Here is a 51,705-nt window from a genome sequence, read left to right on the forward strand (position 1 = left end):
CGCCGCGACTGGCGACGGCGCATTGCCCGTGCCGGCTCTCCTGCGTCTCGCGCTCGCGCGACTGGGGCCACAGCAGGTGCGGTCGTGACCGACGACGCGGTCGACATCGGACTCGTGCGCCCGGCACCCGAGTCGGAGGCGGAACTCGCGTTCGAGGGAGCGCTGCGGCCGCGGAGTCTCGCCGAGTTCGTCGGGCAGGCGAAGGTGCGCGGGCAGTTGCAGCTGCTGCTCGACGCGGCCGCGATGCAGAATCGCACCCCCGACCACATCCTCTTGGCCGGCCCGCCCGGGCTCGGCAAGACAACCCTCGCCATCATCGTCGCGCACGAGTCGGGCCGACCGCTGCGGATGTCGAGCGGCCCCGCCATCCAGCACGCCGGCGACCTCGCTGCGCTGCTGTCGAGCCTCGTGCCCGGCGAAGTGCTGTTCATCGACGAGATCCATCGCATGGCCCGCAGCGCCGAAGAGATGCTGTACCTGGCGATGGAAGACTTCCGCATCGACATCATGGTCGGCAAAGGCGCGGGCGCGACGAGCATCCCGCTCGATCTCGCGCCGTTCACCCTCGTGGGGGCGACCACTCGGTCGGGGCTGTTGCCCAACCCTTTGCGGGACCGGTTCGGGTTCACCGCCAACCTCGAGTTCTACGACGACGACGAGCTCGACCAGGTGCTCGCGCGGGCTGCGCACCTGCTCGACCTCGAGATCCCGCCCGACGCGCGCCGCGAGATCGCGAGTCGCAGTCGCGGCACCCCGCGCATCGCCAACCGGCTGCTGCGCCGGGTGCGCGACTTCGCGCTCGTGCGTGGCGGGGGGGCGGGCATGGCCGCTGTCAACGGCGCACTCGAGTTGTATGACGTCGACCCGATCGGACTCGACCGCCTCGACCGGGCGGTGCTCGAGGCGATCGTCTCGCGGTTCGAGGGCGGACCGGTGGGCCTGAGCACCCTCGCCGTGAGCGTGGGTGAAGAGGCCGACACGATCGAGTCGGTCGTGGAGCCGTTCCTGGTGCGCGTTGGGATGCTCAGTCGAACCCCGCGCGGCCGAGTCGCCACGCGGCGGGCTTGGGACCACCTCGGCATCCGTCGGCCCGATCGAGGGGCGCTCTTCGACGATGACATATGATTCAGGGGGTTCGCCCAAGCCGTCTACGTAGGCTCTGCGCGTTTTCCCTCAATCCCCGGAAGGCCTCTCGTGTTCGAAGACCCGCTGTCCCTTGCTCTCATCGCCATTGCGGCGGTGCTCATCGTGTTCATGTTCGTCAGCTCGCGGCGCCGCAAGCGTGACGCCGAGACCATGCGCGAGAAGATCGTGCCCGGCGCCGAGGTGATGACCAGCCAAGGCATCTTCGGCACCCTCCTCTCGGTCGACGAGGAGAAGAACGAGGCGATCATCGAGACCACGCCCGGCACCAAGCTGCGCGTGCACAGCCAGACCATCGCGAAGGTCGTCGAAGACATCGTGCCCGTTGCCGATGATGCGGCCGACGAGCCGCGCGCCCTGCTCAACGAGAGCAGCGTCGAGCCGATCGCGGAGCCGGAGTTCGGTGAGCGCGACGAGCAACCGAAGCCGCGCCCGCGCAAGAAGCCGACCGAGTAGTCGTTACCCTGGGGTGCTGACTCGGCGTAAGCCGGGTCTCATTGGGCGCGCGTGAGCGCGTCTGCCTGACTTATCAAGAAAGAAGAGGCGCGTGGCCACGAAGTCGTCGAGCCCCGTCCGCAAGGCCGGCCGTTCGCTCGCCTGGCTGGGGGCGATCATCGCGGTTCTCGCGGCGGTCGTCGCCGGCAACTCCATCTGGGGTACCTGGAAGCCGGAGCTCAAGCTCGCGCTCGACCTCTCCGGCGGCACGCAGATGATCCTGGCGCCGCTGATCGATGAAGCGACGGATGTCAGCGCCGAAGAGCTCGAGCAGGCGGTCGCGATCATCCGGCAGCGCGTCGATGCCACCGGTGTCGCCGAGGCCGAGATCTCGACGCTCGGCAACAACATCGTCGTCGCGATTCCCGGCACACCCGACCAGGCGACGCTCGACCGCATCCAGGCGTCGGCGAAGCTTGAGTTCCGCGCGGTGTTGCTGGCCGACGCGGCGTCGAACGTCGTTGTCGCTCCGACACCCGATCCGACGGCAACCGCCACGCCCGACCCCGCAGCCACTCCCACCGTCGAGCCGACCGATGGCAGCGACCTCAACTGGGTCACGCCGGAGCTGCAGGAGGAGTTCAACTCCTTCGATTGCGCCACCCTCGACACCGCGACGACGAATGTCGCCGACCCCGACGTGCCGCTTGTCACCTGTGAAGCCGACGGTTCGATCAAGTACCTTCTCGGTCCGGTCGAGGTCGATGGATCCAATGTCGTCGACGCGACCGCGGGACCGCGGCTGGGGGCGAACGGCGTCGCCACGAGCGAGTGGGCGGTGCGCCCCGAGTTCGATGCCCAGGGCACCGAAGCCTTTGCGGCGATCACCACGCGTCTGGTTTCTCTCACCGGGGTGCGCAACCAGTTCGCGACCGTGCTTGACGGCCGCGTCATCATCGCCCCCAGCACGATCGCCGCGATCACGAACGGCCAGCCTGAAATCACGGGCGGGTTCACGCCGGAGTCAGCGTCGGCGCTCGCGGATCAGTTGAAGTTCGGTGCGTTGCCGCTGTCGTTCGAGCTGCAAAGCCGCGAGACGATCGCCCCGACCCTCGGCGAGGCTCAGCTCCAGGCTGGCCTTCTGGCCGGGCTCATCGGCCTCATCCTGGTCGTGGTCTACTCGCTCTTCCAGTACCGGGCGTTGGCATCGGTGACAATCGTGTCGCTGCTGGTCGCCGGTGGACTCACCTATCTGGTAATGACGATCCTCGCCCAGCACTACAACTACCGGCTCTCGCTTGCCGGCGTCGCCGGTTTGATCATCGCCATCGGTATGACGGTCGACTCGTTCATCGTGTACTTCGAACGCGTGCGCGACGAGCTGCGCGACGGTCGAGGAGTGATCGGTGCCGTCGAGGCGGGCTGGAAGCGCGCGTTGCGCACCATCTTCGCCGCGAAGGGTGTCAACCTGCTCTCGGCGGTCGTGCTGTACATCTTCGCCGTTGGCAACGTGAAGGGCTTCGCGTTCACTCTGGGCATCACGGTGCTCATCGACGTTCTCGTCGTCGTGCTCTTCACACACCCGATGCTGCAACTGCTGGCACAGACCAGCTTCTTCTCGTCGGGGCATCCGCTCAGCGGGCTCGACCCGAAGGCTCTCGGCGCTGTCTACCGCGGACGCGCTGAGTTCCGGATTTCGAAGGAAGCCCGCCGTGCCGGTGCGTCGCGAGAGGCGGAACGTCGTCAGACGATCGCGGAACGCAAGGCCGCCCAGGAGGGACAGAAGTAATGGCTCAGCGTGACAAGAACGCCGGCAACGCGCTAACGCGCTTCGGAAACAACCTGTACACCGGCGAGACGTCGGTGCCGTTCGTCGGCAAACGCAAGGTCTGGCTCAGCATCGCCGTCGTGTTGATGGCGCTCGCCATCGCGGTTCCGTTCATTCGGGGCGGTGGCAACCCCGCCGAAGGCTTCAACTTCGGAATCGAATTCCGCGGCGGTTCGCAGTTCCAGGTGAGCGGCGTCGACACCACCAACCCCGACCTCGCAGCAGAGGCCATAGCTGAGGTCGTCGAGGTCGAGCAGGTGAGCGTCACGCAGGTCGGCGAGGACGGGCTCCGTGTTCAGACCGAAGCGATGACCGAGGCGGAAGGCCTCGAGGTCGCGGAGGTACTCGGCGCAGCCTACGGATCAGCCGACGTCGGATTCTCGCTCGTCGGCCCCACCTGGGGTGCCGACATCACCCGTCAAGCCCTTCTCGGACTCGGGGTCTTCGTCGGTCTAGCGCTCATCATCATGGCGGTCTACTTCCGCACCTGGAAGATGTCGATCGCTGCCATCCTCGGTCTCGCTCACGTGCTCGTCATCACGATCGGTGTCTACGCCGCGACCGGTTTCGAGATCAGCCCGGCGGCCGTCATCGGCTTCCTCACGATCCTCGGCTTCTCGCTCTACGACACCGTCGTGGTGTTCGACAAGATCCGCGAGAACACGTCGGAGATGGGCGACGACTCCACCCGCACCTTCGGCGAGACGGTGAACCTCGCGGCGAACCAGACCCTCGTGCGCTCGATCAACACCGCCGTCGTCGCGTCTCTGCCCGTCGCGGCGATCCTCGTGATCGGTGTGGGAATCCTCGGGGCCGACACGCTGCGCGACATCTCGCTCGCGCTGCTCGTCGGTACCGTGATCGGCGCCTACACGACGCCATTCATCGCCGCTCCGCTCTACGCGGCGTTCCGAGCCAACGAGCCCGAGATCGCCCGCCGCGACAAGCGCACCCTCGAACTCCGCGAGAAGTCTTCCGTTTCGGCGTGACATCCCGCGGGTTGAGTAGCGCGTCCGCGCAAGCGGACTCGCGTATCGAAACTTAGACTCAGCGCATGTCCGACACTCAGGCGCCGAACACGGCAACCCTGAGAACGCTGCTGCCCAGAATCTTCTCCCGAGCCCAGCCGACCGGTGCGGTCGACCGTCTGCTGAAGACGGTGCGAACGCACCACCCGAAGGCGGACGTCGCCCTCATCGAGCGCGCGTACGCGGCCGCCGAGAAGGCGCACACCGGGCAGAAACGCAAGAGCGGCGAACCCTACATCACCCACCCCGTCGCGGTCGCGCAGATTCTTGCCGACCTCGGAATCGGGGCGAAGACGATCGCGGCCGCCCTGTTGCACGACACGGTCGAAGACACCGACTACACGCTCGACCTCGTGCGTGCCGACTTCGGCGACGAGATCGCGATGCTCGTCGACGGCGTCACCAAACTCGACAAGCTGAAATACGGCGACAGCGCTCAGGCCGAGACGGTGCGCAAGATGGTCGTCGCGATGAGCAAAGACATCCGTGTGCTCGTCATCAAGCTCGCCGACCGGCTGCACAATGCCCGCACCTGGGGCTTCGTGGCCGAAGAGTCGGCGAGGCGCAAGGCGCAGGAGACCCTCGAGATCTACGCGCCACTGGCGCACCGTCTCGGCATCCAGACCATCAAGTGGGAACTCGAAGACCTGTCGTTCGCGGTGCTTCACCCGAAGCTCTACGTCGAGATCGAGAGCTTGGTGCGTGACCGCACGCCGCAGCGCGAAGAGTTCGTGCAAGCCGTCATCGACTCGGTGAACGAAGACCTGAAGGCCGGCAAGATCAAGGGTCAGGTGGTCGGTCGGCCGAAGCAGTACTACTCGATCTACCAGAAGATGGTGCAGCGCGGCCGCGAGTTCAGCGAGATCTACGACCTGGTCGGCATCCGCATCCTGGTGAACAACATCCGCGACTGCTACGCCGTGCTCGGCGCGATCCACGCCCGCTGGAACCCCATCCCGGGGCGCTTCAAGGACTACATCGCAACGCCGAAGTTCAACCTGTACCAGTCGCTGCACACGACCGTGATCGGGCCCAAGGGCCGCGCGGTGGAGCTGCAGATCCGCACCCACGACATGCACCAGCGCGCCGAGTTCGGCGTCGCGGCGCACTGGAAGTACAAGGAGCGGGTCAACTCCGGTCGCGGCGAATCGGATCGCGGCCCGAACGACACCGAGATGGCGTGGCTCGCGCACATCAGCGACTGGCAGGCCGAAACCGAAGACGCGGGGGAGTTCCTCGACAATCTGCGTTTCGAGATCGGGGCCAAAGAGGTCTACGTCTTCACCCCGCAGGGCAAGGTCATCGGTCTGCCGGCCGGGGCCACCCCTGTCGACTTCGCCTACGCCGTGCATACCGAGGTCGGGCACCGCACGATGGGGTCGAAGGTCAACGGCCGCCTCGTGCCGCTCGAGAGCGTGCTGTCGAGCGGTGACGTGGTCGAGGTGTTCACGTCGAAGAACCCGGATGCCGGCCCGAGCCAGGACTGGCTCAACTTCGTCAAGAGCCCCCGGGCACGCAACAAGATCCGCGGCTGGTTCACGAAGGAGCGCCGAGAGGAGGCCATCGAGCAGGGCAAGGACTCCATCGCCCGCGCGATGCGCAAACAGAACCTACCGCTGCAGAAGCTGATGAGCACCGACGTCTTCGCCGAGGTCGCCGCCGCGATGCGCTATGACGGCGTCGAGGCGCTGTATGCGGCCGTCGGCGAAGGCCACGTCTCGACCCAGTCGGTGCTCGAGAAGGTCGTCGCCTCACTGCAGTCCGAGGCGGAGGCCGACGAGGCCGAGATCCCGTTCACCCCGAAGGGCCGTGCGCGGCAGTTGCGCCCGAGCGACTCGGGAGTTCTCGTCCGCGGCGCCCCCGACATCCTGGTCAAGCTCGCCAAGTGCTGCACGCCGGTGCCCGGTGACCCGATCGTCGGATTCGTGACGCGCGGATCGGGCGTCTCGGTGCACCGCGACGACTGCCTCAACGTCACCTCGCTGCGTGAAGACCCCGAGCGCATGATCGACGTCGAGTGGGCGCCGACCTCGTCGAGTGTCTTCCTGGTGCAGATCCAGGTGGAGGCGCTCGACCGTTCTGGACTGCTTTCCGACATCACCCGCGTGCTCTCGGAGCATCACGTCAACATCCTCTCGGCGAACGTCTCGACCTCGAGCGACCGTCTCGCGATCAGCCGGTACGTGTTCGAGATGGGCGACACCGTGCACCTCGACCGCCTGCTCAACGCCGTGCGCCGCATCGACGCCGTGTACGACGTATACCGCGTGTCTACGGCGTAAGCAGGCGGCGCAGATTCTCGACGCCTCGCGCCTTCGACGGGATGCCGACTCGGCTCTCTAACGACGCCAGGCAATCGTGGGGGCTGAAGCCGCCGATGGCCGCCAGCCGGTACGCGACCGTCGGGTCGAACGGCTCCTCGCTGCGCGCGAACTCGATGACCGTGCGCAGCGGAGTCGTGACCTGGCAGCCGTCGAGTGCGGTCACGTCGCCGGGTTCGTAGACGATCTCGCGCACTGTCGCGTGGTGGGCGGGGCCGAGACGGGCGCGGGCGTCGGGCGTGACGGCGAACTCGAGCCCGCCGAGGGTGTCGACCGCGCCCCAGATCCAGGCCGCGGTGCCGAGCTCGGCGATCAGCCGCGGCGACCGCCCGGCGAGCACCGCCCTCGCGCGGTGGCGCGGAGTCTCCAGCTCACCCAAGAGGCAGTAGGAACCGGCGAGGTCGTACACCTCGCCGTCGAGTCGGGCCGCCTGCAGTTCGGCAGGGCTGAGGTCGGCATCCACGAGAACGGGCGAGAGGCGCATTCCGTCAGGCTGGCATCACCGCCGACGGCAGGATGCCATTCGGTGTCATTCGGTGGACAGGCGAGGCTGTGGAGAACAGCGCTCTGGAAATCTCAGCCGAGCGCGTCGAGCCAGATGCGGCGGGCGGCGAGCGCCTCTTCGGCATCCTTGATCTTGCGCGGATCGCCGCTCGCCTTCGCGGCGTCGAGTTCGCGCTCCAGCTTCTCAATGGCGCCGGTGAGCTGGGCGGCGAGACCGGTGGAGCGCGCGACCTTCTCGGGGTCGGTCTTGTTCCAGTGGTCGTCATCCAGCTTCTTGACGGCCGCCTCGACCTTGCGCAGCCGGTCTTCGACGGTGCGCAGGGAGTCCCGCGGAACCTTGCCGATGGCATCCCACCGGCGCTGGATGCCGAGCAGCGTCTTCTTCGCGACCTCGCGGTCGGTCTCGGTCAGCAACTTCTCGGCCTCGTCGAGCAGTGCGAGCTTCTGCTCGAGGTTGCCGGCGAACTCTTCGTTCTCTCGCGCGTCGACTTCGGCCTTCGCGGCGTAGAGGGCGTCACCGGCGGCCTTGAAGCGGGCCCACAGGGCGTCGTCGACCTTCTTGCCCGCCCGGCCCGCAAGCTTCCACTCGTCGAGCAGGCGCCGATAGTCGGGGATCGCCGCGGTGCCTTTGCTGACGAGTGCCTCGGCGCGTTCGGCGAGTTCCTGCTTGCGGGTGCGGGCTTCCTTGTGCGTACTGTCCAGCTCGGCGAAGAACGCCTTGCGGTGGGTCTCGATCGTCGTGCGTGCCGCACGGAAGCGCTTCCAGAACTCGTCGCCGACCGACTTCGGCAGTCGCGGCCCGTCCTTCTGGGCGGCCTGCCACGCGGCGAACAGCTCGTCGAGCTTCGTCGAAACCTGTTTCCACTGCGCCTTCGCGGGGTCCTGCGCGGCGAGCGCCTCCACCTCGGCGACGAGTGCTTCGCGTTCGGCGATGGCGGCATCCACCGCGGCGCGTGCCTCGGCCTGCTGTTTCTCGGTGAGCTCGCCAACGCTGCCCGTGAGCTTGTCGAGTCGGTCGGTGAGCGACGCCAGGTCGCCGACGGCGTTCGCGGTCGCGATGGCCTCGGTGAGCGAGGCGATCGTCTTGGCGACATCGGCAGCCGGGGCGCCGCCTCGCACGCGCTGTTCGACCAGCGACACCTGGCCCTGCAGCTCGACGAACTTGCGCTCGAAGTAGGCGAGAGCCTCTTCGGGCGTCGCGTCGGGGTAGGAACCGACAGCGCGTTCGCCGTCGCCTTCACGCACGTACACGGTGCCGTCGTCGCCGACGCGACCCCACGGTGCCTGTTCGTTCGCCACTTACGCTTCCTCGCTGTTTTCCCAGAGCCGCTGGGCCTGCCCGAAAGTCCCGAGTGCCTCCCCCGGACCCGAGCCAGCCTATTGCACTGCCCGGACGCCGGTCTCGGCCCGGCGGCGCTACTCGATGGTGAAGCCCGTGATCGTCACCGGTTGCAGAGGGAAGCCGCTACCGTCCTGGCCGACCGTGGCCGGGTCGACGCCGCCCGCGACCAGCGTGGCCAGCGCGTCGAGGCCCGACGTCACCGTGCCGACGATCGTGTAGCCGCCGGTCGACCCGTCGAGGGTCGTGTCGCTGAGCACGATGAAGAACTGGTGACCGTTGCTGTATGGGTCGGCTCCGCGCGCCATAGCGATCGAGCCGGCTGGGTAGAGGTCATCCGCGGGGGCGTTCTCGATCGGTCCGTACGAGAACCCCGGGTCGGGGCTGCCGGTGCCATCGATCGAGCCGCACTGGAGGAAGGACAGGTCGGCCGCGAGGCGATGGCAGACCTTGCCCGGGTAGTAGCCGGTGCCGAAGTCATTCACGAAGCCGGCAACCGCTTGCGGGGCGAGGGTGCCGTCGAGTTGGATGCCGACGGTCGTTGTGTCGTTGAAGGTGAACTCGCCCGTCCACACGCGGTCCTCGGAGAGGTCGGCGTCGGGCGCGCCCACGTTCTCGCCGGCGACAGCGGTTTCGGTGGGCGTCGGGGTCGGGGCGCCCGGGCCCGACTCGAAATAGAAGAACTGGGCGAAGCCGGCAAGGGCGGCGACAGCCACGACGCCGACGACGGCGATGACGTTGTCGCGCACCCGGCGCTTGTTCTGGGTGGCGTTGAGTTGCTGTCGCGCCTCGTACCGCTTGAGCCGCGCCGCGGCCTCCCGCTGCTGCTTGTTGACCGATGCCACGCGTTCAGAACCCTTTCGTTGCCGTGGAGAACTCTAGCGCGGGCGCAAACCCCCGCTCGGCGCGCGTGCCAGACGTGGCGGATACGCTGGCCGGGTGACTCAGCCCGGACTCCGCGCGGGTGCTGCGCCGCTCGCGGTTCGGATGCGGCCGCGCACCCTCGACGAGGTGACCGGCCAGTCGCACCTGCTCAAGCCGGGCTCGCCGCTGGTCAACCTCGCGAACGATACGACGGGGGAGTCGGGCGCCGTGTCGCTCATCCTCTGGGGTCCGCCCGGCACGGGGAAGACGACGCTCGCGCAGGCGATCGCGCACTCCTCGGGCCGCCGGTTCACCGAACTGTCGGCCGTTTCGGCCGGGGTGAAAGACGTGCGGGAGGTGATGGAGAAGGCGCGCGCCGACCGCGACCTCTATGGCGTCTCGACGGTGCTCTTCCTCGACGAGATCCATCGCTTCTCGAAGGCTCAGCAAGACGCGCTGCTGCCCGGCGTCGAGAACGGCTGGGTCATCCTCGTCGCCGCGACGACCGAGAATCCGTCGTTCTCGGTGATCGCGCCGTTGCTCTCGCGCTCGCTGCTGCTTACCCTCCAGCCGCTCGGCGACGACGACCTCGCGCTGCTGATCGACAGGGCGGTCACCGATGCCCGCGGGCTCGCCGACAGCGTGAAGCTCGAGGATGAGGCGCGCGCCGCGATCGTGCGGCTCGCGTCCGGGGATGCGCGACGTGCGCTCACGGCCCTCGAGGCAGCCGCGACGGCGGTGCTCGCCGACGCAGAGGATGACGATATCCCGTCGATCTCGGCGGAGCTGGTCGCGGCGACGGTCGATCGTGCCCTCCTGCGGTATGACCGTCAGGGCGACGAGCACTACGACGTCATCTCGGCGTTCATCAAGTCGGTGCGGGGCTCCGACGTCGACGCCTCGCTGCACTACCTCGCCCGCATGATCGAGGCGGGGGAGGATCCGCGGTTCATCGCCCGGCGCGTGATGATCCTCGCCGCCGAAGACATCGGCATGGCCGACCCGCAGGCGCTTCCGATCGCGGTCGCGGCCGCCGAGGGCGTCGCGCTCATCGGCATGCCGGAGGGTCGCATCCTGCTCGCCGAGGCGGTCGTGTATCTGGCGACAGCACCCAAGTCGAACGCGTCGTACAAGGCGCTGGATGCCGCGATCGCCGACGTGCGTGCAGGACGGATCGGCCGCGTGCCGAATCACCTCCGCGACGCCCACTACCCGGGGGCGAAGCGTCTCGGCCACGGCAAGGGCTATCAGTACGCACACGACGCCGAGTTCGGTGTCGCCCCGCAGCAGTACTTGCCGGACGAGCTCGTGGGCACGACGTATTACGACCCGAGCGCGTTCGGGTACGAGCGGGACGTCTCCGCGCGGTTGGAGAAGATCCGGGCGATCCTCCGGGATGAGTGAGGCTCTGCTAAAGTAGGCGGGTTCGTCTGGATGACGGACACATCCCACTCTTCATTCCCTTCGAGGGCGTCGCGACGTGCGTCTTCGGTGCCGGGGGAGCGCGATGTACGTCCGTGAGTCGCGACAGCCGCGTCCACGTGTTCGAAGGAATCACTGTGGTTACGAAGTCCCAGGACCGCCGCAAGGTGCGTCTCTCCCGTGCGCTCGGCATCCCGCTGACGCCCAAGGCCGCCAAGTACCTCGAGAAGCGTCCGTACGCTCCGGGTGAGCACGGCCGCACCAAGCGCAAGACCGACAGTGACTACGCCGTGCGTCTGCGCGAGAAGCAGCGTCTGCGCGAGCAGTACGGCATCCGTGAGAAGCAGCTGCGCATCGTCTTCAACGAGGCGCGCCGCACCCAAGGCCTGACCGGTGAGAACCTGGTCGAGCTGCTCGAGATGCGTCTCGACGCGCTCGTGCTCCGTGCCGCGTTCGCCCGCACCACGGCGCAGGCGCGCCAGATGGTCGTGCACCGCCACATCCTCGTCGACGGCCAGCTCGTCGACCGCCCGTCGTTCCGGGTCAAGCCGGGTCAGACGATCCACGTCAAGGAGCGCTCGGAGGGCACCGAGCCCTTCCAGGTCGCCGCCGCCGGCGGTCACGTCGACGTGCTGCCCAAGACCCCGGGCTATCTCGACGTGCAGCTCGACAAGCTGCAGGCCACGCTGCTGCGTCGCCCGAAGCGCGCCGAGGTTCCGGTGACGGCCGAAGTTCAGCTCGTCGTCGAGTACTACGCGGCCCGGTAACTAGATCGCTCAGGCAACGGGGAAGTCGCAGCTCTAAGCTGGGACTTCCCCGTCGTCGTATCTCCAGGAGGATTCCATGAAGGGTCTGCTGCTTCTCACCGTCGGTGTCGCCGCCGGATTCGCGATCGCCCACCAGGTCTCGAAGACCCCCGAAGGGCAGAAGTTCTTCGCGGATGTCGACAAGAAGGCCAAGGAGTTCAGCGACTCGGTCGTTCAGGGCTACAAGAGCCGTGAGGCCGAATTGAAGCAGACGGTCGACGGCGTCGTGTCCGACATCGGCGCTCGCGCCCGCACCGCCGCCAAGTAACCGCCGACCCCGGTCCGGCGGTCGCCCCGCCGGGCGGTCCGCCGCGCCGCAGGACCCCAAACCCGCCCTCTGGGCGGCGAACGAAACCCAGGGAAATCCCGTGCAGACCGCCGACATCCACCGCCGCTGGCTCACCTTCTTCGGTGAGCGCGGGCACACCGTCGTTCCCTCCGCGTCGCTCGTCAGCGACGACCCGAGCCTGCTGTTCACGGTGGCCGGCATGGTGCCGTTCATCCCGTACCTCACCGGCGTGGTGCCGGCGCCGTACCCGCGCGCGACGAGCGTGCAGAAGTGCATCCGCACCAACGACATCGAAGAGGTCGGCAAGACCCCGCGCCACGGCACGTTCTTTCAGATGAACGGCAACTTCTCGTTCGGCGACTACTTCAAAGAGGGCGCGATCGGCTACGCCTGGGAGCTGCTCACGAGCCCCGAGAGCGCGGGCGGCCTCGGCTTCGACGAGAAGGACCTCTGGGTCACCGTCTACGAAGAGGATGCCGAGGCGCGTGAACTCTGGAAGAGCGTCGCGGGCCTTTCGGATGACCGCATCCAGAACCTCGGCAAGGATTCGAACTACTGGTCGACCGGGCAGCCCGGCCCCGCGGGCCCGTGCTCGGAGATCTTCTTCGACCGCGGCCCGATGTACGGCGCCGACGGCGGACCGGCGACCGACGACGACCGCTACGTCGAGATCTGGAACCTCGTCTTCATGCAGTACGCGATCCAGAACGTGCGCAGCAAGGTCGACTTCGACATCGTCGGCGAACTGCCGAAGAAGAACATCGACACCGGCATGGGCATGGAGCGCGTCGCCTTCATCAAGCAGGGCGTCGACAACATGTACGAGATCGACCAGGTGCGTCCGGTGCTGGATGCCGCGGTCGCGTTGTCGGGCAAGAAGTACGGCGCCGACCATGGCGACGACGTGCGGTTCCGCGTGATCGCCGACCACGTGCGGTCGGGACTCATGCTCATGACCGACGGCGTCACCCCGGGAAACGAGGGGCGCGGCTACATCCTGCGTCGCCTGCTGCGCCGAGCGATCCGCTCGATGCGCCTGCTCGGCGTCGACGCGCCGTCGTTCGCCGAGCTCTTCGACGCCTCGCGAGTCGCGATGCGCGACGCCTACCCCGAGGTCGAAGAGAACTGGGACCGCACCTCGCGCCTCGCACTGGGCGAAGAGGAGACCTTCCTGTCGACCCTCGCGAGCGGCACGACCATCCTCGACACCGCCGTCGCCGAGGCGAGGAAGAAGGGCGACGAGACGCTGCCGGGCGACACGACGTTCCTGCTGCACGACACCTTCGGATTCCCGATCGACCTGACGCTCGAGATCGCCGAAGAGGCCGGGCTCACCGTCGACCGCGACGCGTTCGACAAGCTCATGACCGAGCAGCGCACCCGCGCCAAGGCCGACGCGAAGGCCAAGAAGGGCGCGATCGCCGATCTCGCGATCTACTCCGACCTGCGCTCGATGGGCGAGACCGTGTTCACCGGCTACGACGCCCTCGAGACCGAGACCAAGGTGCTCGGCATCCTCGTCGACGGTCAGCCGGTCACGACGGCCACCGCGGGGCAGGTGGCGGAAGTCATCCTCGCCGAATCGTCGCTGTATGCGGAGTCCGGTGGCCAGGCAGCCGACCAGGGACGCATCGTCGGCAGCGGCTTCGACCTCGAAGTGCTCGACGTGCAGCGGCCGGTGAAGGGGCTCATCAGTCACACCGTGCAGGTCACCTCGGGCGAGGTGGCGGTGGATGACGTGGCCGCCTCGGTCGTCGACCCGGTCTACCGGCACGCGGCGTCTCAGGCGCACTCGGCGACCCACCTCGTGCACGCGGCACTGCGCCAGACGCTCGGCAGCGAAGCGCACCAGTCGGGCTCGTACAACAAGGCCGGCTACATGCGGCTCGACTTCTCGTGGAACCAGGCGTTGTCGCCGGCCACGAGGTCGGAGATCGAAGAGGTCGCCAACAACGCGGTGCGCGACAACCTCGAGGTGACGACGCGCATCCTGTCGCTCGACGAGGCGAAGGCGGCGGGGGCGATGGCGCTGTTCGGCGAGAAGTACGGCGACACCGTGCGGATGGTCGACATCGGCGGCCCGTGGTCGCGCGAACTGTGCGCCGGCATCCACGTGCGCACGTCGGCCGAAGTCGGCATCGTCAACCTCGTGAGCGAGTCGAGCGTCGGCTCGACCAACCGCCGCGTTGAGGCGCTCGTCGGGCTCGACGCGTTCCGCGATCTGGCGGCCGAGCGAGCGATCGTGTCGCAGCTCACGAACACCCTCAAGACGCCGCGCGAGCACCTGCCGGAGCGCATCACGTCGCTCGTCGAGCAGCTCAAGGCTGCCGAGAAGAAGATCGCGGCGTTCGAGGCGCAGAAGCTCTCGGGTCGCATCCCCGCCCTCGTCGAGAACGCGACACGTGTCGGCGCGTACCGCGCAGTGGTCGAAGACCTCGGCGAGCTGGGCACCTCTGACGAACTTCGATCCCTTGCCACGAGCGTGCGCGAGCGGATCGGGTCGGATGCGGCCGTCGTCGCCCTTGCAGCTCGCATCGACGGCAAGCCCGCCGTGATCGTCGCGACCAACCAGGCCGCGCGGGATGCCGGAGCCAAGGCCGGTGCACTCGCCAAGCAGGCGGCGGCGACCCTCGGCGGGGGCGGCGGAGGCAAGGACGACCTCGCCCAGGGGGGCGGCAGCGACGTCACCGCGATCGCCGCAGCGCTCTCGGGCATCACCGAATCGCTGCGGAGCTGATGCGACCCGGAGTGCGCCTCGGCGTCGACGTGGGCAAGGCCCGCGTCGGGATCGCCGTCTGTGATCGCGACGGGTTGCTCGCGACCCCGGTTGCGACGCTCCGGCGGGAGGATGCCGACGAGCGCGCGTTCCGCATCCTGGTGGAAGAGCACGGCGTGACCGAGATCGTGATCGGACTGCCGCTTTCGCTCAGTGGCGGCGACACGGCATCCACGACCGATGCCCGTGACTTCGCCCGCGCGGTCGCGGGCTGGATCGGTGTGCCCGTTCGTCTCGTCGATGAACGCCTCTCGACCGTGTCGGCGCAGCGCGCGCTGCACGCCGTCGGGCGACGCACCAAGGGCTCGCGTGCCGTGATCGACCAAGTTGCCGCTGTTATCATCCTGCAGAACGCCCTCGACCATGAGCGCTCGGCGGGCCGCCCGCCTGGGGCGCTGGTCGACCGCCAGGGAGAAGAGTGACCAACACCGACGAACCGAGCTGGGACGAGATCTTCCGTCCCGCCGGTGGCGAGCCCGCCCGGCCGCAGACCCCGCCGACGCCGGAGCCCGACGTCGGAGCGTACCCAGGGGTTCGAGCATCCGACCCCTTCGCGGTCGCCGCAGCTGAAGCGGGATCGCAGTCCCAGCGCGCCGCAGCTGAAGCGGGATCGCAGTCCCAGCGCGCCGCAGCAGGCGGCGACGAGACCATGACTCGGCGACAGTTGCGCGAGCTCGAGGAGCAGCAGGCACAGCGCGGGGGCCGGGGTGGCGGACGACCTCCCTCGGACAACCTCGCGAAACCCAAGAAGAGGCGGCGCTGGCTGGTCGTCGCGATTGTCATCGCGGCCGTGCTCATCGGAGGCGGGGGCGCCGCAGCCTTCGCATGGATCAACTACGAAGACAAGGTGCGGGAACTGCTCGGCTGGGAGCTGTCGAACGACTACCCGGGCGAGGGCAACGGCACAGAGGCGATCGTGACGATCGCTTCCGGCGACCTCGGCGACGACGTCGCTCGCAAACTCCGTGACGCCAAGGTCACCCTCAGCTTCGACGCGACATGGGAATACCTCCTCGAACGCGAGGCCGCGGGCGATCCCGTCGTCTTCTTCCCCGGCAGCTTCCGCCTGCAGGAAGAGATGAGCGCGGCCTCCGCAATCGCGGCGGTCACCGATCCTGCGAACCAGCTGGTCAACCAAGTGCTCATCACCGAGGGGATGAGCTACCCTGCCGCACTCGACCAGATCGCGGCCGCGACCGAGATCCCGATCGAGGAGTTGCAGGCGGCCGCCGAGGACTACACCTCGTTCGGCGTTCCAGCGGAGGCACCCAACCTCGAGGGCTGGATGTTCCCGGCGACCTACCAGTTCGATCCGGGAGTCACCGCGCAGCAGGCGATTCAGGTGACCGTCGACGAGATGTTCGCGCGATTGGATGCCCTGGGCGTCGCGCCCGAGGGCCGGTTGGACATCCTCAAGATGGCGGCCCTCGTGCAGCGCGAGGCGGGGTCCAGCGAAGACATGCCCAAGATCGCGCGGGTGTTCTACAACCGGCTCGCCCAAGACATGCTGTTGGAATCGGACGCCACAGTCGCCTATGGCACGGGAAACACCGACACGGTGTGGACCACGGCGGACGAGCGAGAGAATCCCGACAATCTGTACAGCACCTACGTGCATCCGGGACTGCCCTATGGCCCGATCGGTCTGCCGGGCGAGGAGGCGATCAAGGCGGCGATCTCACCGGCGGACGGTCCCTGGCTCTTCTTCGTGCCGATCAACCTGCAGACGGGGGAGACGGTGTTCTCAGAAACCGCGAGTGAACACCAGGCTGCGGCTGAGCAGCTGTACGCGTGGTGTCGCGCGAGCGACGAGAACGCGTCGTACTGCGAGTGAGCGGGGCCGCACCGGTCGAGCGTCATCTCGCGGTGCTCGGTTCACCCATCGAGCACTCGCGCTCGCCCGACCTGCATCGGGCCGCGTACCGTGTGCTCGGCCTGCCCTGGGATTACGAGCGTCGGGAGGTGTCGTCCGGAGCCCTTGCCGAGTTCCTCCACGAGCTCGATGCATCGTGGCGCGGCCTTTCGCTCACCATGCCGCTCAAGCGCGAGGTGCTGCCGCTGCTGGCCGAGCGTACCGATCTTGTCGAGATCTCGGGGGCCGCGAACACCGTGCTCCTGACGCCCGACGGACCGCGCGGGTTCAACACGGATGTCGCCGGGATCGTGGGCGCGCTCGGCGATCACGGCGTGACGGATGTCGACACGGTGCACGTCATCGGCACCGGCAACACGGCGTCGTCGGCGTTCCTCGCGGCCGAGCGCCTCGGGGCCTCGCGCGTGTTGATCTCGGGTCGCAGCCTCGACGGCATCGCCGCGCTCGAGCGGCTCGGTGACCGGCTCGGCGTCCACACCGAATGGCGCCTGTACGGGTCGCACGTGCCGGTGCGCTCCGACCTTGTGATCAACACTCTCCCCGGCGGCGTCGACCCCGACGACGTGGCCGACGCCGACCTCGGCGAGGTGCTCATGGAGGTTCCGTACGACCCGTGGCCGACACCTCGTGCCGCGCGTTGGGCCGAGCGCGACGGGCTCGTCGTCAGCGGCCTCGAGATGCTGTTGCACCAGGCGATCGGACAGGTGCGCGTCTTCATCACCGGGACCGAGGGCGGGCGAATCGATCGGGAAGACGAGGTGATCGCGGCGATGCGCGAAGCGGTCGGCCTGGAGCTGGAAGACTGAAGCCGTCCTCAACAGATTGGTAGTCATGTTGCGCTGGTTGACCGCGGGGGAGTCGCACGGGCCCGAGCTGGTGGCGATCCTCGAGGGGATGCCCGCCGGCGTCCCGGTGTCGAAAGCCGCGATCCAAGCCGACCTGCAGCGGCGCAAACTCGGTTACGGCCGGGGCGCGCGTATGAAGTTCGAGGAGGATGTTCTCGACATCTCGGGTGGCATCCGCTTCGGCCTCACGATGGGTTCCCCGATCGCCCTGCGCGTCGGCAACACCGAGTGGCCGCGCTGGGTCGATGTCATGAGCGCCGAGCCCGTCGACCTCGAGACCTTGCCGAAGGGCCGAGGGGCGCCCCTCACCCGACCGCGACCCGGCCACGCCGACCTGGTGGGCATGCAGAAGTACGACTTCGAGGAGTCACGCAATGTGCTCGAGCGCGCGAGTGCCCGGGAGACTGCCGCGCGGGTGGCCCTCGGCGCCGTCGCCCGCGCGTTCCTCGGCGAGCTCGGCATCCGTCTCGTCGCTCACACGCTCGCCATCGGCGAGGTGCGCGTTCCCGACGGTGCCGCCCTGCCGACCGCCGACGATGTCGACGCACTCGACGCCGATCCGCTGCGCTGCTTCGACGCCACGACCTCGGCCGCGATGGTGGCCCGCATCGACGAGGCCCACGACACCGGCGACACGCTCGGCGGCGTCGTCGAGGTGCTCGCCTTCGGCCTTCCGCCGGGACTCGGCAGCTACGTGCACTGGGACCGCAGGCTCGACTCGCAGCTCGCGGGCGCGCTCATGAGCATTCAGGCGATCAAGGGCGTCGAAGTGGGCGACGGCTTCACCACGACGACTCGCCCCGGGTCGGCCGCCCACGACGAACTGGTGATCGGCGCCGACGGCATCACCCGGCTCTCCGACCGCGCGGGCGGCATCGAGGGCGGGATGTCGACTGGCACGCTGCTGCGCGTGCGCGCCGGGATGAAGCCGATCGCGACCGTTCCGCATGCGCTGCGCACCGTCGACGTCGCGACCGGTGAGGCTGCGGGAGCCCACCACCAGCGCTCTGACGTGTGCGCCGTGCCGGCGGCCGGAGTCGTCGCCGAGGCGATGGTGGCGCTTGTTCTGGCCAACGCGATGCTCGAAAAGTTCGGCGGCGACTCGATCGGCGAGACCCGCCGCAATCTCGAGGCCTACCGCGCGGCGATGCCCGAGTCGTTGCGCACCGCTTCCGCATCCGAAGCGGAGGCAGCGCCCTCCGACCGAGAATGATCGTCTTCATCGGTCCGAGCGGGGCGGGCAAGTCGCGGCTGGGCAAACGCGTGGCGCGGATTCTCGGCGTGCCGTTCGCCGACAGCGACCGCCTGCTCGTCGCCGAGTACGGCCCGATCGCGCAGATCTTCCGTGACCACGGTGAACCGCACTTTCGGGCCCTGGAACGAGAAACCGTGCACGGCGCCCTTCAGGGCGAGGGTGTGCTGTCGCTGGGCGGTGGAGCGGTACTCGACCCCGAGACTCAAGATGAATTGACCGCGCATCGGGTCGTGTACTTGACAATCTCGCCGGAAGCCGTGGCACGACGGCTGGCCGGCGACACCGACCGGCCGCTCGTGCGCAACGGCGTTGAGGACTGGGTGGCGCTCAACGCCCCGCGGTGGCCGATCTACACTCGGCTCGCCGATGTGACCTTCGATACGTCCCACCGCCCCAATGACGAGATCGCGAAAGAGGTAGCGGCATGGCTGACGACCCCATAGCGGCAGGCGCCGCGACGACGATTCCGGTCGGCGGCAGCCCCGGATACGACGTACTCGTCGGTCGCGAGCTGCTCGGACGGCTGCCCGAGATGCTGTCGCCGAAGACGGCGAAGCTGCTGATCGTGCACGCGCCGACTCTCGGGGCGCGGGCCGAGGCGCTGCGTGAACAGCTCAGTGGCCGCTACGAGGTGTACCTCGCCGAGGTGCCCGACGCCGAGAACGCCAAACGCGTCGAGGTGGCGGCGTTCTGCTGGGGCGTCATGGGGCAGACCGATTTCACCCGCACGGATGCCGTGATCGGCCTGGGCGGGGGAGCGACCACCGACCTCGCCGGCTTCGTCGCAGCGACCTGGCTGCGCGGCGTCGACGTCGTGCAGATCCCGACGACGGTGCTCGGCATGGTGGATGCCGCGGTCGGCGGCAAGACCGGGATCAACACCGCGGAGGGCAAGAACCTCGTCGGGGCGTTCCACGCGCCGCGGGCGGTGCTCTGCGACCTCGAGCTACTCGACGCCCTGCCGAAGAACGAGATCCTCGCCGGATTCGCCGAGATCGTGAAGGCCGGGTTTATCGCCGAACCCGAGATCCTCGACATCATCGAAGCGGATGTCGAGGCGGTCACTGACCCCCGCACGCCGCAGTTCCGGCGCGTCGTCGAACTCGCGATCGGCGTGAAGGCGCGCGTCGTGGGGGAGGACTTCACGGAGCAGGGGCTGCGCGAGATCCTCAACTACGGGCACACTCTGGGCCACGCGATCGAGCACGCCGAGCGCTACCAGTGGCGCCATGGTGCGGCCGTCGCGATCGGGATGGTGTTCGCCGCGGAACTCTCCCGGCTGACCCGCAACCTCGGCGACGACGCCGTCGACCGGCACCGCAGCATCCTCACCTCGCTGTCGCTGCCCACCAGCTATCCCGCCGCGCGCTGGCCGTCGCTCCTCGCGACGATGCAACGCGACAAGAAGGCCCGCGCCGGGATGCTGCGCTTCATCGTGCTCGACGCGATCGGCCGCCCCACCACCCTCGAGGGCCCCGACGAGTCGCTGCTCTTCCTCGCCTACCAGAACGTCGCCGAAGCCTGACCCGCGTCCTCCCCAGCGCGCCGACCCCGCGGGTTGAGCAGCGCCCGAAGGGCGCGTGTCGAAACCACACGCGGTCGATCGCGAGGATGCAGACATGGGCTGGGTCTACATGCTGCGGTGCCGCGATGGAAGCTACTACGTCGGCAGTACGACGAACCTCGAAGCGCGAGTCTTCCAACACCAATCCGGCGTAGGTGCGGAGTACACGAAGTCGCGCCTCCCGATCGAGCTGGTCTGGGCACACGAGTGCGAACGAGTGGACGAGGCGTTTGCGCTGGAGAAGCGCATCCAGGGATGGTCGCGGGCGAAGCGCGAAGCGCTGATTCGGGGCGACTACGACGCACTTCCATGGCTGAGTCGCGGTTCGTACCGCAGGTGACCCGAGCGTTGGTTTCGACACGGCGCCTGCGGCGCCTGCTCAACCAGCGGGGTGTGGTGATGTCGGTACGCTCGGAGCATGTTGCGCGTGCTGGTGCTCAATGGGCCGAACCTGGGGCGGCTGGGGAGCCGCGAACCGGATGTGTACGGGGCCCAGGATCTGTCGGCACTGAGGGTGCTGCTCGCCGAGAAGGCGACCGAAGGTACCGAGATCGATCTGCGGCAGACCGACGACGAGGCTGAGCTCGTCCATTGGCTACACGAAGCCGTCGACTCGCAGACCCCGGTGATCCTCAACCCGGCGGCGTTCACCCACTACAGCTATGCCCTGCGCGACGCGGCGAAGATGGTGACCACGGCCGGCATCCCGCTCATCGAGGTGCACATCTCCAATCCGCACGCGCGCGAGGAGTTCCGGCACACCAGCGTCATCTCGGGCGTCGCGACCGGCGTCATCGCGGGTTTCGGGTTCGATTCGTACGTGCTGGCGCTCGGAGCGCTCGGCCGCAGCTAAGCTCGTTCTTCGTGGCAACGACCAACGACATCAAGAACGGCAGCGTTCTCAACCTTGATGGCCAGCTCTGGAACGTCATCGAGTTCCAGCACGTCAAGCCGGGCAAGGGTGGCGCGTTCGTGCGCACCAAGATGAAGAGCATCATGTCGGGCAAGGTGGTCGATCGAACTTTCAATGCCGGCACGAAGATCGACTTCGCGATCGTCGACCGCCGTGATTTCCAGTACCTGTACAAGGACGGCGACGGCTTCGTGTTCATGGACACGACCGACTACGACCAGGTGACGGTCCCGACGGGCATCGTCGGAGACGCCGCCAACTTCATGCTCGAGAACCAGACGGTGACGATCGCGACCCACGACGGCGACCCGCTCTACGTCGAGTTGCCGACCTCGGTCGTGCTCGAGGTCACCTACACCGAGCCCGGACTTCAGGGCGACCGGTCGAGTGCCGGCACCAAGCCTGCGACGCTCGAAACGGGCCACGAGATCCAGGTGCCGCTCTTCCTCGAGCAGGGCACCCGAGTCAAGGTCGACACCCGTGACGGGTCGTATCTCGGGCGCGTGACCGACTGAGCGCCCGCACCAAGTCTCGCAAGCGCGCCCTCGACATCCTGTTCGGAGCCGACGTGCGCGGCATCGAGATCGCGACTCTGCTCGGCACCGAGGCGGAGCGCGCCGAGACGCAGCCCGAACGCGGAACGTCGTGGCCGTACGCCCGCGAGATTGTCGAGGGTGTCGACCGCCACCTCGCAGAACTCGACGACGAGATCGAAGCGCATTCGCAAGGTTGGAGCCTTGCGCGGATGCCGGCTCTCGACCGCGCGATCGCCCGATTGGCGGCATGGGAGATCCTGTACAACGACGAGGTACCCGACGGGGTCGCGATCGCCGAAGCCGTCGACCTCGCGACGTCCCTCAGCACCGAGGAGTCGTCGGGCTATCTGAACGGTCTGCTGGGCGCGATCGCGCGCAATCGCGAATCCCTCTGAGGGTTCCCCGTCGGCGCGTGTTGCGTTTCGTGACATCCCGCTTTGTGCCGTCGGTCGGCCTTCCGTAACTTCGGTCGGGTGCCCGCATCCGTCGCTGTCTCGGCTCCCGCCCTCCGGGTGAGCCTGCGCGGCGTCGGACGGACCTTCCCGGCGCCCGGGGGCGGACTCAAACCGGTGCTGCGCGACGTCGACCTCGACATCCGTCCTGGCGAGATCATCGCGCTGCTCGGCCCCTCAGGCTGCGGGAAATCGACTCTGTTGCGTCTCATCGGGGGTCTGGACACGGCGGATGCCGGCGCGCTCGCGCTCGACGGAACACCGATCGCCGAGGTCGATCAGCGGTCGGCGATCGCCTTTCAAGAGCCGCGTCTGCTGCCGTGGCGGTCGATCGAACGCAACGTGAGCCTGGGCCTGCCGCGCGGTACCGACGCTGTGGAGGGCCGGGGGCGGGTCGCCGAGCTGCTTCGCCTGGTGCAGCTCGAGCACGCTTCGGCGCTGCGGCCGCGACAGGTGTCGGGCGGGATGGCGCAACGTGCGTCGCTGGCTCGGGCGCTCGCGCGGGGACCTGGCGTGTTGCTGCTCGACGAGCCGTTCGGCGCTCTCGATGCCCTGACCCGGCTGACGATGCAAGACCTGCTGCTCGACATCCACTCGACCGAACCGGCGACCGTCGTGCTCGTCACCCACGACGTCGATGAGGCGCTGACCCTCGCCGATCGCATCGTGCTGCTCGGCGAAGACCCGGCTGCCCCGGGAACCGGATCGTCGATCCGCTCGATCCTCGAGGTCGGCAAACCGCGGCCCCGCGATCGTGCCGATGCGGCCCTCGCGTTGTTGCGCGCCGATCTGCTCGAACGGCTCGGCGTCGACAGCCACCACACCCCGAATTACGTCACCGCCGCGCTGCGCAAGCAGCGGAAACAGGTCGGCGATCGGCCCACGGGCACGACCGACGAGCCGACCCGGCCCCACGCGTTCTAACCCGCACATCCATTCCAACCGTTCCACAGCAAAGGAAACCCATGAAGAAGAGTCCCCTCGCCGTTATTGCGGTGATCGCGACCGCCACGGCGCTTGCCCTCACCGGCTGTGTGCCCGGCGAGAACGCCGGCACCGACGCCCCGCCCGCCGACGGCGACTGGAGCGCGTCGACCCTCAGCATCGACTTCGCGACGTACAACCCGCTGAGCCTCATCATCAAGGAGCAGGGCTGGCTCGAGGAGACCTTCGGGGACGACGTCGAGGTCACCTGGACCCAGTCGCTCGGCTCGAACAAGGCGAACGAAGGTCTGCTCGCCGGGGCGCTCGACGTCGGCTCGACGGCTGGTTCGGCCGCACTCCTCGCCCGCTCGAACGGCTCGCCGATCCAGACCATCGCGATCTACACCCAGCCCGAGTGGTCGGCGCTCGTCGTTGCCGAAGGATCCGACATCGAGTCGGTCGAAGATCTGCGCGGCAAGACCATCGCGGTGACGATCGGCACCGACCCGTACTTCTTCCTGCTCCAGGCGCTCGACGAGGCCGGCATCGGGCTCGACGAGGTCAACGTGCAGAACCTCCAGCACGCCGACGGCGGCGCCGCACTGCTCAACGGCACGGTCGACGCCTGGTCGGGCCTCGACCCGATGATGGCCGCGAACGAGATCAACTCGGGTGCCGTGCTGTTCTACCGCAACATCGACTTCAACACCTACGGCTTCCTCAACGCCACCGAGTCGTTCATCGCCGACCACCCCGACCTCGCGCAGGCCGTCGTCGACGCCTACGAGAAGGCCCGTCTGTGGTTCCTCGAAAACCCCGAGGAGTCGGCGGCGCTGCTCGCCGAGGTCGCCGGAATCGACATCGCGGTCGCCGAGAAGGTGTTGCTCGAGCGCACGGTGGTCGACCTCGACCCGGTCCCGGGTGATACGCAGTACTCGGTGCTGGAGAAGGTCGGGCCGATCCAGGTCGCGAACGGCGACATCGCCAGCCAGGACGATGTCGACAAGGCGCTCGACTCGCTCTTCAACACCACCTTCATCGACGCTGCCGACCCCGACCGGGTGGGCTGACCGTACCGATGGAAGTTATCTCCACGGTCCGCGGCGGGGTCGGCGGACCCCCCGCGGACCGGGAGCGAGAGACCACCGACCGCCGGCCCCGCTCGGGTCGGCGGTCTCGGTGGTTCTGGCTTCTCGGCGCCGCCATTCCGGTGGCGCTCCTCACCGTGTGGTGGCTGGCCTCGCATCTCGGCTGGGTGGCGTCGCACAAGCTCCCGACACCCGATTCGATCGTCGTCGCGGCCGTCGACCTCTGGAATCGGGGTCTGCTCGGACTGCACACGGCGATCTCGATCCAGCGCGTGTTCATCGGCTTCGCGATCGGGGCGGTCGTCGGTCTCGTGCTCGGTGCGGTCGTCGGCCTCTCCCGGCTGGCGGAGGGCTTCCTCAGCCCCACGGTCGGGGCGATTCGTGCCGTACCGTCACTCGCGTTCGTGCCGCTGCTGATCCTCTACCTAGGTTTCGGCGAAGACTCAAAGGTCACTCTCGTGGCCATCGGTGCCCTCTTCCCGGTGTACACAACGGTCTCCGGCGCGCTCCGCCACGTCGACCCGCAGCTCGTCGAGATGGGCCGCGCGTTCGGGCTCGACCGCATCCGGCTGTTGTTGACCGTGCAGTTGCCCGCCGTGATCCCGGCGATCGTCTCGGGCCTGCGGCTTGCCCTCGCCCAGTCCTGGCTGTTTCTCGTCGCCGCCGAACTGGTCGGATCGACGATGGGGCTGGGCTACCTCCTGATCGAATCGCAGAACAACCTGCGCACCGATCGGCTCTTCCTGGCGATTCTGATGCTCGCGGTGCTCGGCAAGCTCAGCGACGCACTGATCGGTGTGCTCGAACGGTTCCTGCTGAAGCGCTGGGGCTAGGCGCCACGAGCGCGCGGTCCGCTACACTGGCCACGCAACAGACCACCTTTAAGTCCGTCCTGAGAGACGGGGAAGGAGGTCAGGATGACTGCACGCCCCGTGCTGCAGCAGGCTGACATCACGCGGGCGCTCACCCGCATCGCCCACGAGATCCTCGAGTCCAATCACGGTGGATCCGATCTCGTGCTTCTCGGCATCCCGACTCGTGGCGTTCTACTCGCCGAGCGGATCGGCGCCATCCTCGAGGGGCTGGAACCCGGCACGAGCCGAGTCGGCGCGCTCGACGTGACGATGTATCGCGACGACCTGCGGTCGCAGCCGACGCGCAGCCCGCAGCCGACGCGCATCCCGGAAGGCGGCATCGACGGCAAGACGGTCGTGCTCGTCGACGACGTGCTCTACTCGGGTCGCACCATCCGGGCCGCCCTCGACGCGCTCAGTGCTCACGGTCGGCCGCGAGCGGTGCGCCTCGCTGTGCTCGTCGATCGCGGGCACCGTGAACTGCCGATCCGCGCCGACTTCGTGGGTAAGAATCTGCCCACCTCGGTCGCCGAACGCATCAACGTGCGGCTCGTCGAGACCGACGGCGAGGATGTCGTGGAGATCGACGGGGCTGAGTCATGAGGCATCTGCTCAGCACCCGCGACCTCGACCGCGACACCGCGATCGGCATCCTCGACGTCGCAGAAGACATGGCGGATGTCGCCCGCCGCGCGGTGCCGAAGCTGCCGACCCTGCAGGGGCGCACGGTCGCCAACCTGTTCTTCGAGGACTCCACCCGCACCCGGTTGTCGTTCGAGGTTGCGGCGAAGCGCCTCTCGGCCGACGTCATCACGCTGAGCGCCAAGGGCTCGAGCGTGCAGAAGGGCGAGAGCCTCAAAGACACCGCGCAGACCGTCGCGGCGATGGGGATCGACGCGGTCGTGCTGCGGCATCCCGCGTCGGGGGCCGCGCGCACCCTCGCCGACGGCGGCTGGATCGACGCCGCGATCGTCAACGCGGGAGATGGGACGCACGAGCACCCCACGCAGGGGCTGCTGGATGCCTACACGATGCGCAAGCACCGACACGGCGACGCCTCGCGCGGCAAGGATCTCGACGGCCTGCGGGTGACGATCGTCGGCGACATCCTGCACTCCCGGGTGGCGCGTTCGAATCTGTGGCTGTTGACCACCCTCGGCGCCGAGGTGACCCTGGTCGCTCCCGCGACGCTGCTGCCGACCGGTGTCGCAGGTTGGCCCGCGTCGGTCGGCCATGACCTCGACGACGAGCTCGCGCAGAACCCGGATGTCGTGATGATGCTGCGCATCCAGAGCGAACGGATGAATGCGGCCTTCTTTCCCAACGAGCGCGAGTACGCCAGGGAGTGGGGCCTTGACGACGCCAGGTTCGCCCGGCTGAGCGCCGATACGATGGTCATGCACCCCGGACCGATGATGCGCGGGCTCGAAATCTCTGCAGGCGCTGCCGATTCGGCCCGCTCGCTCGTGCTCGACCAAGTCACCAACGGGGTCTCGATACGAATGGCGGTTCTGTACCTCGTGCTCGCTGGCGGTGCCGCATGACGCTCCTCATCAAGGGTGCGACCCTTCCCGACGGAACTCGTCGCGACCTGGCGATTCACGACGGTGTTTTCGCGGAGGCCGCGGCGAAGTGCGCCACCGTCATCGACGCCGACGGGTTGCAGGCACTTCCCGGTCTCGTCGACCTGCACACCCACCTGCGCGAGCCGGGCTTCGAACAGAGCGAGACAGTGCTCACCGGATCGCGCGCGGCCGCCGCCGGCGGGTTCACCGCCGTATTCGCGATGGCGAACACCAGCCCCGTCGCCGATACCGCGGGCGTCGTCGAGCAGGTCGCTTCGTTGGGTGACCAGCACGGCTACGTCACCGTGCGCCCCATCGGTGCGGTGACGATCGGGCTTGCGGGGGAGCGCCTCGCCGAGATCGGCGCGATGGCTCGCTCGCGCGCCGCCGTGCGGGTGTTCAGCGACGACGGCAAGTGCGTGCACGACGCCCTGCTGATGCGCCGCGCGCTCGAGTACGTCGCGACCTTTGACGGCGTCGTCGCCCAGCACGCGCAGGAGCCGCGCCTCACCGAAGGCGCCCAGATGAACGAAGGCGCGCTGGCATCCGAACTCGGTCTCGCCGGATGGCCCGCGGTCGCGGAAGAGGCGATCATCGCCCGTGACGTACTGCTCGCCGAAGCCGCCAGCGCCCGCCTGCACGTCTGCCACGTTTCGACGGCAGGCAGTGTCGAGGTCGTGCGCTGGGCGAAGGCCCGCGGCATCGCCGTCACCGTCGAGGTGACTCCCCACCACCTGCTGCTCACCGAAGACCTCGCGAGCAGCTACGACGCCAGGTACAAGGTCAACCCGCCGTTGCGGCGCAGCGAGGATGTCGACGCCCTACGCGCCGCGTTGGCCGACGGCACGATCGACATCGTCGCGACAGATCACGCGCCGCATCCGGTCGAGACGAAGGAGGCGGCCTGGGCCGAAGCCTCGTTCGGCATGGTCGGGCTCGAGAGCGCGCTCAGCGTCGTGCAGACCGCGATGGTCGACACCGGGCTGCTCGACTGGGCGGGCGTCGCGCGGGTGCTGTCGAGCGCGCCTGCGGCGATCGGGCGGCTCGGCGGCTACGACGCGGCGTTCCAGGTGGGATCACCCGCGCACGTGACCCTCATCGACCCGACGGCGCGCCGCACCTTCGACGTCGCGCACCTGAAGGGTCGCAGCGTCAACTCGCCCTACCTGGGGATCGAACTACCGGGTCGCGTCGTCGCCACCATCCACGGAGGCGTGCCGACCGTGCTCGGCGGCGAACTCCGCTCCGCTGAGGAGGTGGCCGGTGGATAAGGTCATCCCCGCTCTCGTCATAGCGGCGATCGTGCTCCTGGTCTTCGTGGGCCTCGCGGTCGGCTGGCGCGCGCGCCAGCGGCGGCAAGCCGCGTTGCCCGCCCTCGAAACCCCGCCCGGCGTCCTCGGCACCGCGCTGGCCGTCGACGACGGCTTCTACGTCGCGACGACCCGAGCGGACGCACCGACCGATCGCATCGCCGTCCGCGGCCTCGGATTCCGCGCTCGCGCGGGCATCGCGGTGCATCCCGAGGGCGTGCTGCTCAGCATCGCGGGGCAGCCGGATGCTTTCATCCCCGCCTCGGGGATCGTGGGTGTCGGCCGAGCCAGCTGGACGATCGACCGCGTCGTCGGCACCGACGGGCTCGTCTTCATCCGCTGGAACCTCGGCGGTGCCGAGGTCGACACCAACCTGCGCGTCGCCGAGCCGGAAGCTCTCGTCGCCGCCCTTCAGACCATCGCCCCCGCTTCGAAGGAGGCCGCATGACATCCACCGCAGTTCAGAAAGCAGAGCACGCTGTGCTCGTGCTGGAGGACGGCACCCGCTACGAGGGCCGCGCCTATGGCGCCCGCGGCCGCACCCTCGGCGAAGCGGTCTTCGCGACCGGCATGACCGGCTACCAGGAGACGCTCACCGACCCGTCGTACGCGGGGCAGATCGTCGTACAGACGGCGCCGCACATCGGCAACACCGGCATGAACGACGAAGACCCCGAGTCGCGGCGCATCTGGGTCGCCGGCTACGTCGTGCGCGACCCCTCGCGCGTGGTGAGCAACTTCCGCGGCATCCGGTCGCTCGACGACGAACTCACCGACACCGGAATCGTGGGCATCTCGGGCATCGACACCCGGGCGATCACCCGGCGATTGCGCGACTCAGGTGCGATGCGTGCCGGCGTCTTCTCCGGGCCGGATGCCAACCTCAGCGCCGATGAGCAGCTTGCGATCGTGCGGGCGGCGCCGTCGATGACGGGGCTGAACCTCTCCGCGGAGGTGTCGGTCACCGAAGCCGTCGTCACGCCCGCGCGCGATTCCAATGCGGCTGGCGCCGTGGAGAAGATCGGCAACCTCGCCATCCTCGACCTCGGCATCAAGCAGTCGACCGTCGACAACCTCGCCGCCCGCGGGTTCGAGGTGCACGTGCTTCCGCAGAACGTGACTCTCGAAGAGGTGCTCGCGATCGATCCTGTCGCGGCGTTCTACAGCAACGGCCCCGGCGACCCGGAGGCCTCCGACGCCCACGTCGCCCTGCTCCGCGAGCTGCTCGACCGCGAACTGCCGTTCTTCGGCATCTGTTTCGGCAACCAGCTGCTCGGGCGGGCCCTCGGCTTCGGCACCTACAAGTTGCCGTTCGGTCACCGCGGCATCAACCAGCCGGTGCTCGACAAGACCACCGGCAAGGTCGAGATCACGGCGCACAACCACGGTTTCGCGGTCGACGCCCCGCTCGACGGGCCGGTCGACTCGCCGAACGGCTACGGCCGCGTCGAGGTGAGTCACGTCGGCCTCAACGACCAGGTCGTGGAGGGGCTGCGGGCGCTCGACATCCCCGCGTTCTCGGTGCAGTACCACCCCGAAGCGGCCGCCGGACCCCACGATGCTAACTACCTCTTCGACAGATTCCGCGACATGGTTCTCGATTCTCGCCGGTCGAGTAGCGAGCGCAGCGAGCGTGTCGAGACCACACCAACGAGCAACCCGGGGGCGGGTCTCGACACGCGCCCTCCGGGCGCTACTCGACCGACGAGTCCGGAAGAGGACACGAAGTAATGCCCAAGCGGGAAGACATCCACTCGGTTCTCGTCATCGGGTCGGGGCCGATCGTCATCGGCCAGGCCGCCGAGTTCGACTACTCGGGCACGCAGGCGTGCCGCGTGCTGCGCGAGGAGGGCATCCGGGTCATCCTGGTGAACCCGAACCCGGCGACGATCATGACCGACCCCGACTTCGCGGATGCCACGTACATTGAGCCGATCACCTCCGAGGCACTCGAGGCGATCATCAAGCAGGAGAAGCCGGATGCCATCCTGCCGACCCTGGGCGGCCAGACGGCGCTCAACGCGGCGATCGCGCTCGACGAGGAAGGCATCCTCGCGAAGTACGGCGTCGAGCTGATCGGCGCCAAGGTCGAGGCCATCAAGAAGGGCGAAGACCGCCAGCTCTTCAAGGAACTCGTGCTCGAGTCGGGCGCCGACGTGGCGCGCAGCCACATCGTGCACACCGTCGGGGAAGCCGTGGATGCTGCCGAGGATCTCGGCTACCCGCTGGTGGTGCGGCCGTCGTTCACGATGGGCGGGCTCGGCTCGGGTTTCGCTTACACGCGGGATGATCTCATCCGCATGGTCGGCGACGGCCTGCACCAGTCGCCGACCACCGAGGTGCTGCTCGAGGAGTCGATCACCGGCTGGAAGGAGTACGAGCTCGAGCTGATGCGCGACACAAGCGACAACACCGTCGTCGTGTGCTCGATCGAGAACGTCGACCCGGTCGGCGTGCACACCGGCGACTCGATCACCGTCGCACCGGCTCTGACGCTCACCGACCGCGAATACCAGAACCTGCGCAACATCGGCATCGACATCATCCGCCGAGTGGGCGTCGACACCGGGGGCTGCAACATCCAGTTCGCGGTCGAGCCGAACACCGGGCGCGTCATCGTCATCGAGATGAACCCGCGCGTCTCGCGGTCGTCGGCCCTGGCGTCGAAGGCGACGGGCTTCCCGATCGCGAAGATCGCCGCGAAGCTCGCGATCGGGTATCGGCTCGACGAGATCCCCAACGACATCACCAAGGTGACCCCGGCATCCTTCGAGCCGACCCTCGACTACGTCGTGGTCAAGGTGCCGCGGTTCGCGTTTGAGAAATTCCCGTCGGCGGATGCCACCCTCACCACGACGATGAAGAGCGTCGGCGAGGCGATGGCGATCGGGCGCAACTACACGACGGCGCTGCAGAAGGCGCTGCGGAGCCTCGAGAAGCGGGGGAGCAGCTTCCACTGGGGACCCGAGCCGCGCACGAAGGCCGAGTTGCTCGAGGTGTCGCGCATTCCCACCGATGGGCGCATCGTCACGCTGCAGCAGGCGTTGCGCAAGGGCGCGACGATCGAGGAGGCCTTCGAGGCGACCAAGATCGACCCGTGGTTCCTCGACCAGATCGTGCTCATCAACGAGGTCGCCGATGAGATCGCCGGGTCGCTGCGCTTCGATGCCGCGCTCATCCGATTGGCGAAGGATCACGGCTTCTCCGACATCCAGATCGCGCAGTTGCGCGAGCTCACTGAGGCGGAAGTGCGCAACGCGCGCTGGCAGTTCGGCGTGCGGCCAGTGTTCAAGACCGTCGACACCTGTGCGGGCGAGTTTCCCGCCCTCACGCCGTACCACTACTCGTCGTACGACCTCGAGACCGAAGTGGCGCCGTCGGATGCGCGCAAGGTCGTCATCCTCGGCTCCGGACCGAACCGCATCGGGCAGGGCGTCGAGTTCGACTACTCGTGCGTGCACGCCTCGTTCGCCCTCTCGGCTGCCGGGTTCGAGACGATCATGATCAACTGCAACCCCGAGACCGTCTCGACCGACTACGACACCTCCGACCGGCTGTACTTCGAGCCGCTCACGCTCGAAGACGTGCTCGAGGTCATCCACGCGGAATCCCAGTCGGGCGAGCTCGTCGGCGTCATCGTGCAGCTCGGCGGCCAGACGGCGCTCGGTCTCGCGAAGGGTCTCGAGGCGGCCGGAGTGCCGATTCTCGGCACGTCGCCGTCGGCCATCGACCTCGCCGAGGAGCGCGGGCTGTTCTCGGGCATCCTCGACGCTGCCGGTCTGCTGTCGCCGAAGAACGGCACCGCGACGGATGCTCCCTCCGCGGTGGTCGTCGCCGAAGGCATCGGCTACCCGGTGCTCGTGCGCCCGTCGTTCGTGCTCGGTGGTCGCGGCATGGAGATCGTCTACGACACCCCGAGCCTCGAGGACTACTTCGACCGGGTGCGCGAGCAGGCGATCATCGGCCCCGGCTCGCCGCTGCTCGTCGACCGGTTCCTCGACGACGCCCTCGAGATCGACATCGACGCCATCTACGACGGCACCGAGCTGTACGTCGGCGGCATCATGGAGCACATCGAGGAAGCCGGCATCCACTCCGGCGACTCCGCGTGCACCCTCCCGCCGGTGACGCTCGGCCGCGATGTGCAGACCCGGGTCGTCGAAGCGACCCGCAAGATCGCCGAAGGCATCGGCGTGCGCGGGCTGCTCAACGTACAGTTCGCGATCGGGGCGGGCGTGCTCTACGTGCTCGAAGCCAACCCGCGGGCCTCGCGCACGGTGCCGTTCGTCTCGAAGGCGCTCGGCATCCCACTTGCGAAGGCAGCGTCGCTCGTGATGGTGGGTAAGAGCATCCGCGACCTCGTCGCCGATGGGCTCCTGCCTGCGGAAGACGGAGAGTACGTGCCGCTCGACGCGCCCGTCTCGGTGAAGGAGGCGGTGCTGCCGTTCAAGCGGTTCCGCACGAGCGAGGGGCACGTCGTCGACTCGGTGCTCGGGCCCGAGATGCGCTCCACCGGCGAGGTGATGGGAATCGACGCCGACTTCCCGCGGGCGTTCGCGAAGAGCCAGGATGCCGCCTACGGCGGGTTGCCGTCTTCAGGAACCGTGTTCGTCTCGGTCGCCGACCGCGACAAACGGGCGATCGTGCTGCCGATCCTGCGGCTCACCCAGCTCGGCTTCGACATCGTCGCGACCTCCGGAACGGCCGAAGTGCTCGCCCGCAACGGCATCCCGGCCACGACGGTGCGCAAGTTCTTCATGGGGCAGGACACGGATGCCGACGACCCGTCGATCGTCGAACTCATCAATGCGGGCAGAATCGATGTCGTGATCAACACGCCCTCGGGACGGTCGGCTCGCGCCGACGGGTTCGAGATCCGCACGGCGACGGTCGCCGCCGACAAGCCGCTGTTCACCACGATCGCCCAGCTCGGAGCTGCTGTCGCCTCGTTCGAGGTGGCCCGGGGTGCGATGCGCGTGCGGTCGCTTCAGGACTACGCGAAGGATCGCGCCGCGAGCCTCGCCGCACGGGAGCGGGTCGACCTGGAACCCGTCGCTCGATGACCTTCGCCACCCGACTGTTGGAGACTCTCGCCGAGTCGGGGCAGCTCTGCGTCGGTATCGACCCACACGCCGCGCTGCTGGCGACCTGGGGTCTGCCTGACTCCGCGGCTGGGGTTCGCGATTTCGGCCTGAGAACGGTGGATGCCGTGGCCGGCCGGGCGGGGCTCGTGAAGCCACAGGTCGCATTCTTTGAGCGGCATGGGTCGGCCGGCTACGCGGCGCTCGAAGACGTTCTCGCGGCGGCCCGCGCTGCGGGACTGTTCGTGATCGCCGATGCCAAGCGCGGCGACATCGGTTCGACCGTCGACGCCTACGGCGAGGCCTGGTTGTCGCCGGGGTCGCCGCTCGAATCCGACGCGATGACCGCGTACGCCTACCAGGGGCTCGGTTCGTTGAGCGGTGTGCTCGCGCTGGCGGAGCGGCACGGCAAGGGTGTCATCGTCGTCACGGCGACCTCGAATCCCGAAGCCGCGGCGACGCAGACCGCGGTGCGTGCCGACGGTCGCACTGTCGCCGCGGGAATCGTCGACGAGGTCGCTGCGCTGCCCGGCACCGGCGGGCTGGTGCTCGGGGCGACGATCCGGCTCGCCGATTTCGGGATCGCGCCGGACTCGCTCGCCGGCATCCCGATTCTCGCCCCGGGCTTCGGGGCGCAGGGCGCCCGCCTTGGCGATCTCGTGACGTTGTTCGGGGCTGCCACACCCCAGGTTGCCGCCCACGTGTCGCGCGAGATTCTGAGGGCGGGCCCCGACGGGATCGCCGCCGCGATCGACCGCGCTCAGGCCGAACTGCGGGCCCTGCCCGCGGTGAGCGGGGCGGCATGAAGCCCCCGGAGGTCGACCGCGCGGCCGGATCCCGGGCCGCCGTCGCCGCTCGCCGGGCACGCGCCGAGGTGAAGCGTCAGGTCGCGTCACGCGAACGTACCGCGCTCGACGTCGCGCACAGCGCGTGGGCCGGCGACCCGCTCGCCCCCGAGGCGACGTTGCGGGTGAGCGAACTACTGAAGAGCATCCCGACGCTCGGCCCGACTCGCACCGAGCGGATCATGGCCGAACTCGGCATCGCCGCGTCGAAGCGTGTCGGAGGGCTCGGGTCGCGGCAGCGCGTCCGGCTGCGCGAGTACCTGCTGGGCCGCGAGGGGACGGCCCGGCGCCCCCGCAGTCGCCTCGTCGTGCTGGCCGGGCCGACGGCGGTGGGTAAAGGCACGGTGTCGCGTCACATCCGCGAGACCTACCCCGATGTTCTGCTCAGCGTCTCGGCGACGACTCGTCCACCGCGGCCGGGAGAGATCGACGGCGAGCACTACTACTTCGTCAGTGACGCCGAGTTCGACGCGATGATCGAACGCGGCGAGTTTCTCGAATACGCGACGGTGCACAACGCCTCCCGCTACGGCACCCCGCGACCGCCGATCGACCGCGCCCTCGCCGAGGGCAAGAGCGTGCTGCTCGAAATCGATCTGCAGGGCGCGCGGGCCGTGAAAGCGGCGATGCCGGAGGCGCTTCTGGTGTTTCTGTTGCCGCCGACGTGGGAGGAACTGGTGCGGCGGCTGCTCGACCGCGGCACCGAAAGCGCCGAGGAACAACAGCGCCGACTCGACACCGCGAAGGTCGAGTTGGCGGCCCAAGACGAGTTCGATGTGAAAGTCGTGAACGAAGAGGTCGGCCAAGCGGCGCGCGAGGTCGTAGAATTGTTGGATGTGCCTGCATCCAGGCACTGAGCCTTAGCCGGCACCGTGACTTAGGGAGAACCCCATGGCCGACCGCAACAGCGGCATCATCGACCCGCCGATCGACGAACTGCTCTCGAAGGTCGACTCCAAGTACCAGCTCGTGATCTTCGCCAGCAAGCGCGCGCGTCAGATCAACGACTACTACGCCGACCTGCACGAGGGTTCGCTCTTCGACAACGTCGGCCCGCTCGTCGACTCGACGATCGACGACAAGCCGCTGTCGGTCGCCCTGCACGAGATCAACGAGGACAAGCTGGTCCTCAAGCACATCGCCGAGTAAGCGCCTCCGCGCTCCGCGTATGCGTGTACTGAGCGTGTCGAAGTGAACGTCGTCGTCGGCATCACCGGCGGCATCGCGGCCTACAAGGCCGTCGGCGTCGTGCGTGCCCTCGTGCTCGCGGGCCACGACGTGCACGTCGTCGCCACCGAGAACGCGCTCAGATTCGTCGGCCGACCGACTTTCGAGGCGATCAGCCGCAACCTCGTGCACAGCGACCTCTACGAGGGTGTCGCCGAAGTGCGTCACGTCGCAATCGGGCAGGCCGCCGACCTCATCATCGTCGCGCCGGCGACCGCGAACACGATCGCGAAGATCGCCGCGGGGTCGGCCGATGACCTTCTCGGCAACACGATCCTCGCCAGCACAGCACCCCTCGTGATCGCTCCGGCGATGCACACCGAGATGTGGCAGAACCCCGCGACGGTTGCGAACATCGCGACCTTGCGCGAGCGCGGCATCCACATCGTCGGCCCCGCATCGGGTCAGCTCACCGGCACCGACAGCGGGGTGGGCCGCATGGTCGAGCCCGACGAGATCGTCGCCGCGGCCCTTGCGGTCGTCGGCCCGCGAGACCTGGCCGGCCGTCGCATCCTCGTCACCGCGGGCGGCACGCGGGAGCCTTTGGACCCGGTGCGATTCATCGGGAACCGGTCGAGCGGGCGCCAAGGTGTCGCAATCGCGCGAGCAGCCGCCGACCGTGGTGCCGACGTCGTGCTTGTCGTCGCGAATATCGACGACGGTGTTCTGGACGAGCGGCTCGGGGGGCTCACCCTGCGGCATGTCTCGACGACGGCCGAACTGCGCGTGGCGGCGCTGGAGGAGGCGCAGGCGGCGGATGTCGTGGTGATGGCCGCGGCGGTCGCCGACTACCGCCCCGAAACGGTTGCGGAAGGCAAGATCAAGAAGGAGACGCAGGGCGACATGCTCGACCTGCGGCTGGTGCGCAACCCTGACATCCTGCGCGAGATCGTCGACGCGCGACGCGAAGGTCAGTCGATCATCGGATTCGCCGCGGAGACCGAGGCCGATCCGGATGCCTTCCTCGAGCTGGGGCGGGCCAAGGCGGCTCGCAAGGGGGTCGACCTGCTCGTCCTCAACAGGGTCGGTTGGACTGAAGGGTTCGGCACGGCGACCAACGACGTCGTCGTCGTGACGGGCGGCGGCGATAGAGTGGCCGAGGCGTCGGGCTCCAAGTCCGAAGTCGCCCACCGCATCCTGGATGCTGCGTTGTTGAAGAACGCCGCCCCCGCACCTTCGGAGTAGCCGCTTGAGTCTTCGCCTGTTCACCTCTGAGTCGGTCACCGAGGGGCACCCCGACAAGATCTGCGACCAGGTCAGCGACTCGATTCTCGACGCGATGCTCGCCGTCGATCCGGCGGCACGCGTCGCTGTCGAGACCCTCGTCACGACCGGGCTCGTGCACGTCGCCGGCGAGGTGACGACGTCGAGCTACGTCGACATCCCGACCATCGTGCGCAAGACGATCACCGACATCGGCTACACCGGGTCAGACGTCTGGTTCGACGGCCGCTCGTGCGGCGTGTCGATCTCGATCGGCGGACAGTCGCCCGACATCGCGCAGGGCGTCGACCATGCGTTCGAGGCCCGCGAAGGCACGAGCGTCGACGACCTCGACCGTCAGGGCGCCGGCGACCAGGGCATCATGTTCGGGTACGCCACCAACGAGACGCCCGTGCTGATGCCGCTGCCGATCTGGCTCGCGCATCGTATGTCGGAGCGGCTTGCGTTCGTGCGACACGAGGGCATCGTCGACTTCCTGCGGCCCGACGGCAAGACGCAGGTGACGATCGGTTACGACGGCACGACTCCCGCCACGGTTGAGACGGTCGTCGTGTCGACGCAACACTCGCCGAGCGTCGACACGGCTACCCTGCGAGCCGAGGTCGAGCGACTCGTGATCCGTCCGGTTCTCGACCTCGTCGATCTGCCGTCGGCCGACGCCCGGGTGCTCATCAACCCCACCGGTCGGTTCGAGATCGGCGGCCCGCACGGCGACGCCGGCCTCACCGGCCGCAAGATCATCGTCGACACCTACGGCGGAGCCGCGCGACACGGTGGCGGAGCGTTCTCGGGTAAAGACCCCTCGAAGGTCGACCGGTCGGCCGCGTACGCGCTGCGGTGGGTCGCCAAGAACGCGGTCGCCGCCGGTCTCGCCGACCGCCTCGAAGTGCAGGTCGCCTATGCGATCGGCACCGCCTCACCGGTCGGGCTCTACGTCGAGTCCTTCGGCAGCGGTCATGTGAGCGACGAGAAGATCATCGCCGCGATCCGCGAGGTGTTCGACCTGCGTCCGGCGGCGATCATCCGCGATCTCAAGCTGCTGCGGCCGATCTACGCGGCCACCGCGTCGTACGGGCACTTCGGGCGCGAACTGCCCGAGTTCACCTGGGAGGCCACCGACCGAGTCGACGACCTCCGCGCCGCCGCCGGGTTGTAGCCCTAGATGGCGGGCGTCGCGAGGGTTCTCGTCGATGCAGCCCTGCCGCAACTCGATCGGCTGCTCGACTACCGCATTCCGGATTCGCTCGAGGGAGTCGAGCCCGGCATCCGGGTTTCGGTGCCGTTGCGGAGCGCGAAACGGATGGCGACGGCCTTCGTCATCGAGACGGCGGCGGATGCCGACTTCCCCGGCCCGCTGAGCGAGGTCTCGGCCGTCGTGTCGACGATTCCGGTGTTGCGACCGGAGGTGTGGCGGCTGGCCCGCGCTGTAGCCGATCGGGCGGCGGGGTCGGCGAACGACGTGCTGCGGCTCGCCGTGCCGCCTCGGCAGGTGCGGGTCGAGAAGGCGTGGCTGGCGCGGGTGCCGAGTGAGCGGTCGACGGTCGTCGCGCCGAGTCTCGACGGGTACGCCGGGCTGGCCGAGGCCCTCGATGCCGGGGAGAGGGTCGCCCTGCGGGTTCAGCCTGGGGTGACCGAGTCTGCCGGGGTGGCGGTGTCGCGTTGGGCGCTCGTGCTGGCGCAAGCCGCCGCCCACACGCTGGCGGCGGGGCGTTCCAGCATCCTCGTGGCTCCGGATCATCGCGACCAAGACCAGCTCGAACGCGCGCTGACCGGTTTGGTGCCTGCAGACGCACTGTTGCGCTGGGACTCTCGGCAGCCGAACGCCGACCGCTACCGAGCGCTGCTCGTCGCCGGCGACCGGCCCTCGGTGATCGTCGGCAACCGCTCCGCGGTCTACGCGCCGGCCGAGAGCCTCGGGCTTCTCGCGATCTGGAACGACGGCGACCCGCTCCTCGGTGAGCCGCTTACGCCGTACGTTCACGCGCGCGACGCGGCTCTGGTGCGCCACGAACAGCAGGGCGGAGCCCTCGTGCTCGCCGGTCACACCCGCAGCACCGAGACGCAGCGGCTTGTCGAGATCGGCTGGTTGCGGGAACTCGGGCCCGCGAAGCGCATCCGGCTGCGCATCATCCCGACCGCCGACGGCCCCGGCGACGAGGCGATCATGGCGCAGGCCCGCATCCCGTCGGTGGCGTGGCGCGAGGCTCGGGCCGGGCTCGACCGTGGGCCCGTGCTCGTCCAGGTCGCGCGGCCCGGGTACGCGCCAGGCTTGCGGTGCGCCGAGTGTGGCGAGGCGGCGCGATGCCGTCGGTGCTCGGGGCCGCTGCGGCAGCGCTCGGCGGGAGCGGTGCCCACCTGCACCTGGTGCGGTACGCCGGATCGCAGCTGGTCATGCCCGAACTGCCAATCGCGAAACTTCCGCACCTCAGGGGCGGGGAGCGCGCGCACCGCCGACGAACTAGGTCGTGCCTTCCCGGGCACGCGGGTCATCGTCTCCGACGGTGAGCGACCGATTCTCGAGGTGGACGACCGGCCGGCCCTCGTCATCGCGACCCGCGGCGCCGAGCCCTTCGCCCCGCACGGCTATCGCGCGGTGCTGTTGCTCGACGGCGAACGGATGCTGGCTCGCGAGAGCCTGCGCGTCGCCGAAGACTGCCTGCGCTGGTGGTCGGATGCCGCCGCCCTCGCCGCCGACGATGCGGGAGTCGTGCTCGTCGGGGTCGGCGGAGCGCTGGGCCACGCACTCGCCGGGTGGGACCAGCCCGACTTCGCCCGCACCGAGTACGCGGGGCGCCGCGAACTACGGTTCCCGCCGGCGGTGCGGATGGCGACCCTGCAGGGCAACCCCGATGCCGTCGAGGAGGCGCTCGCGCAACTGCCCGCGTCCGCGGAGGTGCTCGGCACGACCCTGGCAGCAGGGCGTGCCCGGGCGATTCTGCGGTTCGACTACCGCGACGGCACCGAGATCGCCGAGTCGGTGCACGCCGAGGTCATCCGTCAAGCGACGCGTCGTCGTAAGCCAATCCCTGGCACGCCGCCGCGCGGGCGTCAGCCCCTGCCGCTCCGTGCGCGATTCGACGATCCGGAGCCGTTCGAGGAGTAGCACCCCTCTTCACCGGTCGAGTAGCCCGCACCCCCCTCGCTGGTCGAGTAGCCCGCGCAGCGGGCGTGTCGAGACCACTCGACGGCAGTGTTGAATGAACAGATGCCCCTAAGGATCGTGTTCGCGGGAAGCCCCGCTGCCGCGGTCCCCAGTCTCCAGGCTCTCGCGGCGACCGAGCACGAGATCGTCGCCGTCGTCACCCGTGAAGACGCCCCCCTCGGCCGCAAGCGCGTGCTCACCCCAACGCCGGTCGCCGACGCCGCCGAAACGCTCGGCATCCCGGTGCTGAAGGCGAACCGCATCGCGCCCCTGGAGGCCCGCATCGCGACGCTACGGCCCGACCTCGGCGTCATCGTCGCGTATGGCGGGCTCATCCGTGAGCCGCTGCTGTCGACGCCGCGGCTGGGCTGGATCAACCTGCACTTCTCTCTGCTGCCGCGCTGGCGGGGCGCAGCACCCGTGCAGCGGGCGCTCATCGCGGGCGACGAGCAGACCGGCGCTACGGTGTTCCAGCTGGTCGCCGAGCTGGATGCCGGGCCGGTGTTCGCGACCCTGGAGTATCCGATCGGGCGCAACCAGACGGCGGGTCACCTGCTCGAGGTGCTCGCCGAGCGCGGAGCCGGACTGTTGGCGTCGGTCGTCGACGACCTCGACGCCGGAACGGCGCAGGCGGCCACGCAGGTCGGCGACGTGACGCTCGCCCCGAAACTCGACCTGGAGGATGGCCGCCTCGACTGGTCGCGACCCGCCGCCGAACTGGATGCCCGCATCCGCGGCACCACGCCCGAGCCGGGGGCATTCGCCTTGCTCGATGGCGGCGAGCGGCTGAAGGTGCTGGATGCTGCCATCGCTCACGGCGACCCGACGCTGGCGGCGGGCGAGTTCGATCTGCGGGCCGGGCGACTGCTCGTCGGCAGCGGCACCGACCCGTTGCATCTCGTGACCGTGCAACCGGCGGGCAAGCGTGCGATGGCCGCCGCCGACTGGTGGCGAGGTCGCATCCGATGAGCACCAAGCACGGCGCCAGCACGACGGGTCGAGCCGCTCCCGCTCGCAAGGTCGCTGCTGAGGTTCTTGCGGCGGCGCGCGACGACGATGCATACGCCAACCTGCTGCTACCCGCCCGGATCGCGCAGGCGAAGCTCAGCCCAGGGGATGCCGCACTGGCGACCGAGCTCACCTACGGCACGCTGCGGATGCAGGGGCGCTACGACCGCATCATCCGGCTCGCTGCCAATCGCGAGACCTCGGCAATCGACCCGGTGGTGCTCGACGTGCTGCGACTCGGCGTGCATCAGTTGGTCGCAACCCGCATCCCGCCGCACGCGGCTGTCGGCGACACCGTCGCCCTCGCGCCGCGCCGAGCGACCGGGTTCGTCAACGGCGTGCTCCGCACGGTCGCCCGGTCGACGCCCGAGGAGTGGGATGCGCGGGTGACCGGGGAGTTGACGGGCGACGCCCGGCTGGCGGCTGAGTACTCGCATCCCGAGTGGGTCATCGATGCGCTTCGTCGGTCGCTCGACGCTGACGGGCGCGTTGACGAGCTCGAGGAACTGCTCGCCGCCGACAACGTGGCCCCAGCTGTGTCGCTCGTCGCGCTGCCCGGACTCGTGTCGGTCGCTGAGGTGGGGGAGCCGGGCGGCATCTCGCCCACGGGAATTCAGGCGGTCGGCGGGGATCCTGCGTCGGTTCCTGCGGTCGCGGCTGGCACGGCTCGTGTGCAAGACGAGGGCTCACAACTCGCGGCGCTCATCCTCAGCCGGGCACGCGCGATCGTGCCGGGGGAACGGTGGCTCGACATGTGCGCCGGACCCGGTGGCAAGGCGGCGCTTCTCGCGGCCGAGGCCCTGATCGGCGGCGCCGAACTCGTGGCGAATGAGCTGGTTCCGGTGCGCGCCAAGCTGGTGCGCCGCGCCCTCGCGGTGTTCAACCCCGCTCCTCGTGTCGTCGAGGGCGACGCGACGCGGTTCGCGACGAGTGATCCCGGCGGATTCGACCGCATCCTGCTCGACGCGCCGTGCACCGGCCTCGGAGCCCTGCGCCGGCGCCCCGAAGCGCGGTGGCGCAAGCAGCCCGCCGACATCCCAGGTCTCGTCGCGCTCCAGACAAGGCTGCTGGATGCCGCTGTCGCAGCTCTCGCCCCCGGCGGCCTGCTCGCCTATGTGACCTGCTCGCCGCATCCCGACGAGACGCGGGCGGCCGTCGCCCGCGTGCTCAAGCGACACTCGGAGCTCAGTGCCGTCGACACTCGGGCCGTTGCCGCCGATATCGCGACGAGCGAGCTCGGGCCCGGCGTCGGACCCGCGGTGCAACTCTGGCCGCACCGCCACGGCACCGACGCGATGTTCGTGCAGCTGCTCTCTAAGGTGGACGCGTGACAGCGCGCATTCAGCCCAGCATCCTCGCCGCGGACTTCGTGAACCTCGAAGCCGAGGTCGCCCGCATTGCGACCGCGGATGCCGTGCACGTCGACGTGATGGACAACCACTTCGTGCCCAACCTCACATTCGGGCCGCAGATGGTGGGCCGGCTGCAGGCGGTCGCTCCGATTCCGCTCGACGTGCATCTGATGATCTCGGATGTCGACCGCTGGGCTCCGGGCTACGCGGAGCTAGGCGCGTTCTCGGTGACGTTTCATGCAGAAGCGACCTCCGAACCGGTCACGCTTGCTCGTCGACTTCGCGAGATCGGCTCGCGCGCGGGGATCGCCGTCAAGCCGGGCACGTCGCTCGAGCCGTACTTGGAGCTGCTGCCCGAGTTCGACCAGATTCTCGTCATGACCGTGGAACCCGGGTTCGGCGGTCAGAGCTTCATGGCCGACATGATGCCCAAGGTCGCCGCCGCGCGTGCCGCCATCGACGCCGCGGGGATCGACGTGTGGCTTCAGGTCGATGGTGGGATCGCGCTCGACACGATCGGCCAGGCGTCCGAGGCAGGGGCCGACACGTTCGTCGCCGGCTCGGCCGTGTACGGCGCGGCGGATGTCGAGGCCGCGATCACCGACCTGCGTGCGGCAGCAGGAGCCCACGCCCACTGACATGACCGGAACCCGCATCGTGCGTCGGGTCGCGCGGGTGCTCCTGCTCGATCCCGACGACGCGTTGTTGCTCATCCGAGGACATGACCCCGCCAGTCCCGACGCGGGGGATTGGTGGTTCACGCCCGGCGGCGGCATCGAAGGGACCGAGTCGTACCTCGACGCTGCGCGACGGGAAGTTCTCGAGGAGACGGGGACTTCGCTCGCCGATCTGCGGGCGCTTCGCGGCGAACGTCGGGCTGAGTTCGACTTCGACGGGAGCCACTACGTGCAGCGCGAGCGCTACTTCACCGCACGTCTCGACCGGTTCGTCCCGGTTTCGACAGGATGGACGGATCTCGAGCGCCGCTCCACGCTCGAGATGCGATGGTGGTCGGCTTCCGAGTTTGCCGGCAGCGGTGTGGTCTCGTTTCCCAACGATCTGGCGGCGCGCTGGGAGTCCGCCGTTCGGGTTCTCGCGGCTGCGTCGGGCCCAAACCGCTAGGTGGTGCGCTGCGCGTGGACTTCCGCCGCGCGCTTTCCCAACTTCCAGTGATCGCCCCGTCTGACGTACAGGTCGTTGTATGACCCCGCGAGGGACATCCACGAGAGATCGAGCAGCTCCACCTGCGACTGGACGTCAAACCGAGCTTGGGCGCTCAGCCCATCGGCACTCAACACAATCGAGGGATTGGATGTCCAATGGAATGCTCGCAAGCTCGTTTCCCACTGGTGCAGGATGGCGTCGCGGATCTGCTCGAGCCCGCTGAACGCCAGATCGTCGCGCACCTGCCACACGCCATCCTCCGACCACACCGACAGGAACAGGTCGAGGTCGCGGTGATCAGCCCCGCGACAGTAGTCGGCGGACAGCCGGGGGATCTCGCTCGCCGCCTCGAGTCGTTCGACGCGGCGAGCGAGGGCTGCAGTCGGATCGGTCATCCGGTGATCGTACCCACCACAACTCGCGGTGGCGCCCGAGGCGTTGTCTCGGCATCGACCCGTTAGCGTGGACTGGCCAACACGAACCAAGAACTAAGGATGAAACGTGGCGACTGACAAGACCAAGCCTGAGATTGACTTCATCGAAGGCCCCGCCCCGACCGAACTCGTGAGCACTGATATCGAAGTGGGTGACGGCGCGGAAGCGACGCCGGGCGCACGCGTTACGGTGCACTACGTGGGCGTCGACTTCGAAACCGGCGAAGAGTTCGACTCGTCGTGGAACCGCGGTGAGTCGATCGAGTTCCCGCTCAACGGGCTTGTGCGCGGCTGGCAGGAAGGCATCCCGGGCATGAAGGTCGGCGGACGCCGCCAGCTCGTCTGCCCGCCGGAGTGGGCGTACGGCCCCGCGGGTGGCGGTCACCGCCTCTCGGGTCGCACCCTCGTGTTCGTGATCGACTTGCTCGGCGTCGCTTAAGCGGCGCTCCAGGGCAGAGGCAGCACTTCGGCGTCGCCGACCGGCGGTACCACCAGCACGCCGGTCGCTGCGGCGAGTCCGCGCATCATGGCGGCACCCGTCCACTCAACCTCATCGAGCCCAGCACGCACGGGCACGAGGCGGGTGGCTTCGGGATGCCGCTTCACCGATTCCGGAACCGGCACCGTCACGAGCGGGGCGATCACGCGTCCGGTGAACCCGGCGATCAGCACGTCGCCGAGGGAGAGCAGGCCGAGCATCGCGGCGAGGGGGTTGCCAGCCAGCCCGAGAACCAGCGTCCCCCCAGGAAGCTGCGCGAGCAGCGTCGGGCCGCCGGGGCGTGACGCCAGACCGGGCACCAGGTACTCGGCACCGAGGTCGTCGAGGGCGCGCCGTACGTGGTCGGCGTGCGAGCCGCCGGTTCCGCCGGTCGTCACCACGAGGTCGGTGTCGGCATCCCGCAGGGCCGCGACGGTCGCATCGCGATCGTCGCCGATCCGCAGACTGCGGGTGGGGGAGGCGCCGAGCATCCCCAGGATTGCCGGGATCGTCGCGCCGAAGCTGTCGCGCACCATTCCAGGTGCAGGAACTCCCGAGAGCACGACCTCGTCGCCGGTGAACACCGTGGTCACGGTCGGGCGAGTCGCGACCTCGACGCGGTCGGCGGTCGCGGCGGCGGCGAGCGCGAGGTGTGCGGGGGAGAGGCGGGCGCCTACGGCCACGAGGAGCTCGCCGCTGCGGGCTTCTTCGGCGGGCGGTCGGAGGTGGTCGCGGGTGTCGGGGCGATCGAGCACGAGCGTGTGACCGTCGACGTGGGCGTACTCGCTGCGGATGACGGCATCCGCCCCGGTCGGCACCAGACCGCCGGTCACGATCGGCGTCGCTTCACCCGGGAGCAATGTGCCGCCGTCGACGAGCTGCCAGGGCGCCGAACCCGCGACCGCCCAGCCGTCCATCGCTGCGGAGGCGTAGTGCGGGATGTCGATGCCAGCGGTCACGTCGCGCCGCAGCACGCGGCCGACCGCGGCGTCGAGGCTGACCTCCTCGGTGCCCAGCAGCGCAGCGGCTCGAGCCGCGACGAGGCGAGCCTCCGACCAGGGGAGACGACCCGGATGACTCACGAGCGGCGCGCGGCCAGGTCTTTGGCGATGCGAGTCGCGGCGGCGGCGGCAGCGGCGGCGTCCTCGCCGAGCGCGGCTGCCCGACCTGCGGCGAACCCCACGAGGTAGGTCGTCAGGGGCGCGGCGGGGCGCACGACGGAGTGTGCGACGACGCCGGCGAGGCCGAGCACCGAACGGATGTCGACATCCGCTTCGATACCGAGGGCGGCGCGCACCTCGTTCGACCAGTCCGCGAGGATGCCGTCGGTTTCGTCGGGAGTGGGTGGGTCTGACTCCGTCATGTGCTGCTCCTGTCGGTGGGGCGGAAGGCGCCGAAACGCGTGGCGTCATCCCAGGTGTCGATGTCGTCGGTGGAACCGTCGGGAACCACCACCTCGACAAGATCGAGGGTACCGAGCAGTGCGCGCATCGAGGCATTGACCGCCGTCGGTAGCTGATCGAGCGCCGCTGCGAGAGCTGCAGCACGCACGACGATCGCGAGCTGTTGCCTGCGACCCCGGTCGACCGCGATCACACCATCGCCCGAGAACGCGTCGAGCATGACGGGAAGCGCCGCGTTCACGTCGGGCATGTCGCAGGCGATGACGAGCACAGCGTCGGCGTCACCCGGCAGGGAGTTTAGCCCCGCCGCAATCGCAGCGACCGGACCGGCGAACGCGGGGTCCTCTCGAACGGCCGGCACGTCATCCACACCCTCGTCTCCGACGATGACGACGCGACGTGCCCCCGAGCTTCGTACGGCGTCGACCGAACGGCGCAGGAGCGTCTCACCAGCGATCTGCAACTTCTGCTTATCGGAATCACCAAGCCGTGACGAGCGACCCCCTGCGAGAATGAGGGAGTCGACGATCATGCCGAACACTCTAAGTCTCGGCTGCGCATCACTATCGTGATAGGTATTGGACATGGGAAGAATCACCGCAAGGACGCGGGTCACCCGGATCACCCTGGGCGAGAGCTCCGCTGAGACCACCGTCTCGCGCCGCGAAGACGTGCTCGCCGTCGAAGAGCCGCTCGAGATCCGGGTCGGGGGCACGTCGCTCAGCATCACGATGCGTACGCCCGGTCACGACTTCGACCTCGCGGCCGGATTTCTGATCTCCGAGGGTGTCGTCGCCCACACCGGCGAGATCGCCGCCATCCGCTACTGCGCCGGCGTGAATGACGTCCCTTCGACAGGCTCAGGACGGCGCGGCGAGAACACTTTCAACGTGCTCGACGTCACGCTCGCGAAGGGCGTCGCCGCACCCGACCCGAGCCTCGAGCGCAACTTCTATATGACGTCGTCGTGCGGGCTGTGCGGCAAGGCGAGCATCGACGCCGTGCGCACCGCATCCCATCACGCCAACCCGCACGACCCGCTCGTGATCGACGCGAGCGTGCTGGCATCCTTCCCCGACCGGCTGCGGGCCGGGCAAGAGGTGTTCGACAAGACCGGCGGCCTGCACGCCGCCGCGCTCTTCGACGGCCGCACCGGCGAGATGCTCGTGCTGCGCGAAGACGTGGGCCGGCACAACGCCGTCGACAAGGTGATCGGCTGGGCGCACGGCGAAGGGCTGTTGCCGCTCACCGGAATGGTGCTGCAGGTGTCGGGGCGCGCGAGCTTCGAACTGACGCAGAAGGCGTCGATGGCGGGCATCCCGATTCTCGCGGCGGTATCGGCACCGTCGTCGCTCGCGATCGACCTCGCCGAAGAATCCGGGATGACGGTGGTCGGCTTCATGCGCGGACGATCGATGGTGGTCTACGCCGGCGAACAACGTGTTGCGGTGCCGGCACTCGCAGAGGTTGCCCAGTGACTAAGGAACCGGACGGTATCGCCCCCGTGCGACGCGGCGCCGAGCCCGTCGAGCCCGAGCCGTTCGCCGACATCTATCCCGACATCCACATCGGTCACAACGAGCCGTGGGCGGTCGGGGTTCCGGCGATCCTCAACTCGATGGAGCCGGCGCTCACGGAGATGGGCGTCGCGCGCACGGCGAAGCTGTCGCTCGCGATCAACCAGAAAGACGGCTTCGACTGCATGAGCTGCGCGTGGCCCGACCCGGGTCACCGCAACACGCTCGAGTTCTGCGAGAACGGCATGAAGGCCGTCACGTGGGAGGCGACGCCGATCACCGTGCCACGGTCGTTCTGGGCCGAGAACTCGCTCACCAGCCTGCTCGACCGCGACGAGTACTGGCTCGGGCAGCAGGGCCGGCTCACCGAGCCGGTGTACAAGCCGGCGGGTTCCGACCACTACGAGCCCGTCACGTGGCAGCGGGCGTTCGAGATCGTCGCTCAGCGGCTCAACGCTCTGTCTTCGCCCGACGAAGCAGCGTTCTACACCTCCGGTCGCACGGCCAACGAGACGGCATTCCTGTACCAACTCTTCGTGCGGGCGTTCGGCACCAACAACCTGCCCGACTGCTCGAACATGTGCCACGAATCCACCGGAACGGCGATGGGTGAGACGCTCGGCATCGGCAAGTCGACGATCGCGTACGACGACTTCGAACAGGCCGACCTGGTCATCGTCATGGGGCAGAACCCGGGCACCAATCATCCGCGCATGCTCGCCGCCCTCGAAGACTGCAAGCGCGCGGGCGGCCGCATCATCGCCGTGAACCCGCTGCCCGAAGCCGGTCTCATCCGCTACAAGAACCCGCAGAAGGTGCGCGGCATCCTCGGCAAGGGCACCGCGATCGCCGACCTGTTCCTGCAGATCCGCTCGGGCGGTGACATGGCGTTGCTCCAGGCGACCTCGAAGCGCGTGCTCGACGCCGAAGCGGCGGCGCCGGGCACGGTGCTCGACCACGAGTTCCTCACCGCCCACACGTCGGGGCTGGATGAGTTCACCGCCCACATCGCGGGTCTCGACGAGGCCGCCGTTCTCGAAGCCACGGGGCTCACGCCGCTGGAAATCGAGGCGTTCGCGCAGGAGTACCTGAAGGCCGACAAGGTCATCATCACCTGGGCCATGGGCCTCACGCAGCAGAAGAAGGCCGTCGCGACGATCAAAGAGATCGTGAACCTGCTGCTGCTGCGCGGCAACATCGGCAAGCCCGGCGCCGGCGCGTCGCCGATCCGCGGGCACTCGAACGTGCAGGGCGACCGCACGATGGGCATCTGGGAGAAGATGCCCGACCGCTTCATGGATGCCATGGATGCCGAGTTCGGTTTCTCGGTTTCGCGGCGGCACGGCTACGACGCGTTGCAGACGGTCGAGGGGCTGCAACGGGGAGATGTGAAGGTGTTCGTCGCGATGGGCGGCAACTTCGTCGGCGCGATCTCCGACACCGCTGCCGCCGAAGCCGCGATGCGCGGCGCTTCGCTCACGGTGCAAGTGTCGACGAAGCTCAACCGATCACACGTTGTCACGGGTGACGAGGCGCTCATCCTCCCGACCCTCGGGCGTACCGAGATCGACCTGCAGGAGACCGGGCCGCAGTTCGTCTCGGTCGAAGACAGCGTCTGCGCGGTACATGCCTCGCACGGGGCGGTGAAACCCGTCGGCAAGAACCTGCTCTCGGAGGTGGCGATCGTCGCGCGGATGGCGAAGGCGACACTCGGTGATCGCCACGGCATCGAATGGGATGGCTTCGAGCGCGACTACGACACCATCCGCGAGCGCATCGCCCGCGTCGTGCCGGGGTTCGCCGACTACAACACCGTGATTCGCAAGAAGGGCGGATTCATCCTGCCGAACGGCCCGCGCGACGAACGGCGGTTCGACACGAAGACCGGCAAGGCGATGATCACCGTCAACGAACTCGAGCACCTCGAGCGCCCGGTCGGCCGCTTGATTCTGCAGACCCTGCGCTCGCACGACCAGTTCAACACCACGATCTACTCGCTCAACGACCGGTACCGGGGCATCAAGAAGGGGCGCGACGTGATCTTCGTCAACCCCGACGACCTGTTCGAGCTGGGGCTCGCGGATGGTCAGCGCGTCGACATCTACTCCGAGTGGAAAGACGAACCCGATCGCGTGCTGCGCAACTACCGGATCGTCTCCTACCCGACGGCGAAGGGGTGCGCGGCGGCGTACTACCCGGAGGCGAACGTTCTCGTGCCGCTGTCGAGCGCCTCCGAAGAGAGCAACACGCCCGTGTCGAAGGCCGTCATCGTGCGACTCGAGCCCATCGCCGACGGCGGACGACGCGACACGAGCCCGCTACCCTGGGGGCTGTGAAAACCTTCGACGGACTGTTCGAGGAGCTCTCCCGCACCGCCGTCGAGCGGCCTGAGGGTTCCGGTACCGTCGCGTACCTCGACGCCGGCGTGCACGAAATCGGCAAGAAGATCGTCGAAGAGGCGGCCGAGGTGTGGATGTCGGCCGAGTACGAGAGCGACGACCGCACGGCCGAAGAGATCTCGCAACTGCTCTACCACCTCCAGGTGTTGATGCTCGCGAAGAACCTCACCCTCGAGGATGTCGGGCGACATCTGTAGGAACTCGGTGGTCGAGTAGCCGCGAAGCGGCGTGTCGAGACCCCTTCTGCAGAACATCCCGCCGACCTGAAAGACTTCACCCAATGCTTCGAATCGCCGTGCCCAACAAGGGCACCCTCTCTGAGACCGCCGTGGACATGCTCCGCGAGGCGGGCTACGCGGTGCGGCGCGACCCCAAAGAGCTCATCGTTCCCGACCCGCGCAACGACGTCGAGTTCTTCTACCTGCGCCCGCGCGACATCGCGACCTACGTCGGATCGGGCGCCCTCGATGTCGGCGTCACGGGCCGCGACCTGCTACTCGACTCTCACTCGACGGCCGTCGAGATCGACGCGTTCGACTTCGGCGTCTCCACGTTCCGCTTCGCCGGACCGGTGGGGGAGTTCTCGAAGCTCGCCGACCTCGCAGGCACCCGGGTCGCGACCAGCTATTCCGGTCTCGTCGAAGACTTCCTCGAAGCCCAGGGGGTGCGCGCCACAGTCGTGCACCTCGACGGTGCGGTCGAGTCGGCCGTGCGGCTCGGAGTAGCGGATGCCGTCGCCGACGTCGTCGAGACGGGGTCGACCCTGCGCAAGCAGGGACTGGAGATCTTCGGCCCGGTGATCCTCGAGTCGACCGCCGTGCTGATCGCGAGCCGCGATGACGTCGAAGGCCTCGAGACCTTCCGGCACCGACTGCAGGGCGTCATGGTCGCCAGGCGGTTCGTGCTGATGGACTACGACCTGCCCGCCGACCTCATCGAGCAGGCATCGAGGATCACTCCCGGATTCGAGTCGCCCACCGTGTCGCCGTTGCGCGACTCGGGCTGGGTCGCCGTGCGGGTCATGGTGCCGCGCGACGACACCAACGACGTGATGGATTCGCTCTATGCCCTCGGGGCGCGCGCCATTCTCGTGTCGTCGATCCACGCCGCACGCATCTGATGTCTGTCGTACTCTGCTTGTCAGGACCCGCCTCGTGACCGTGGCGGTGCGCGTCATCCCGTGCCTTGACGTCACCGAGGGGCGCGTGGTGAAGGGCGTCAACTTCGAGAACCTGCGCGACATGGGCGACCCCGTCGAGCTCGCTCGTGCGTACTACGAGCAGGGCGCCGACGAGATCACGTTCCTCGACGTGACCGCCACGGTGGATGCCCGCGCCACGATGTACGCGACCGTGACGGCGACCGCGGAGCAGGTGTTCATCCCGCTCACGGTCGGTGGTGGTGTGCGCAGCCCCGAGGATGTCGCTCGCCTGTTGGCAAGTGGAGCCGACAAGGTGGGCGTGAACAGCGCGGCGATCGCGCGACCGGAACTCGTCGGCGAGATCGCCGACCGGTTCGGCGCGCAGGTACTCGTGCTCTCGCTCGACGTCAAACGCAGTCGGCGCACGCCGAGCGGGTTCGTGGTGACGACCCATGGCGGCCGCACCGAGACCGACATCGACGCCCTCGCCTGGGCGCGCGAGGTGACTGAGCGGGGTGCCGGCGAACTGCTCGTCAACTCGATCGACGCCGACGGCACCAAGCAGGGGTTCGACCTGGAGCTCGTGGGCCTGATGCGGGAACTCAGCACCGTTCCGGTGATCGCGAGCGGGGGAGCCGGCTCTGTTGCCGACTTCGCCCCCGCGGTAGCGGCCGGTGCGGATGCCGTGCTGGCGGCATCCGTCTTCCACAGCGGTGAACTCACCGTCGGCGACGTGAAAAACGCCCTGCGGGCGGAAGGGATCGCGGTTCGATGACCGACGACGTACTGGCTCGCGTGAAGTTCGATGACAAGGGGCTGCTGCCGGCGATCATCCAGGAGGAGTCGACGAAGCAGGTGCTCATGCTCGGCTACATGGATGCCGAGGCGCTGCGCCGCACCCTGACCTCGGGTCGGGTCACCTTCTGGTCGCGCAGCCGCCAGGAGTATTGGCGCAAGGGCGATACGAGCGGCAACGTGCAACACGTGCGCGGCGCGGCCCTCGACTGCGACGGCGACACCCTGCTCGTGACGGTGCACCAGGTCGGCCCCGCCTGCCACACGGGCGCGCACGCCTGCTTCGATGTCGATCCCCTCGATCCCGTCGTCGGCTGAGCCTCCGCCCTCTCGGTGGTCGAGTAGCCGCCGGAGGCGGCGTGGCTCTCGGTGGTCGAGTAGCCGCCGGAGGCGGCATGTCGAGACCCTGTGCACAAGAGTTGCGTATCGAACACACATTCGATAGTATGGTCTTGCTCGTGCCGAGCATCTCGTTCTGAATGACGAACTACGAACCTGGGAGATCGGCGTGAGCCTGCCTGCCGTGCCTGAGATCGAGGTCTTCGACCTCTCCGGGCTGGC

General features: G+C 68.5%; 53 protein-coding genes (1 of these 53 running past the window's edge). 46 read left to right on the forward strand and 7 right to left on the reverse strand.

The genetic code is table 11. The features are described from left to right. The 6 genes from ruvA to WBL06_RS08435 form a co-directional block, all read left to right on the forward strand. On the forward strand, positions 1–88 hold the 3' end of the coding sequence (ruvA, locus tag WBL06_RS08410) for a Holliday junction branch migration protein RuvA (RefSeq protein WP_424455541.1). It extends 521 nt beyond the left edge of the window; only the last 88 of its 609 coding nucleotides appear in the window; its start codon lies off the left edge, out of view; the stop codon is at positions 86–88. After that, complete coding sequence (ruvB, locus tag WBL06_RS08415) at positions 85–1,125, forward strand: Holliday junction branch migration DNA helicase RuvB (RefSeq protein ID WP_424455542.1); 1,041 nt, start codon at positions 85–87, stop codon at positions 1,123–1,125. The genes ruvA and ruvB overlap by 4 nt, the downstream gene beginning before the upstream one ends. Positions 1,126–1,194: 69 nt before the next feature. Beyond that, a complete protein-coding gene (locus tag WBL06_RS08420; RefSeq protein WP_424455543.1) occupies positions 1,195–1,599 on the forward strand; it encodes a preprotein translocase subunit YajC in 405 nt (134 codons plus the stop codon). A gap of 91 nt (positions 1,600–1,690) precedes the next feature. Then, positions 1,691–3,367 (forward strand): protein translocase subunit SecD, encoded by a 1,677-nt coding sequence (secD, locus tag WBL06_RS08425; protein WP_424455544.1) that lies wholly within the window; start codon positions 1,691–1,693, stop codon positions 3,365–3,367. Continuing rightward, entirely contained in the window at positions 3,367–4,395 is a 1,029-nt protein-coding gene (gene secF / locus WBL06_RS08430; RefSeq protein WP_424455545.1) for a protein translocase subunit SecF, read from the forward strand. Before secD ends, secF begins: the two co-directional genes overlap by 1 nt. A 65-nt stretch (positions 4,396–4,460) precedes the next feature. After that, on the forward strand, positions 4,461–6,716 hold the full coding sequence (locus WBL06_RS08435; protein WP_424455546.1) for a RelA/SpoT family protein: 2,256 nt from the start codon (positions 4,461–4,463) through the stop codon (positions 6,714–6,716). On the opposite strand, the gene WBL06_RS08440 is transcribed toward WBL06_RS08435, so the two are convergent. The 3 genes from WBL06_RS08440 to WBL06_RS08450 form a co-directional block, all read right to left on the reverse strand. Then, positions 6,706–7,239, reverse strand: coding sequence for a hypothetical protein (locus WBL06_RS08440; protein WP_424455547.1), 534 nt, complete (start codon positions 7,237–7,239; stop codon positions 6,706–6,708). The genes WBL06_RS08435 and WBL06_RS08440 overlap by 11 nt on opposite strands. Positions 7,240–7,331: 92 nt before the next feature. Continuing rightward, entirely contained in the window at positions 7,332–8,558 is a 1,227-nt protein-coding gene (locus WBL06_RS08445; RefSeq protein WP_424455548.1) for a DUF349 domain-containing protein, read from the reverse strand. A gap of 117 nt (positions 8,559–8,675) precedes the next feature. Further along, positions 8,676–9,443 carry a peptidylprolyl isomerase gene (locus WBL06_RS08450; RefSeq protein WP_424455549.1) on the reverse strand — a complete coding sequence of 256 codons (768 nt, stop codon included), beginning with the start codon at positions 9,441–9,443 and terminating at the stop codon, positions 8,676–8,678. Between the two features lie 142 nt (positions 9,444–9,585). Between WBL06_RS08450 and WBL06_RS08455 the strand changes: the two genes are divergently transcribed. From WBL06_RS08455 to WBL06_RS08615, 33 genes are all read left to right on the forward strand, one after another. Next, positions 9,586–10,866: a replication-associated recombination protein A gene (locus tag WBL06_RS08455; protein WP_424455591.1), complete on the forward strand. Its 1,281-nt coding sequence runs from the start codon at positions 9,586–9,588 to the stop codon at positions 10,864–10,866. Between the two features lie 155 nt (positions 10,867–11,021). Further along, on the forward strand, positions 11,022–11,651 hold the full coding sequence (rpsD, locus tag WBL06_RS08460) for a 30S ribosomal protein S4 (protein WP_309709275.1): 630 nt from the start codon (positions 11,022–11,024) through the stop codon (positions 11,649–11,651). Between the two features lie 76 nt (positions 11,652–11,727). After that, on the forward strand, positions 11,728–11,958 hold the full coding sequence (locus tag WBL06_RS08465; protein ID WP_424455550.1) for a hypothetical protein: 231 nt from the start codon (positions 11,728–11,730) through the stop codon (positions 11,956–11,958). A 100-nt stretch (positions 11,959–12,058) separates the two neighbouring features. Beyond that, complete coding sequence (gene alaS / locus WBL06_RS08470; RefSeq protein WP_424455551.1) at positions 12,059–14,716, forward strand: alanine--tRNA ligase; 2,658 nt, start codon at positions 12,059–12,061, stop codon at positions 14,714–14,716. Next, entirely contained in the window at positions 14,716–15,177 is a 462-nt protein-coding gene (ruvX, locus tag WBL06_RS08475) for a Holliday junction resolvase RuvX (RefSeq protein WP_424455552.1), read from the forward strand. The genes alaS and ruvX overlap by 1 nt, the downstream gene beginning before the upstream one ends. After that, on the forward strand, positions 15,174–16,589 hold the full coding sequence (gene mltG / locus WBL06_RS08480; RefSeq protein ID WP_424455553.1) for an endolytic transglycosylase MltG: 1,416 nt from the start codon (positions 15,174–15,176) through the stop codon (positions 16,587–16,589). The genes ruvX and mltG overlap by 4 nt, the downstream gene beginning before the upstream one ends. Beyond that, complete coding sequence (locus WBL06_RS08485; RefSeq protein ID WP_424455554.1) at positions 16,586–17,434, forward strand: shikimate dehydrogenase; 849 nt, start codon at positions 16,586–16,588, stop codon at positions 17,432–17,434. Before mltG ends, WBL06_RS08485 begins: the two co-directional genes overlap by 4 nt. 25 nt (positions 17,435–17,459) lie before the next feature. Continuing rightward, the gene (gene aroC / locus WBL06_RS08490) at positions 17,460–18,686 is read left to right on the forward strand and encodes a chorismate synthase (RefSeq protein ID WP_424455555.1); all 1,227 of its coding nucleotides are present in this window, start codon (positions 17,460–17,462) and stop codon (positions 18,684–18,686) included. Continuing rightward, entirely contained in the window at positions 18,683–19,171 is a 489-nt protein-coding gene (locus WBL06_RS08495; RefSeq protein ID WP_424455556.1) for a shikimate kinase, read from the forward strand. Before aroC ends, WBL06_RS08495 begins: the two co-directional genes overlap by 4 nt. Further along, a complete protein-coding gene (gene aroB, locus WBL06_RS08500; RefSeq protein WP_424455557.1) occupies positions 19,153–20,253 on the forward strand; it encodes a 3-dehydroquinate synthase in 1,101 nt (366 codons plus the stop codon). The genes WBL06_RS08495 and aroB overlap by 19 nt, the downstream gene beginning before the upstream one ends. 94 nt (positions 20,254–20,347) lie before the next feature. Then, positions 20,348–20,632 (forward strand): GIY-YIG nuclease family protein, encoded by a 285-nt coding sequence (locus tag WBL06_RS08505; RefSeq protein ID WP_424455558.1) that lies wholly within the window; start codon positions 20,348–20,350, stop codon positions 20,630–20,632. A 78-nt stretch (positions 20,633–20,710) separates the two neighbouring features. After that, complete coding sequence (locus tag WBL06_RS08510) at positions 20,711–21,145, forward strand: type II 3-dehydroquinate dehydratase (protein WP_424455559.1); 435 nt, start codon at positions 20,711–20,713, stop codon at positions 21,143–21,145. A gap of 11 nt (positions 21,146–21,156) precedes the next feature. After that, positions 21,157–21,720 (forward strand): elongation factor P, encoded by a 564-nt coding sequence (gene efp, locus WBL06_RS08515; protein WP_424455560.1) that lies wholly within the window; start codon positions 21,157–21,159, stop codon positions 21,718–21,720. Beyond that, a complete protein-coding gene (gene nusB, locus WBL06_RS08520; protein ID WP_424455592.1) occupies positions 21,717–22,136 on the forward strand; it encodes a transcription antitermination factor NusB in 420 nt (139 codons plus the stop codon). The genes efp and nusB overlap by 4 nt, the downstream gene beginning before the upstream one ends. 78 nt (positions 22,137–22,214) lie before the next feature. After that, complete coding sequence (locus tag WBL06_RS08525) at positions 22,215–23,117, forward strand: ABC transporter ATP-binding protein (protein ID WP_424455561.1); 903 nt, start codon at positions 22,215–22,217, stop codon at positions 23,115–23,117. A 41-nt stretch (positions 23,118–23,158) separates the two neighbouring features. Continuing rightward, the gene (locus WBL06_RS08530) at positions 23,159–24,187 is read left to right on the forward strand and encodes an aliphatic sulfonate ABC transporter substrate-binding protein (protein ID WP_424455562.1); all 1,029 of its coding nucleotides are present in this window, start codon (positions 23,159–23,161) and stop codon (positions 24,185–24,187) included. Between the two features lie 8 nt (positions 24,188–24,195). Beyond that, on the forward strand, positions 24,196–25,038 hold the full coding sequence (locus tag WBL06_RS08535; RefSeq protein ID WP_424455563.1) for an ABC transporter permease: 843 nt from the start codon (positions 24,196–24,198) through the stop codon (positions 25,036–25,038). 84 nt (positions 25,039–25,122) lie between these two features. Further along, positions 25,123–25,662: a bifunctional pyr operon transcriptional regulator/uracil phosphoribosyltransferase PyrR gene (gene pyrR, locus WBL06_RS08540; RefSeq protein WP_424455564.1), complete on the forward strand. Its 540-nt coding sequence runs from the start codon at positions 25,123–25,125 to the stop codon at positions 25,660–25,662. Beyond that, positions 25,659–26,603 carry an aspartate carbamoyltransferase catalytic subunit gene (locus tag WBL06_RS08545; protein WP_424455565.1) on the forward strand — a complete coding sequence of 315 codons (945 nt, stop codon included), beginning with the start codon at positions 25,659–25,661 and terminating at the stop codon, positions 26,601–26,603. The genes pyrR and WBL06_RS08545 overlap by 4 nt, the downstream gene beginning before the upstream one ends. Continuing rightward, positions 26,600–27,895: a dihydroorotase gene (locus tag WBL06_RS08550; protein ID WP_424455566.1), complete on the forward strand. Its 1,296-nt coding sequence runs from the start codon at positions 26,600–26,602 to the stop codon at positions 27,893–27,895. The genes WBL06_RS08545 and WBL06_RS08550 overlap by 4 nt, the downstream gene beginning before the upstream one ends. Beyond that, positions 27,888–28,382, forward strand: coding sequence for a hypothetical protein (locus tag WBL06_RS08555; RefSeq protein ID WP_424455567.1), 495 nt, complete (start codon positions 27,888–27,890; stop codon positions 28,380–28,382). Before WBL06_RS08550 ends, WBL06_RS08555 begins: the two co-directional genes overlap by 8 nt. After that, a complete protein-coding gene (gene carA, locus WBL06_RS08560; RefSeq protein ID WP_424455568.1) occupies positions 28,379–29,665 on the forward strand; it encodes a glutamine-hydrolyzing carbamoyl-phosphate synthase small subunit in 1,287 nt (428 codons plus the stop codon). The genes WBL06_RS08555 and carA overlap by 4 nt, the downstream gene beginning before the upstream one ends. Then, positions 29,665–32,997 (forward strand): carbamoyl-phosphate synthase large subunit, encoded by a 3,333-nt coding sequence (carB, locus tag WBL06_RS08565; RefSeq protein WP_424455569.1) that lies wholly within the window; start codon positions 29,665–29,667, stop codon positions 32,995–32,997. The genes carA and carB overlap by 1 nt, the downstream gene beginning before the upstream one ends. Next, on the forward strand, positions 32,994–33,821 hold the full coding sequence (pyrF, locus tag WBL06_RS08570; RefSeq protein WP_424455570.1) for an orotidine-5'-phosphate decarboxylase: 828 nt from the start codon (positions 32,994–32,996) through the stop codon (positions 33,819–33,821). The genes carB and pyrF overlap by 4 nt, the downstream gene beginning before the upstream one ends. Then, complete coding sequence (gmk, locus tag WBL06_RS08575; protein ID WP_424455571.1) at positions 33,818–34,717, forward strand: guanylate kinase; 900 nt, start codon at positions 33,818–33,820, stop codon at positions 34,715–34,717. The genes pyrF and gmk overlap by 4 nt, the downstream gene beginning before the upstream one ends. Positions 34,718–34,751: 34 nt before the next feature. Beyond that, on the forward strand, positions 34,752–35,009 hold the full coding sequence (gene rpoZ, locus WBL06_RS08580; protein ID WP_424455572.1) for a DNA-directed RNA polymerase subunit omega: 258 nt from the start codon (positions 34,752–34,754) through the stop codon (positions 35,007–35,009). Positions 35,010–35,051: 42 nt separating this feature from the next. Next, positions 35,052–36,272: a bifunctional phosphopantothenoylcysteine decarboxylase/phosphopantothenate--cysteine ligase CoaBC gene (gene coaBC / locus WBL06_RS08585; protein WP_424455573.1), complete on the forward strand. Its 1,221-nt coding sequence runs from the start codon at positions 35,052–35,054 to the stop codon at positions 36,270–36,272. 4 nt (positions 36,273–36,276) lie between these two features. Further along, positions 36,277–37,467 (forward strand): methionine adenosyltransferase, encoded by a 1,191-nt coding sequence (gene metK, locus WBL06_RS08590; protein WP_424455574.1) that lies wholly within the window; start codon positions 36,277–36,279, stop codon positions 37,465–37,467. Positions 37,468–37,473: 6 nt separating this feature from the next. Then, positions 37,474–39,414, forward strand: a complete 1,941-nt coding sequence (locus WBL06_RS08595) for a primosomal protein N' (RefSeq protein WP_424455575.1) — start codon at positions 37,474–37,476, stop codon at positions 39,412–39,414. Positions 39,415–39,516: 102 nt separating this feature from the next. After that, on the forward strand, positions 39,517–40,422 hold the full coding sequence (gene fmt / locus WBL06_RS08600; protein ID WP_424455576.1) for a methionyl-tRNA formyltransferase: 906 nt from the start codon (positions 39,517–39,519) through the stop codon (positions 40,420–40,422). After that, positions 40,419–41,792, forward strand: a complete 1,374-nt coding sequence (locus WBL06_RS08605; protein WP_424455577.1) for an RsmB/NOP family class I SAM-dependent RNA methyltransferase — start codon at positions 40,419–40,421, stop codon at positions 41,790–41,792. Before fmt ends, WBL06_RS08605 begins: the two co-directional genes overlap by 4 nt. Further along, on the forward strand, positions 41,789–42,451 hold the full coding sequence (rpe, locus tag WBL06_RS08610; RefSeq protein WP_424455578.1) for a ribulose-phosphate 3-epimerase: 663 nt from the start codon (positions 41,789–41,791) through the stop codon (positions 42,449–42,451). Before WBL06_RS08605 ends, rpe begins: the two co-directional genes overlap by 4 nt. 1 nt (position 42,452) lies before the next feature. Continuing rightward, a complete protein-coding gene (locus WBL06_RS08615; RefSeq protein ID WP_424455579.1) occupies positions 42,453–42,935 on the forward strand; it encodes an NUDIX hydrolase in 483 nt (160 codons plus the stop codon). On the opposite strand, the gene WBL06_RS08620 is transcribed toward WBL06_RS08615, so the two are convergent. Then, positions 42,932–43,372, reverse strand: coding sequence for a nuclear transport factor 2 family protein (locus WBL06_RS08620; protein WP_424455580.1), 441 nt, complete (start codon positions 43,370–43,372; stop codon positions 42,932–42,934). The genes WBL06_RS08615 and WBL06_RS08620 overlap by 4 nt on opposite strands. Positions 43,373–43,478: 106 nt before the next feature. On the opposite strand from WBL06_RS08620, the gene WBL06_RS08625 reads away from it, so the two are divergent. Further along, a complete protein-coding gene (locus tag WBL06_RS08625; RefSeq protein ID WP_424455581.1) occupies positions 43,479–43,850 on the forward strand; it encodes an FKBP-type peptidyl-prolyl cis-trans isomerase in 372 nt (123 codons plus the stop codon). On the opposite strand, the gene WBL06_RS08630 is transcribed toward WBL06_RS08625, so the two are convergent. From WBL06_RS08630 to mobA, 3 genes are read right to left on the reverse strand one after another with little or no spacing between them, the layout of a single operon-like run. Then, positions 43,847–44,971, reverse strand: coding sequence for a molybdopterin molybdotransferase MoeA (locus WBL06_RS08630; protein WP_424455582.1), 1,125 nt, complete (start codon positions 44,969–44,971; stop codon positions 43,847–43,849). The two genes, WBL06_RS08625 and WBL06_RS08630, sit on opposite strands and share 4 nt — an antisense overlap. Then, a complete protein-coding gene (locus WBL06_RS08635; protein WP_424455583.1) occupies positions 44,968–45,252 on the reverse strand; it encodes a DUF6457 domain-containing protein in 285 nt (94 codons plus the stop codon). Before WBL06_RS08635 ends, WBL06_RS08630 begins: the two co-directional genes overlap by 4 nt. After that, positions 45,249–45,824 carry a molybdenum cofactor guanylyltransferase gene (gene mobA, locus WBL06_RS08640; RefSeq protein WP_424455584.1) on the reverse strand — a complete coding sequence of 192 codons (576 nt, stop codon included), beginning with the start codon at positions 45,822–45,824 and terminating at the stop codon, positions 45,249–45,251. The genes WBL06_RS08635 and mobA overlap by 4 nt, the downstream gene beginning before the upstream one ends. A gap of 52 nt (positions 45,825–45,876) precedes the next feature. Here mobA and fdhD point away from each other — a divergent pair, with 52 nt between their 5' ends. The 6 genes from fdhD to hisI all read left to right on the forward strand — a co-directional run bounded on the left by fdhD (position 45,877) and on the right by hisI (position 51,462). Next, positions 45,877–46,770: a formate dehydrogenase accessory sulfurtransferase FdhD gene (fdhD, locus tag WBL06_RS08645; protein WP_424455585.1), complete on the forward strand. Its 894-nt coding sequence runs from the start codon at positions 45,877–45,879 to the stop codon at positions 46,768–46,770. Between the two features lie 71 nt (positions 46,771–46,841). Continuing rightward, positions 46,842–49,145: an FdhF/YdeP family oxidoreductase gene (locus WBL06_RS08650; RefSeq protein WP_424455593.1), complete on the forward strand. Its 2,304-nt coding sequence runs from the start codon at positions 46,842–46,844 to the stop codon at positions 49,143–49,145. Continuing rightward, on the forward strand, positions 49,142–49,405 hold the full coding sequence (locus WBL06_RS08655) for a phosphoribosyl-ATP diphosphatase (RefSeq protein WP_424455586.1): 264 nt from the start codon (positions 49,142–49,144) through the stop codon (positions 49,403–49,405). The genes WBL06_RS08650 and WBL06_RS08655 overlap by 4 nt, the downstream gene beginning before the upstream one ends. A gap of 83 nt (positions 49,406–49,488) precedes the next feature. Next, complete coding sequence (gene hisG / locus WBL06_RS08660) at positions 49,489–50,328, forward strand: ATP phosphoribosyltransferase (protein ID WP_424455587.1); 840 nt, start codon at positions 49,489–49,491, stop codon at positions 50,326–50,328. Positions 50,329–50,362: 34 nt separating this feature from the next. Beyond that, complete coding sequence (hisF, locus tag WBL06_RS08665; RefSeq protein ID WP_424455588.1) at positions 50,363–51,124, forward strand: imidazole glycerol phosphate synthase subunit HisF; 762 nt, start codon at positions 50,363–50,365, stop codon at positions 51,122–51,124. Continuing rightward, the gene (gene hisI / locus WBL06_RS08670; RefSeq protein ID WP_424455589.1) at positions 51,121–51,462 is read left to right on the forward strand and encodes a phosphoribosyl-AMP cyclohydrolase; all 342 of its coding nucleotides are present in this window, start codon (positions 51,121–51,123) and stop codon (positions 51,460–51,462) included. Before hisF ends, hisI begins: the two co-directional genes overlap by 4 nt. The last annotated feature ends 243 nt before the right edge of the window (positions 51,463–51,705 follow it).

Source organism: Pseudolysinimonas sp. (assembly GCF_049651805.1).
Taxonomy (GTDB): Bacteria; Actinomycetota; Actinomycetes; order Actinomycetales; family Microbacteriaceae; genus Pseudolysinimonas_A.

Excerpts from the sequence above, each read along its gene's own strand:
- secF (WP_424455545.1), top strand. The coding sequence starts at position 3,367 with ATGGCTCAGCGTGACAAGAACGCCGGCAACGCGCTAACGCGCTTCGGA.
- WBL06_RS08435 (WP_424455546.1), top strand. The coding sequence starts at position 4,461 with ATGTCCGACACTCAGGCGCCGAACACGGCAACCCTGAGAACGCTGCTG.
- WBL06_RS08440 (WP_424455547.1), bottom strand. The coding sequence starts at position 7,239 with ATGCGCCTCTCGCCCGTTCTCGTGGATGCCGACCTCAGCCCTGCCGAA.
- WBL06_RS08455 (WP_424455591.1), top strand. The coding sequence starts at position 9,586 with ATGCGGCCGCGCACCCTCGACGAGGTGACCGGCCAGTCGCACCTGCTC.
- WBL06_RS08465 (WP_424455550.1), top strand. The coding sequence starts at position 11,728 with ATGAAGGGTCTGCTGCTTCTCACCGTCGGTGTCGCCGCCGGATTCGCG.
- ruvX (WP_424455552.1), top strand. The coding sequence starts at position 14,716 with ATGCGACCCGGAGTGCGCCTCGGCGTCGACGTGGGCAAGGCCCGCGTC.
- aroC (WP_424455555.1), top strand. The coding sequence starts at position 17,460 with ATGTTGCGCTGGTTGACCGCGGGGGAGTCGCACGGGCCCGAGCTGGTG.
- WBL06_RS08495 (WP_424455556.1), top strand. The coding sequence starts at position 18,683 with ATGATCGTCTTCATCGGTCCGAGCGGGGCGGGCAAGTCGCGGCTGGGC.
- aroB (WP_424455557.1), top strand. The coding sequence starts at position 19,153 with ATGGCTGACGACCCCATAGCGGCAGGCGCCGCGACGACGATTCCGGTC.
- WBL06_RS08505 (WP_424455558.1), top strand. The coding sequence starts at position 20,348 with ATGGGCTGGGTCTACATGCTGCGGTGCCGCGATGGAAGCTACTACGTC.
- WBL06_RS08510 (WP_424455559.1), top strand. The coding sequence starts at position 20,711 with ATGTTGCGCGTGCTGGTGCTCAATGGGCCGAACCTGGGGCGGCTGGGG.
- WBL06_RS08530 (WP_424455562.1), top strand. The coding sequence starts at position 23,159 with ATGAAGAAGAGTCCCCTCGCCGTTATTGCGGTGATCGCGACCGCCACG.
- WBL06_RS08535 (WP_424455563.1), top strand. The coding sequence starts at position 24,196 with ATGGAAGTTATCTCCACGGTCCGCGGCGGGGTCGGCGGACCCCCCGCG.
- pyrR (WP_424455564.1), top strand. The coding sequence starts at position 25,123 with ATGACTGCACGCCCCGTGCTGCAGCAGGCTGACATCACGCGGGCGCTC.
- WBL06_RS08545 (WP_424455565.1), top strand. The coding sequence starts at position 25,659 with ATGAGGCATCTGCTCAGCACCCGCGACCTCGACCGCGACACCGCGATC.
- WBL06_RS08550 (WP_424455566.1), top strand. The coding sequence starts at position 26,600 with ATGACGCTCCTCATCAAGGGTGCGACCCTTCCCGACGGAACTCGTCGC.
- carA (WP_424455568.1), top strand. The coding sequence starts at position 28,379 with ATGACATCCACCGCAGTTCAGAAAGCAGAGCACGCTGTGCTCGTGCTG.
- carB (WP_424455569.1), top strand. The coding sequence starts at position 29,665 with ATGCCCAAGCGGGAAGACATCCACTCGGTTCTCGTCATCGGGTCGGGG.
- pyrF (WP_424455570.1), top strand. The coding sequence starts at position 32,994 with ATGACCTTCGCCACCCGACTGTTGGAGACTCTCGCCGAGTCGGGGCAG.
- gmk (WP_424455571.1), top strand. The coding sequence starts at position 33,818 with ATGAAGCCCCCGGAGGTCGACCGCGCGGCCGGATCCCGGGCCGCCGTC.
- rpoZ (WP_424455572.1), top strand. The coding sequence starts at position 34,752 with ATGGCCGACCGCAACAGCGGCATCATCGACCCGCCGATCGACGAACTG.
- WBL06_RS08595 (WP_424455575.1), top strand. The coding sequence starts at position 37,474 with ATGGCGGGCGTCGCGAGGGTTCTCGTCGATGCAGCCCTGCCGCAACTC.
- fmt (WP_424455576.1), top strand. The coding sequence starts at position 39,517 with ATGCCCCTAAGGATCGTGTTCGCGGGAAGCCCCGCTGCCGCGGTCCCC.
- WBL06_RS08605 (WP_424455577.1), top strand. The coding sequence starts at position 40,419 with ATGAGCACCAAGCACGGCGCCAGCACGACGGGTCGAGCCGCTCCCGCT.
- WBL06_RS08615 (WP_424455579.1), top strand. The coding sequence starts at position 42,453 with ATGACCGGAACCCGCATCGTGCGTCGGGTCGCGCGGGTGCTCCTGCTC.
- WBL06_RS08620 (WP_424455580.1), bottom strand. The coding sequence starts at position 43,372 with ATGACCGATCCGACTGCAGCCCTCGCTCGCCGCGTCGAACGACTCGAG.
- WBL06_RS08635 (WP_424455583.1), bottom strand. The coding sequence starts at position 45,252 with ATGACGGAGTCAGACCCACCCACTCCCGACGAAACCGACGGCATCCTC.
- mobA (WP_424455584.1), bottom strand. The coding sequence starts at position 45,824 with ATGATCGTCGACTCCCTCATTCTCGCAGGGGGTCGCTCGTCACGGCTT.
- fdhD (WP_424455585.1), top strand. The coding sequence starts at position 45,877 with ATGGGAAGAATCACCGCAAGGACGCGGGTCACCCGGATCACCCTGGGC.
- hisG (WP_424455587.1), top strand. The coding sequence starts at position 49,489 with ATGCTTCGAATCGCCGTGCCCAACAAGGGCACCCTCTCTGAGACCGCC.
- hisI (WP_424455589.1), top strand. The coding sequence starts at position 51,121 with ATGACCGACGACGTACTGGCTCGCGTGAAGTTCGATGACAAGGGGCTG.